The 57,671-nt window shown below is 59.0% G+C and carries 47 protein-coding genes, 1 tRNA gene and 2 pseudogenes (1 of these 50 running past the window's edge); 36 read left to right on the forward strand and 14 right to left on the reverse strand.

Annotated features, from left to right (window positions below):
* Positions 1 to 235: 235 nt before the first annotated feature.
* Together mscK and BSP75_RS12155 are read left to right on the forward strand one after the other, a co-directional pair.
* The gene (mscK, locus tag BSP75_RS12150; RefSeq protein ID WP_075113356.1) at positions 236 to 3,565 is read left to right on the forward strand and encodes a mechanosensitive channel MscK; all 3,330 of its coding nucleotides are present in this window, start codon (positions 236 to 238) and stop codon (positions 3,563 to 3,565) included.
* Positions 3,566 to 3,819: 254 nt separating this feature from the next.
* Positions 3,820 to 4,752: a sensor domain-containing diguanylate cyclase gene (locus BSP75_RS12155; RefSeq protein ID WP_075113357.1), complete on the forward strand. Its 933-nt coding sequence runs from the start codon at positions 3,820 to 3,822 to the stop codon at positions 4,750 to 4,752.
* A 99-nt stretch (positions 4,753 to 4,851) separates the two neighbouring features.
* On the opposite strand, the gene crr is transcribed toward BSP75_RS12155, so the two are convergent.
* From crr to cysK, 4 genes are all read right to left on the reverse strand, one after another.
* Positions 4,852 to 5,361 carry a PTS glucose transporter subunit IIA gene (gene crr, locus BSP75_RS12160; RefSeq protein ID WP_042061931.1) on the reverse strand — a complete coding sequence of 170 codons (510 nt, stop codon included), beginning with the start codon at positions 5,359 to 5,361 and terminating at the stop codon, positions 4,852 to 4,854.
* Between the two features lie 42 nt (positions 5,362 to 5,403).
* Positions 5,404 to 7,131 (reverse strand): phosphoenolpyruvate-protein phosphotransferase PtsI, encoded by a 1,728-nt coding sequence (gene ptsI, locus BSP75_RS12165; protein WP_042061933.1) that lies wholly within the window; start codon positions 7,129 to 7,131, stop codon positions 5,404 to 5,406.
* A gap of 44 nt (positions 7,132 to 7,175) precedes the next feature.
* Positions 7,176 to 7,433: an HPr family phosphocarrier protein gene (locus tag BSP75_RS12170; RefSeq protein WP_005338266.1), complete on the reverse strand. Its 258-nt coding sequence runs from the start codon at positions 7,431 to 7,433 to the stop codon at positions 7,176 to 7,178.
* Positions 7,434 to 7,873: 440 nt separating this feature from the next.
* On the reverse strand, positions 7,874 to 8,842 hold the full coding sequence (gene cysK, locus BSP75_RS12175) for a cysteine synthase A (RefSeq protein ID WP_058054330.1): 969 nt from the start codon (positions 8,840 to 8,842) through the stop codon (positions 7,874 to 7,876).
* A gap of 159 nt (positions 8,843 to 9,001) precedes the next feature.
* Between cysK and BSP75_RS12180 the strand changes: the two genes are divergently transcribed.
* The 20 genes and pseudogenes from BSP75_RS12180 (at position 9,002) to BSP75_RS12270 (ending at position 29,517) form a co-directional block, all read left to right on the forward strand.
* Positions 9,002 to 9,844: a MoxR family ATPase gene (locus BSP75_RS12180; protein ID WP_075113358.1), complete on the forward strand. Its 843-nt coding sequence runs from the start codon at positions 9,002 to 9,004 to the stop codon at positions 9,842 to 9,844.
* A 3-nt stretch (positions 9,845 to 9,847) separates the two neighbouring features.
* A complete protein-coding gene (locus BSP75_RS12185) occupies positions 9,848 to 11,011 on the forward strand; it encodes a VWA domain-containing protein (RefSeq protein ID WP_075113359.1) in 1,164 nt (387 codons plus the stop codon).
* Positions 11,012 to 11,065: 54 nt separating this feature from the next.
* Positions 11,066 to 12,187, forward strand: a complete 1,122-nt coding sequence (locus BSP75_RS12190; RefSeq protein ID WP_075113360.1) for a beta-ketoacyl-ACP synthase III — start codon at positions 11,066 to 11,068, stop codon at positions 12,185 to 12,187.
* A gap of 49 nt (positions 12,188 to 12,236) precedes the next feature.
* A complete protein-coding gene (locus BSP75_RS12195) occupies positions 12,237 to 13,682 on the forward strand; it encodes an HD domain-containing phosphohydrolase (RefSeq protein ID WP_075113361.1) in 1,446 nt (481 codons plus the stop codon).
* A 290-nt stretch (positions 13,683 to 13,972) separates the two neighbouring features.
* Positions 13,973 to 15,541, forward strand: coding sequence for an ExeA family protein (locus tag BSP75_RS12200; protein ID WP_075113362.1), 1,569 nt, complete (start codon positions 13,973 to 13,975; stop codon positions 15,539 to 15,541).
* A complete protein-coding gene (gene exeB, locus BSP75_RS12205) occupies positions 15,541 to 16,233 on the forward strand; it encodes a GspB family T2SS assembly factor variant ExeB (RefSeq protein WP_075113363.1) in 693 nt (230 codons plus the stop codon). Before BSP75_RS12200 ends, exeB begins: the two co-directional genes overlap by 1 nt.
* A 254-nt stretch (positions 16,234 to 16,487) precedes the next feature.
* Entirely contained in the window at positions 16,488 to 17,333 is an 846-nt protein-coding gene (gene exeC, locus BSP75_RS12210) for a GspC family type II secretion system variant ExeC (protein WP_148140705.1), read from the forward strand.
* A 21-nt stretch (positions 17,334 to 17,354) separates the two neighbouring features.
* The gene (exeD, locus tag BSP75_RS12215) at positions 17,355 to 19,394 is read left to right on the forward strand and encodes a GspD family T2SS secretin variant ExeD (RefSeq protein ID WP_058054322.1); all 2,040 of its coding nucleotides are present in this window, start codon (positions 17,355 to 17,357) and stop codon (positions 19,392 to 19,394) included.
* Positions 19,394 to 20,899, forward strand: a complete 1,506-nt coding sequence (gene exeE, locus BSP75_RS12220) for a GspE family T2SS ATPase variant ExeE (RefSeq protein WP_075113365.1) — start codon at positions 19,394 to 19,396, stop codon at positions 20,897 to 20,899. Before exeD ends, exeE begins: the two co-directional genes overlap by 1 nt.
* Before the next feature lies 1 nt (position 20,900).
* A complete protein-coding gene (gene exeF / locus BSP75_RS12225; protein ID WP_075113366.1) occupies positions 20,901 to 22,121 on the forward strand; it encodes a GspF family T2SS innner membrane protein variant ExeF in 1,221 nt (406 codons plus the stop codon).
* 151 nt (positions 22,122 to 22,272) lie between these two features.
* Positions 22,273 to 22,704, forward strand: a complete 432-nt coding sequence (gene exeG, locus BSP75_RS12230; RefSeq protein ID WP_042061950.1) for a GspG family T2SS major pseudopilin variant ExeG — start codon at positions 22,273 to 22,275, stop codon at positions 22,702 to 22,704.
* A gap of 47 nt (positions 22,705 to 22,751) precedes the next feature.
* Positions 22,752 to 22,862 (forward strand): annotated as a pseudogene (locus BSP75_RS21280) (prepilin-type N-terminal cleavage/methylation domain-containing protein); the annotation flags it as partial.
* A gap of 5 nt (positions 22,863 to 22,867) precedes the next feature.
* Positions 22,868 to 23,428, forward strand: a complete 561-nt coding sequence (gene exeH / locus BSP75_RS12235; protein WP_075113367.1) for a GspH family T2SS minor pseudopilin variant ExeH — start codon at positions 22,868 to 22,870, stop codon at positions 23,426 to 23,428.
* 82 nt (positions 23,429 to 23,510) lie between these two features.
* A complete protein-coding gene (exeI, locus tag BSP75_RS12240; RefSeq protein WP_075113368.1) occupies positions 23,511 to 23,870 on the forward strand; it encodes a GspI family T2SS minor pseudopilin variant ExeI in 360 nt (119 codons plus the stop codon).
* Positions 23,871 to 23,956: 86 nt separating this feature from the next.
* Positions 23,957 to 24,589 (forward strand): annotated as a pseudogene (gene gspJ, locus BSP75_RS12245) (type II secretion system minor pseudopilin GspJ); the annotation flags it as partial.
* A gap of 112 nt (positions 24,590 to 24,701) precedes the next feature.
* On the forward strand, positions 24,702 to 25,703 hold the full coding sequence (gene exeK / locus BSP75_RS12250; protein ID WP_083617151.1) for a GspK family T2SS minor pseudopilin variant ExeK: 1,002 nt from the start codon (positions 24,702 to 24,704) through the stop codon (positions 25,701 to 25,703).
* A gap of 122 nt (positions 25,704 to 25,825) precedes the next feature.
* Complete coding sequence (exeL, locus tag BSP75_RS12255) at positions 25,826 to 27,010, forward strand: GspL family type II secretion system protein ExeL (protein WP_075113370.1); 1,185 nt, start codon at positions 25,826 to 25,828, stop codon at positions 27,008 to 27,010.
* Complete coding sequence (exeM, locus tag BSP75_RS12260; RefSeq protein WP_075113371.1) at positions 27,007 to 27,498, forward strand: GspM family type II secretion system protein ExeM; 492 nt, start codon at positions 27,007 to 27,009, stop codon at positions 27,496 to 27,498. The genes exeL and exeM overlap by 4 nt, the downstream gene beginning before the upstream one ends.
* 97 nt (positions 27,499 to 27,595) lie before the next feature.
* A complete protein-coding gene (gene exeN / locus BSP75_RS12265) occupies positions 27,596 to 28,363 on the forward strand; it encodes a GspN family type II secretion system protein ExeN (protein WP_075113372.1) in 768 nt (255 codons plus the stop codon).
* Positions 28,364 to 28,677: 314 nt separating this feature from the next.
* On the forward strand, positions 28,678 to 29,517 hold the full coding sequence (locus tag BSP75_RS12270; RefSeq protein WP_075113373.1) for a helix-turn-helix domain-containing protein: 840 nt from the start codon (positions 28,678 to 28,680) through the stop codon (positions 29,515 to 29,517).
* Positions 29,518 to 29,623: 106 nt separating this feature from the next.
* Here the strand turns inward: BSP75_RS12270 and BSP75_RS21560 are convergent, their stop codons facing one another.
* Genes BSP75_RS21560 through BSP75_RS12295 form a run of 5 tightly spaced genes read right to left on the reverse strand, consistent with a single transcriptional unit; the run spans position 29,624 to position 34,072 of the window.
* Entirely contained in the window at positions 29,624 to 29,971 is a 348-nt protein-coding gene (locus tag BSP75_RS21560) for a PTS lactose/cellobiose transporter subunit IIA (RefSeq protein WP_075113374.1), read from the reverse strand.
* A gap of 9 nt (positions 29,972 to 29,980) precedes the next feature.
* Positions 29,981 to 30,283, reverse strand: a complete 303-nt coding sequence (locus BSP75_RS21565) for a PTS sugar transporter subunit IIB (protein ID WP_075113450.1) — start codon at positions 30,281 to 30,283, stop codon at positions 29,981 to 29,983.
* Positions 30,284 to 30,299: 16 nt separating this feature from the next.
* A complete protein-coding gene (locus tag BSP75_RS12285) occupies positions 30,300 to 31,775 on the reverse strand; it encodes a leucyl aminopeptidase family protein (RefSeq protein ID WP_083617154.1) in 1,476 nt (491 codons plus the stop codon).
* Complete coding sequence (locus tag BSP75_RS12290) at positions 31,768 to 32,745, reverse strand: N(4)-(beta-N-acetylglucosaminyl)-L-asparaginase (protein ID WP_075113375.1); 978 nt, start codon at positions 32,743 to 32,745, stop codon at positions 31,768 to 31,770. Before BSP75_RS12290 ends, BSP75_RS12285 begins: the two co-directional genes overlap by 8 nt.
* Positions 32,738 to 34,072: a PTS sugar transporter subunit IIC gene (locus BSP75_RS12295; RefSeq protein ID WP_075113376.1), complete on the reverse strand. Its 1,335-nt coding sequence runs from the start codon at positions 34,070 to 34,072 to the stop codon at positions 32,738 to 32,740. Before BSP75_RS12295 ends, BSP75_RS12290 begins: the two co-directional genes overlap by 8 nt.
* A gap of 807 nt (positions 34,073 to 34,879) precedes the next feature.
* Here BSP75_RS12295 and BSP75_RS12300 point away from each other — a divergent pair.
* From BSP75_RS12300 to BSP75_RS12335, 8 genes are all read left to right on the forward strand, one after another.
* Complete coding sequence (locus tag BSP75_RS12300; protein ID WP_075113377.1) at positions 34,880 to 35,197, forward strand: PTS sugar transporter subunit IIB; 318 nt, start codon at positions 34,880 to 34,882, stop codon at positions 35,195 to 35,197.
* 15 nt (positions 35,198 to 35,212) lie between these two features.
* Positions 35,213 to 36,574, forward strand: a complete 1,362-nt coding sequence (gene chbC, locus BSP75_RS12305; protein ID WP_075113378.1) for a PTS N,N'-diacetylchitobiose transporter subunit IIC — start codon at positions 35,213 to 35,215, stop codon at positions 36,572 to 36,574.
* A 68-nt stretch (positions 36,575 to 36,642) separates the two neighbouring features.
* A complete protein-coding gene (locus tag BSP75_RS12310; RefSeq protein ID WP_075113379.1) occupies positions 36,643 to 38,025 on the forward strand; it encodes a glycoside hydrolase family 1 protein in 1,383 nt (460 codons plus the stop codon).
* A gap of 49 nt (positions 38,026 to 38,074) precedes the next feature.
* Positions 38,075 to 38,428: a PTS N,N'-diacetylchitobiose transporter subunit IIA gene (gene chbA / locus BSP75_RS12315; RefSeq protein ID WP_042009863.1), complete on the forward strand. Its 354-nt coding sequence runs from the start codon at positions 38,075 to 38,077 to the stop codon at positions 38,426 to 38,428.
* A gap of 54 nt (positions 38,429 to 38,482) precedes the next feature.
* The gene (gene chbR, locus BSP75_RS12320) at positions 38,483 to 39,310 is read left to right on the forward strand and encodes a transcriptional regulator ChbR (protein WP_075113380.1); all 828 of its coding nucleotides are present in this window, start codon (positions 38,483 to 38,485) and stop codon (positions 39,308 to 39,310) included.
* A 149-nt stretch (positions 39,311 to 39,459) separates the two neighbouring features.
* Positions 39,460 to 40,806, forward strand: a complete 1,347-nt coding sequence (locus BSP75_RS12325) for a 6-phospho-beta-glucosidase (RefSeq protein ID WP_075113381.1) — start codon at positions 39,460 to 39,462, stop codon at positions 40,804 to 40,806.
* A gap of 53 nt (positions 40,807 to 40,859) precedes the next feature.
* Positions 40,860 to 41,636: a chitin disaccharide deacetylase gene (chbG, locus tag BSP75_RS12330; protein WP_075113382.1), complete on the forward strand. Its 777-nt coding sequence runs from the start codon at positions 40,860 to 40,862 to the stop codon at positions 41,634 to 41,636.
* A 196-nt stretch (positions 41,637 to 41,832) separates the two neighbouring features.
* On the forward strand, positions 41,833 to 43,638 hold the full coding sequence (locus BSP75_RS12335; protein WP_075113383.1) for an amidohydrolase: 1,806 nt from the start codon (positions 41,833 to 41,835) through the stop codon (positions 43,636 to 43,638).
* 103 nt (positions 43,639 to 43,741) lie between these two features.
* On the opposite strand, the gene BSP75_RS12340 is transcribed toward BSP75_RS12335, so the two are convergent.
* Positions 43,742 to 43,829 (reverse strand) — tRNA-Ser (locus tag BSP75_RS12340).
* Between the two features lie 208 nt (positions 43,830 to 44,037).
* Here BSP75_RS12340 and BSP75_RS12345 point away from each other — a divergent pair.
* The 3 genes from BSP75_RS12345 to BSP75_RS12355 all read left to right on the forward strand — a co-directional run bounded on the left by BSP75_RS12345 (position 44,038) and on the right by BSP75_RS12355 (position 47,483).
* Positions 44,038 to 44,694, forward strand: coding sequence for a Bax inhibitor-1/YccA family protein (locus BSP75_RS12345; protein ID WP_075113384.1), 657 nt, complete (start codon positions 44,038 to 44,040; stop codon positions 44,692 to 44,694).
* 249 nt (positions 44,695 to 44,943) lie between these two features.
* Entirely contained in the window at positions 44,944 to 47,109 is a 2,166-nt protein-coding gene (gene yccS, locus BSP75_RS12350) for a YccS family putative transporter (RefSeq protein WP_075113385.1), read from the forward strand.
* Between the two features lie 23 nt (positions 47,110 to 47,132).
* The gene (locus BSP75_RS12355) at positions 47,133 to 47,483 is read left to right on the forward strand and encodes a TusE/DsrC/DsvC family sulfur relay protein (protein ID WP_042061983.1); all 351 of its coding nucleotides are present in this window, start codon (positions 47,133 to 47,135) and stop codon (positions 47,481 to 47,483) included.
* A gap of 96 nt (positions 47,484 to 47,579) precedes the next feature.
* Here BSP75_RS12355 and BSP75_RS12360 read toward each other — a convergent pair whose 3' ends face one another.
* Positions 47,580 to 48,494 carry a Gfo/Idh/MocA family oxidoreductase gene (locus tag BSP75_RS12360; protein WP_075113386.1) on the reverse strand — a complete coding sequence of 305 codons (915 nt, stop codon included), beginning with the start codon at positions 48,492 to 48,494 and terminating at the stop codon, positions 47,580 to 47,582.
* 609 nt (positions 48,495 to 49,103) lie between these two features.
* Between BSP75_RS12360 and BSP75_RS12365 the strand changes: the two genes are divergently transcribed.
* Positions 49,104 to 49,610 (forward strand): hypothetical protein, encoded by a 507-nt coding sequence (locus BSP75_RS12365; RefSeq protein ID WP_253186632.1) that lies wholly within the window; start codon positions 49,104 to 49,106, stop codon positions 49,608 to 49,610.
* A gap of 110 nt (positions 49,611 to 49,720) precedes the next feature.
* Entirely contained in the window at positions 49,721 to 49,939 is a 219-nt protein-coding gene (locus tag BSP75_RS12370; RefSeq protein WP_075113388.1) for a hypothetical protein, read from the forward strand.
* 256 nt (positions 49,940 to 50,195) lie between these two features.
* Here the strand turns inward: BSP75_RS12370 and BSP75_RS12375 are convergent, their stop codons facing one another.
* Positions 50,196 to 51,146, reverse strand: a complete 951-nt coding sequence (locus BSP75_RS12375; protein ID WP_083617158.1) for a transposase — start codon at positions 51,144 to 51,146, stop codon at positions 50,196 to 50,198.
* A 602-nt stretch (positions 51,147 to 51,748) separates the two neighbouring features.
* Between BSP75_RS12375 and BSP75_RS12385 the strand changes: the two genes are divergently transcribed.
* Positions 51,749 to 52,396, forward strand: a complete 648-nt coding sequence (locus tag BSP75_RS12385) for a pentapeptide repeat-containing protein (protein WP_075113391.1) — start codon at positions 51,749 to 51,751, stop codon at positions 52,394 to 52,396.
* A gap of 318 nt (positions 52,397 to 52,714) precedes the next feature.
* Here BSP75_RS12385 and BSP75_RS12390 read toward each other — a convergent pair whose 3' ends face one another.
* Positions 52,715 to 55,066: a YgiQ family radical SAM protein gene (locus tag BSP75_RS12390; RefSeq protein WP_075113392.1), complete on the reverse strand. Its 2,352-nt coding sequence runs from the start codon at positions 55,064 to 55,066 to the stop codon at positions 52,715 to 52,717.
* 186 nt (positions 55,067 to 55,252) lie between these two features.
* Positions 55,253 to 57,671: the 3' portion of an efflux RND transporter permease subunit gene (locus BSP75_RS12395; protein WP_075113393.1), read on the reverse strand. It continues 698 nt past the right edge of the window; 2,419 of the gene's 3,117 nt are visible here — the last part of the coding sequence; the start codon falls outside the window, past its right edge — the gene reads right to left on this strand; its stop codon occupies positions 55,253 to 55,255.

Below are 57,671 nucleotides of genomic sequence, written 5' to 3' on the forward strand. Positions count from 1 at the left end.
TCTGAAAGGTGACGTGGTTGTGATGGTCTCCGGTGCTCTGGTACCGAGCGGCACCACCAACACCGCTTCTGTTCACGTTCTTTAATCAGAGCTGAACAACATGAAAACGGCGCCTGCGGGCGCCGTTTTTTTTATCCCTCCCCCCTGCTTACCTGACAAGCCCGGTGTTAGAATCCACGCGAATTTAATCTATGCGGGAAATCTCCCGAATATCGCGTAATAACCCGGAAGTTATATGCCCTCAATACGTTTTAAAAGAGTCTCGGCCACCCTGTTGCCGCTGCTCTGTTTAATCGCCAGCCTCTGCGTCCCGCAAGCCATGGCGCAAGATGCCCCCTCTCGCAATTCCGTTCAGCGAGCGCTGGATGGTCTGGGTAAATCAGAGACCCTGACCGTCAGTCAGCAAGCGGATCAGAAGTTGCTGACCGAGACCCTTGCCTTGCTCGACAGCATCGACAAGGAAGAGGCGAAGGCCAAGACCCAGGCACAACGGATCCGCAACCTGCCCACCGAACTCAAAGAGATCAGCGCCAAGCTCGATGCCCTGACCAAGGGCAAGAGTGTCGAGCAGATCAAGAGTGAATACGCCAGCATGAGTCTGGCGGAGCTCGACAGCCGTCAGCCGGAAGTGCTGGCCAACATGCAGGAGGCCCAGGAGGCCCTCGGCACCATCGGCAGCCAGCTCACCAGCCTGCAGACCCTGCCGGAGCGGGCGCAGGCCAGAATGAGCCATGCCTATCAGCGCAGTCAGGAGATCCGCAGCCGTCTCAACGCCGGTGAAAGCGTCTCCAGCGCCGAGAAGATGAAGCTCAATGCCGAGTTGGCGCTGATCGATCTGCAACTGGCCCAGTTGCAAAAGGATCTGGATAACCGCACCAGCATGCAGGATCTGGCGGTCAAGCAGCGCGACTATCAGAGTGCCCGTCTCGCCATCGAAGAGCAGAAACTGCAGTTGCTGCAGGAGCAGAGCAGCGCCAAGCGTCTCGGCGACACCGAGAAGACCGCCGAGCAGACCGGTGAGCTGGTGGCGACCGAAGACAGCCCGCTGGTGCAAAAAGAGCAGGAACTCAACCACCAGCTCAGCCAGCAGCTCATCACCGCCACCACCAGCCTCAACTCGCTGGTACAAAAAAACCTGCAAGCCAAGAGCTGGCTGGAGCGGGGTACCCAGACCGAGCGCAACCTGAACGAACAGGTGCAGATGCTCAAGGGCAACCTGCTGCTGTCACGCATCCTCTATCAGCTCTACCAGCAGCTGGAAGCGGCCCCCTCTATCGCCGTCAAGAATCTGGAAGAGCAGATCGCCGACCTCCACCTGGCCCAGTTCGAACTGAGCCAGCAACGTGACCAGCTGTTCCAGAAGAACCTCTATCTGGACAATCTGATCGCCGGCAGCAAGGAGCCGGTCAGCGAAGAGGACAAGGCCAACCTTGCCAAGCTGCTCGACACCCGCATCAATCTGCTCGATCAGCTCAACCGCCAGCTCGACAGCCAGCTCACCAACGCCATCAGCCTGCAGCTGACCCAGCAGCAACTGGCGCGGATCTACAAGTCCATCGAATTTACCCTGCAACAACATATCTTCTGGGTAAGCAGCAACAAGCCCATCGACAGCAAGTGGTTTATCAGCTGGCCCGCCCAGGCCTACAAACAGGCCTCCGACTGGGTACTGAAACCGGACTGGAAACGCTGGCGCGAAGAGTTGCTGGGGATCTCCCTGCTCGCCTTCCCGCTGTTGCTGATCGGCGGCCTGCTGGTCTGGAAGCGCCCGACACTGGTTGAACGACAGAAGAAGATTGCCAAGGACCTTGGCCGTTTCCGTCAGGACAACCAATGGCACACCCCTGTCGCGCTCTTCTACACCGTGCTGCATCGCCTGCCGGGCAGCCTGTTCATCCTGGCGGGCGGCTTGCTGCTCACCTATTGTGGTCTGCTCAGCCCCAAGCTGATGTTCCAGATCACCCTGAACCTCGCCCTCGGTTACCTGGTATTCAGCGTCTATCTGGCGGTCATGCGTCCGGGTGGCATCGCCGAAACCCACTTCCGCATTCCGAAAGCGGAGCTGCAAGCCAAGCGATCCAGCATGCGCTACCTCTGGTTGCCACTGCTGCCGCTTATCATGCTCGCGACCAAGGCGGTGGTTGAACCCTCCACTCTGGGCAATGATGTGATCGGTCAAGCCATGACCCTGCTCCTGTTGGGACTGGCCGCCTATCTGGTGTTCCCCATCTCCCGTGCCCGCATCAAGGGCGAGGTGAGCATACAGAAGTCGCTGATCGCCATCGCCCTGGCGCTGGCACCGGTGGCGCTGATCGTGCTGGCGATGCTCGGTTACTACTACACCGCGCTGAAGCTGACCGGTCGCCTGATCGAATCCTTCTACCTCATCATCATCTGGAGCCTGGTCTACCGCACCGCCCTGCGTGGTCTGGAGCTGGCCGCCCGCCGTCTGGCCTACCGCCGCGCGGTGGCCAAGCGCGAGCACAAGTCTTCGGAAGATGCGGAAGGGGGCGAGTCCGTCGAAGAGCAACCCATGGATCTGGAGGATGTCAGCCAGCAATCCCTGCGTCTGACCCGTACCGTGCTGCTGCTGATCTTCGGCGTCGCCTTCTACTGGCTCTGGTCCGATCTGGTCGCGGTATTCTCCTACCTCGACAGCATGGTGCTGTGGCACCGCAGTGAAGGCACCGGCGCCAACGCCGTACTGTTCCCCATCAGCCTGAGTGACGTGCTGATCGGCTTCCTGCTACTCGGCGGCGCCTGGTCACTGGCGCGCAACCTGCCCGGTTTACTGGAAGTGCTGATACTCTCCAAGCTCAATCTGGCCCAGGGTACCGCCTACGCCATCACCACCATGCTCAACTACGTGCTGATCGGCTTCGGCTCCCTCACCGCCCTCTCCATGATGGGTGTGCAGTGGGACAAGCTGCAGTGGGTAGCGGGTGGTCTGTCGGTCGGTATCGGTTTCGGTATGAAGGAGATCCTCTCCAACTTCGTCTCCGGCATCATCATCCTGTTCGAGCGTCCGGTGCGGATCGGTGACACCGTCACCATCGGATCCTTCTCCGGTACCGTCTCCAAAATCCGAATCCGCGCCACCACCCTGACCGACTTCGACCGCAAAGAGGTGATCATCCCCAACCAGCAGCTGATGACCGAACGGCTGATCAACTGGTCGCTGAGTGACACCGTCACCCGGGTGATCGTGCGGGTGGGCGTGGCGTACGGCTCGGATCTGGAGCTGACCCGCACCCTGCTCAAACAGGCGGCCGATGAAAACAGCCGGGTACTGAAAGACCCGGCCCCCATCGTCTACTTCCTCACCTTCGGTGCCAGCACCCTGGATCATGAGCTGCGCTTCTTCGTGAGCGAACTCGGTGATCGCAACCCGGCGGTGGACGAGTTGAACCGTAAGATCGACCAGCTGTTCCGCGAGAACGGCATCGAGATCGCCTTCAACCAGATGGATGTCTACATCAAGAACATGCAAGGTGAAGAGCAGAAGGTGGAGTCCAACTCCGCCGCTCTGCCGCCCCCCGCGGAAGATGGCAAACAGCCAGCCTGATAGCGAACGGCAATGATCTGATGGCAACAGCCGCTCACCCAGGTGAGCGGCTTTTTTATACCCTCAGGTCAACGAGGCGGGTAACGGGTCTGCGGAAACAGATGGCCAAAATGGCTCGCATGAAGACCTTTATCTTCGAGTACACAGGATTGTTCATGACATCGCGTCAGCCGACACCATAAAGCGGTTTACCACCACACGGCTCTCACCTATGGTAAAGCATGCAAAAGATGCATCGAGGAGTCGCTTTTCCCATGAATGACCGAGAACTGCAACAGATCCTGTTTCGCTCCTTCGATGTGATCCCGCTGCCTATTCTGGTGTCAGAATCCATTGCCCGTCACGATGGCCGCTCGCCCGACATGATCCCGCAGCGGCGCCACCGCTTCCTGAACAAGGCCTTCCTTGAGCAGCTCGGCTACGACCTTGCCGAGCTGCCGGACATGGCCTCCTGGTTTCGACTCGCCTACCCGGATGAAGGGTATCGCCGCACCATCATCGACTCCTGGCACTCGCAGGTGGAACAGAGCTTGTCGCAAGGGCTGGAGGTCGCCGAGATGCCTGCGCTGATCCGCTGCAAGGGCGGCCAGTCGCGCTGGTTTATCGTCACCGCCCAGCTGGGTGCCGATGCCATCCCGGATGGCCATATCGTCACCTTTCGCGATATCCACGACCTGCAGTGCATGGTGGAAGAGGTGAGCCGCCTCTCCTGCACCGATCCCCTCACCGAGCTGACCAACCGGCGCGGTGCCCAGCAACAGTTGCAGGCCCTCTGGTTGCACGGTGAGCCCCTCTCGGTGGTGCTGGGGGATATCGACCATTTCAAGCAGGTCAACGACCGCTACGGCCATCCTGCGGGTGATGCCGCGCTCTGCGCCGTCGCCCACGCCATGGCAAGTCAGCTGTTGCCGGGGGAGAGTCTGGCCCGCTGGGGCGGGGAGGAGTTTCTGCTGATCCTGCCGGGTTGCGACATTGAACAGGCGGCACGGCGCGCCGAACAGCTGCGCCAGCATGTCAGTACCACCCGTGTGCCGTGGCAGGGGGATCAGCTCTCCCTCACCATCAGCCTGGGGTGTGCCAGCATGAAGGGGCAAGAGAGCATCGACTACCTGCTGATGATGGCCGACCGGGCCCTTTATCAGGCCAAGGATCAGGGCCGTAACCGGGTTGTCATCTCGGCACAATAGCCTGGTGACCAGAAGGGGAAGCCGACACGCGGCCATAAAAAAACCGAAGCACCAGGCTTCGGTTTTTTACTGCAGCAACTGGCGTGAGCCAGCCGGGCATTACTTCTTGATACGGATAACCGGGGTCTCGCCCACAGTCACAGCACCCGTCATTTTGATCAGCTCTTTGATCTCGTCCATGTTGGAGATGACAACCGGAGTCAGGGTAGACTTGGCTTTCGCTTCCAGAACGGCCAGATCGAACTCGATGATGGTGTCGCCGCGCTTGACCTGTTGGCCTTCCTGAGCGATACGGGTGAAACCTTCGCCTTTCAGTTCAACGGTGTCGATACCGAAGTGAACGAACAACTCGATACCGGAGTCGGATTCCAGAGAGAACGCGTGGTTGGTCTCGAAAATCTTGCCGATGGTACCATCGCACGGCGCAACCATCTTGTTGCCAGCCGGCTTGATAGCGATACCGTCACCAACGATTTTCTCGGCGAAGACAACGTCAGGCACATCTTCGATCGGCACGATTTCGCCAGACAGCGGAGCAAAGATTTCGATGCCGCCGGTGTCAGAGCTATCGTCGGAAACCAGTTTCTTCAGTTTGTCGAACAGACCCATATAAAGCTCCTAGAGATGATTTGTCGCTGTTTGCAGCCGATCTTAGCAGACTGCCTTCTGCTTAATAAAGTTATCTACGCATGCTTCGATTTCAGCGGCGGTGGCAAAGCTCAGTGCTTGATCAGCCATGGCCTTCACATCTTCGAAGTTGGTGTTGCGGATAAGCTTCTTGATACGCGGTACAGAGATGGCGCTCATTGAGAACTCATCCAGACCCATACCCAGCAGCAGCAGGGTGGCGCGCTCGTCACCAGCCAGTTCACCACACATACCGGTCCACTTGCCTTCGGCGTGGGACGCATCGATAACCATCTTGATCAGCGTCAGGACGGAGGGTGACAGCGGGTTGTACATGGCGGAGATCATCTCGTTACCACGATCGACAGCCAGGGTGTACTGGGTCAGGTCGTTGGTACCGATACTGAAGAAATCCACTTCCTTGGCCAGATGATGAGCCATCACGGCAGCGGCCGGGGTCTCGATCATGATACCCACTTCGATGGATTCATCAAAGGCTTTGCCTTCAGCGCGCAATTCGGCCTTCAGCGTCTCTACGGTAGCCTTCAGGCTACGGAACTCTTCGACAGAGATGATCATCGGGAACATGATGCGCAGTTTGCCAAAGGCAGAGGCGCGCAGAATGGCCCGCAGCTGAGCGTGCATGATGTCTTCGCGGTCGAAGAAAATACGCACGGCACGCCAGCCCAGGAAAGGGTTCATCTCTTTCGGGAAATTCATGTACGGCAGCTCTTTGTCGCCGCCAATGTCCATGGTGCGCACGATGATCGGCTGATCCGGCATCGCTTCGGCCACTTCTTTGTAGGCTTTGAACTGCTCGTCTTCGGTCGGCAGCGCGTCACGGTCCATGAACAGGAACTCGGTACGGTACAGACCCACGCCTTCGGCGCCATTGCGGATGGCACCTTCGGTATCCTTGACGGTACCGATGTTGGCGCACACTTCGACCTGATGACCATCCAGAGTGATGGCAGGCAGGTCTTTCAGCTTGGCCAGCTCATCTTTCTCGGCCTGGAACTGAGCCTGGAACTTCTTGGCTTCGGTCAGCTGTTCAGCGGTCGGATTGATGATGATCTGGTTGTTGATCGCATCCAGCACCAGCATGTCACCGTTCTTGACGCGCTCGGTGATGTCGTTGGTGCCCACGATGGCCGGCAGCTCCAGAGAGCGGGCCATGATGGAGGTGTGAGAGGTACGGCCACCGATGTCGGTAACGAAACCCAGCACATATTTCAGGTTGATCTGAGCGGTTTCAGACGGGGTCAGGTCTTTGGCGACCAGAATGACCTCTTCGTCGATGGTGCTCAGGTTGACAACGGCGATGCCCAGTACGTTCTTGACCAGACGGGTACCGATGTCACGGAAGTCGGTTGCGCGTTCGCGCAGATAAGGGTCATCCAGTTCGGCCATCATCTTGGCGTACTGTTCGATCACCTCATAGATGGCTTTGTCAGCGGAAGCCTTGTTCTCTTTGATGAAGGATCTGATATCCCCTTCCAGCTCCTCATCTTCGAGCAGCATGATGTGGCCTTCGAAGATGGCCTCTTTTTCCTCACCGAAGGTACGACCGGCCATCTCTTTGATGGCTTCCAGCTGAGCAGCTGACTTGGTACGAGCTTCGAGGAAACGGTTGATCTCGGCATCAATCTGCTCGGCGGGAATCTTGCCCTGATTGATAACGATTTCATCTTCTTTAAGAAGAAGCGCCTTGCCGAATGCGATACCGGGGGACGCAAGAATGCCAGATATCATAATCCTTCCTATTAAAACGACTGTGGGGGAGGAATAAAGCTGGATTACTCCAGCTCGTCCATCAGGGCAACCAGCTTCTCAACAGCTTGTTGAGCATCCGGGCCGTCAGCCTGGATAGTCACGTTGGTACCCTTGGTCAGGCCCAGGGTCTGCAGCTTGAACAGGCTCTTGGCGCTGGCGGACTTGCCACCGGAGACCACAGTGATCTCGCTTTGGAATTCTTTGGCTTCTTTCACGAACTGAGCTGCCGGACGGGTGTGCAGGCCGTTTTCAGCAGTAATAACAACAGACTTCTCGTACATGGTTTCACCCCATATTATTGATATTTTTTGGTGGATTGGTCGTTTTTGAAGCAACCTGACCCACCGTGTCAGTATGGATATGTTGTAAAGTAACGAAAGCAGACCCGCAATGGTTTAATCCAGGTCAAGTTTCTGTGCAGTAATCGGCGCGCTGGTTGGCAATTTTCAGTTATTGGGCTACAAGCCGCATCAGGACTGGCCTGAAATTATTTTATAACGAAAAATAACACTTTGTTACTTTGTGATACCCAGCCAGCAAACACCGCGTGACGCCGCACAGGATATGAGATTTACAGCGGAATGTCTGCTTTTTTTCTCACTCCGGAACTTGTTATTTTACCCCAAAAAATAAGGATCAAGTGACACTAACAGGGGTTGAGTCTAGCCCATAAAGAAGCGGCGCTCCTGGGAGCGCCGCTGTTTTGAAAGATTCCGATCAGTTACTGCTGCAGTTCCTGCTCGCTGAACACCCCGGCAAACAGGGCGCTGGAGAGGTAACGCTCCGCCGCGCTCGGCAGGATGACCACAATGGTTTTGCCCGCAAATTCCGGCAGCTCGGCCAGACGGCTGGCAGCCACCACCGCAGCCCCGGAGCTGATACCGGCCAGGATCCCCTCCTCCTCCATCAGGCGTCGGGCCATCTCGATGGCTTCGTCGCTGGTCACCTTCTCCACCCGATCGATGAGGGAGAGGTCCAGGTTGCCCGGGATAAAGCCGGCGCCGATCCCCTGGATCTTGTGAGGGCCCGGTTTGATCTCTTCGCCGGCCAGCTTCTGGCTGATGACCGGTGACTCGGCAGGCTCAACGGCGACAGAAACCACCGCCTTGCCTTGAGTCTGCTTCAGATAGCGGGAGACACCGGTAATGGTGCCGCCGGTACCGACCCCGGCCACAAACACATCCACCTCACCGTCAGTGGCATCCCAAATCTCGGGACCGGTGGTCTTTTCGTGGATCTCCGGGTTGGCCGGGTTTTCAAACTGTTGCAGCAGCACATACTTGCCCGGCTCGGACTCGAGGATCTCGTTGGCCTTGGCAATGGCCCCCTTCATGCCGAGCGGCCCTTCGGTCAGCACCAGATTGGCGCCAAGCGCCTTGAGCAGCTTGCGGCGCTCCAAGCTCATGGTGGCGGGCATGGTCAGGGTAATGGGATAGCCGCGAGCTGCCGCGACAAAAGCCAGAGCAATACCCGTGTTGCCGCTGGTAGGCTCGATGATCTCCTTACCCTTGGTCAGGATGCCGCGCTTCTCGGCATCCCAGATCAGGTTGGCACCAATCCGGCACTTGACGCTGAAGCTGGGGTTACGGCTCTCGATCTTGGCCAGCACGCGGCCTTTGGTAACACGGTTGAGACGAACCAGCGGGGTGTGACCGATAGTCTGGCTGTTGTCCTCAAAAATTTTGCTCATGGTGCTATCCCTGTGTTTGTTACGACGATGAAACAAGATTACCCTGTGGTTTCTGAATGAGAAGTGACTATTCGTTATAACCATATGGTATTACAACATATAGAGCTTATTCTCTCTGGCCCCTGACTCCGGGCGCCAATCGTCAAAGGAACCGACGTTATGGGATTTTCAGGAAGCAGCGATTATCTCGCCTCCGATGCATTGAGGATGGCGGTCAATGCCGCCATCACCCTCGAAAAACCGCTGCTGATCAAGGGGGAACCGGGCACCGGCAAGACGGTGCTGGCCGAAGCGGTCGCCGACCATCTCGGCACCGATCTCATTGCCTGGCATATCAAGTCCACCACCAAAGCCCAGCAGGGGCTCTACGAATATGATGCGGTGGCCCGACTGCGGGACTCCCAGCTCGGCGATCCCAGAGTGGCCGATATCAGCCACTACATTCGTAAAGGCAAGTTGTGGCAGGCCTTCAGCGCCGAGCAGCGGCCAGTGCTGCTGATCGACGAGATCGACAAGGCCGACATCGAGTTCCCCAACGATCTGCTGCTGGAGCTGGATCGGATGGAGTTCGATGTCTACGAGACCGGCGAGCGAGTCAAGGCACGCCAGCGGCCGGTGGTCATCATCACCTCCAACAACGAGAAAGAGCTGCCGGACGCCTTCCTGCGCCGCTGCTTCTTCCATTACATCCGCTTCCCCGACAAGGCCGAGATGCAGGCCATCGTCAAACTCCACTACCCCGACCTCAAGGAGAGTCTGCTCGGCGAAGCGATGGATCTCTTCTTCGAGCTGCGCGAGGTAGAGGGGCTGCGCAAGAAGCCCTCCACCTCGGAGCTGCTGGACTGGCTCCGGCTGCTACTGGCCGATGATATCGCCCCCGAGGCGATGCGCGCCCGCGAGCCCGGCAAGCTGGTGCCCGCGCTATATGGCGCCCTGCTCAAGACCGAGCAGGACCTGCATCTCTTCGAGAAACTCGCCTTTCTGGCCCGGCGCGGCAGCTGACCCATGCTGATCGACTTTTTTACCCACCTGCGTCGCCACAAACTCCCGTGCAGCCTGCGCGAGTTGCTGGACTTGCACGCCGCACTGGCTGCCCGGCTGGTCGTTGTCGATATGGACGAGTTCTACCAGCTCTCGCGCTGCCTGCTGGTGAAAGACGAGGCCCACTACGATCGCTTCGATCGCGCCTTCGCCGAATACTACGAAGGGCTGGACGCCATTCCCCTGCTGCCGGAAAGCCTGCCCGAGGAGTGGCTGCGCAAGGAGTTCGAACGGCTGTTGAGCCCAGAGGAGAAGGCGTTGCTCAAATCTCTCGGCGGACTCGACAAGCTGCTGGAGACTCTCAACCAGCGGTTAAGCGAGCAGAAAGAGCGCCATGCCGGCGGCAACAAGTGGGTAGGGACCGGTGGCAGCAGCCCGTTTGGCCACGGCGGTTTTCACCCCGAGGGCGTGCGCATGGGTGGAGAGGGGCTGCACGGCAAGGCGGCCAAGGTGTGGGAGGCCCGTCACTATCGCAACTTCAGCGACGACTCACCGCTTGGCCAGCGCGCCATCCAGCTGGCGCTGCGCAAACTCAGACGCTGGGTGCGCAAAGGCAATCCCGACGAGCTGGATCTCGACGACACCATAAAAAGCTCTGCCCGCCAGGGCTGGCTCGATGTGAAGCTGCGACCCGAGCGCCACAACGGGGTGAAGCTATTGGTCTTTTTCGATGTGGGAGGCTCCATGGATACTCACGTAGCCGAGGTGCAGCGCCTCTTCTCGGCCCTGCGCCACGAGTTCAAGCATCTGGAGTACTTCTATTTTCACAACTGCCTCTACGACTTCGTCTGGAAGGATAACGCCCGCCGCGTTGAGGAGCGGTTCGATACCCTGCGGCTGCTGCGCACCTACGGCAGCGACTACCGGGTGATCTTGGTGGGGGATGCCACCATGGGCCCCTACGAGATCACCTGGCCGGGCGGCAGTGTCGAACAGTGGAACGAGGAGTCGGGTCAGGTGTGGCTTACCCGCTTGCAGCAACACTTTCCCAAACTGGTGTGGATCAACCCCACCCCGCGCCGGGAGTGGCTCTGGCATCCCTCCATCAAACTGATGAATGACGTGGTTGGCGGACGGATGCATCCGCTGACCCTGGCGGGTCTCGCTGCGGCGATCGACCAGCTATAACCCTCTCACACCTATAAACCGACAAGCCGGGAACGCACCCGGCGAGGAGCAAAGATGACCTCTATCGTGATCAGTGGCTCAGGCCTCTATACCCCCCCCTTTGCCGTCAGCAATGAAGAGCTGGTGGCCGCCTTCAACCAGTATGTGGACCTCTACAACGAGGAGAACGCCTCCGCCATCGACGCCGGCCAACTGCCTGCCAAGCAGCACTCCAGCTGTGAGTTCATCGAGAAGGCCTCCGGCATCAAGAGCCGTTATCTGGTGAGCCGCGAAGGGGTGCTCAACCCCGACATCATGCAACCGCTGCTGGCGGAGCGGCCCGATGAGATGCCCTCCATCATGGTGGAGATGGCGGTAGCCGCCGCCGAACAGGCGCTGATCGCCGCCGGTCGCGAGCCGGGGGAGATCGATCTGGTCATCGTCGCGGCGTCCAACATGCCGCGTCCCTATCCGGCGCTGGCCATCGAGCTGCAGCACTATCTGGGGGCGAGCGGCATGGCCTTTGACATGAACGTGGCCTGCTCGTCCGCCACCTTCGGCATCAAGACAGCCGCAGACATGCTGGCGGCAGGCACAGCCCGACTGGCGCTGGTGGTCAATCCGGAGATCTGCTCGGGGCACCTCAATTTTCGCGATCGGGATAGCCACTTTATCTTTGGCGATGCCTGCACCGCAGTGCTGCTGGAGCGGGAGGCCGATTGCAAGGTGGCCAGTCCGTGGCAACTGGTGGCCAGCAAGCTGGTGACCCAGTACTCCAACAACATCCGCAACAACTTCGGCTTTCTGAACCGTCTCAGCCCGCGTACCCGCTACAGCGACGACAAGCTGTTTCGCCAGCAGGGGCGCAAGGTGTTCAAGGAGGTGTTGCCGCTGGTGTGCGACCAGATCGCCAACCAGCTCGACGAGCAGGGCTGGCCTGCCGAGAGCCTGAACCGGCTCTGGCTCCATCAGGCCAACCTCACCATGAACCAGTTCATCGGTCGCAAGCTGCTGGGCCACGATGCCAGCCAGCAGGAGGCGCCGGTCATTCTTGATAGCTATGGTAATACCAGCTCGGCGGGTTCCATCATCGCGTTTCATCTGTACAATCGCGACCTTCCTGCGGGGGCCCGCGGCGTACTTTGCTCATTTGGTGCTGGCTACTCCATCGGTAGCTTGCTGCTGCGGCGCCTGTAATGGCGGGCCTCCCGCCGACATAACAATAACCAGCAACATGGGTGGGAATATGCAGAGGATCACGGGGCGCTGCGCCCTGCACTACGGGGTAACCCTGTCACTATTTTGTCTCTATGGCTGGCAGGTTTGCCCGTTTCTCGAGAGTCTCACCCTGCCCCAGTTGCTGGGGCCAACCCTGGTGACGTTCGCCATCATGTTCGCCGTGCGCAACCGGCTGCTCTCAAGGCGGCCCCTGCCGCGCAACGAGCTGAGCGGGTTCGGACTGGAGGTCGGTTTCTACCTGCTGGGAGCGCTGCTGCTCTCGTGCTACAACGCCCTGGCCCACGACTTTCCGCTGGAGAGCCACCTCAAGGTGCTGCTGGGGATGACTACCCTCGGCTTTCTGGTGGCCGCCGATCTGACCCTGGAGCGGGGCTGGCATCGGGCCAGAGCGCGACAAGCCGAGCAGAGCCTGGCGCTGAGCCACCCGCTGGCCATGCCGCTGCCACGCAAGTTCACTCTCTTTACCCTGGCGACCCTCACCCTGCTGGGAAGCGTCTTCTTCTTGCTGTTCAACAAGGATCTGGAGTGGCTGGTGACGGTGGAACGCAGCCTGCCGAGGGCCGATGCCCAGCATTACATCCTGTGGGAGATCGCCTTCGTGATGACGGTGACCTTCTGCTATCTCGCCCTCATCATCCACGGTTATGGTCGCAATCTCGGCCTCTCCCTGCGCCAGCAGACCCGCACCATGGCCAGAGTGCAGTGCGGTGACTTCGACGCCCGGGTGCCGGTCACCCGGGATGACGAGTTCGGCCTGATTGCCGCCAGCACCAATCAGATGATCGGCGAGCTGAAATCCCGCAGCGACGAGCTCAACCTGACCCGTGACGTGGCCATCCTCGGCCTCGCCTCGCTGGCGGAGACCCGGGACAACGAGACCGGCGCCCATATCATCCGCACCCAGCACTACGTGAAGGCGCTGGCGCAATATCTCAGTCGCAACGACCGGGATCGCTACCCGCTCGATGACGCCACCATCGACCTGCTGTTCAAGTCGGCGCCCCTGCACGATGTGGGCAAGGTGGGCATTCCCGACGCCATCCTGCTCAAACCGGGCAAGCTGACCGACGAGGAGTTCGCCATCATGAAGCGCCACCCGCAGATCGGCGCCGATGCGCTGGCCAGTGCCGAGGCGCAGCTGGGCTCCAACTCCTTCCTGCGGCTGGCCAGGGAGATCTCCCTCACCCATCACGAAAAGTGGGATGGCAGCGGCTATCCGGCAGGGCTCGCGGGGGAGGATATTCCCCTCTCCGGGCGCTTGATGGCGGTGGCGGATGTCTACGATGCGCTCATCTCGAAGCGGGTCTATAAACCTGCCTTCAGTCATGAGGAAGCAAAGGAGATCATCGTGAAGGGGAACGGCAGCCATTTTGATCCCGGCATCGTTGCGGCTTTTCTCGCCTGCGAGGCGCAGTTCAGGGAGATTGCAGCACAGTTTCAGGATCACCACTGAGCAGGCGCATCCCGACCCTTTGCCGTGATGGCTGACAGGGCACACGTGTCATAAAATGCGCGCAAGCGGCATGCGCCACGCAGTGCCGATATTGATATTTTCCTTTATTTACAGATGTTTTTTGTCATTTTGTGATCCGGGTTCGTACCGATGACGCAACCGGGATCACAAGATGGCAGGAAAAGGCCGCAATTTGCCCTCCTGCGCCAATGATGGCTTCCAATGAAAGCGAGGTTTGCTATCATCCGGAGACATTTTTCATCTGTCGCCGGCTACAAAAGAATACCCTCATGTACACACAGTTCTTCGGCCTCTCGGAACACCCGTTTTCCATCTCGCCCAATCCCAAATACCTCTATATGAGCGAGCGCCACGGCGAAGCCCTTGCTCATCTCAACTATGGATTGCAGGATGGCGGCGGCTTTGTGCTGCTGACCGGCGAAGTGGGCACCGGCAAGACCACCGTCTCCCGCTGCCTGCTGCAACAGCTGCCCGCCGAGACCGAGATCGCCTACATCCTCAACCCCTCCCTGACTGAACGGGATCTGCTGGCCGCCATCTGCGACGAGTTTCAACTCCCCTATCCCGAAGATGCCGGGATCAAGCGGCTGTTCGACCTTATTCGCGATCACCTGCTGGCCAACCTGGCGGCAGGCAAGCGCAGCGTGGTACTGGTGGATGAGGCGCAGCACCTGCTGCCCGGCGTACTGGAGCAGTTGCGTCTGCTCACCAACCTCGAAACCGATGAACGAAAACTGCTGCAAGTGGTGCTGATCGGTCAGCCCGAGCTGCAACAGATGCTGCGCCAACCCCTGCTGCGTCAGCTGGCCCAGCGCATTACCGCCCGCTATCACCTGCTGCCGCTCTCCCACAGCGACGTGGATGCCTACGTCCGCTTCCGGCTGCAGGTCGCAGGCTGCGTGCAACCCATCTTTACCCCGCGAGCCATCAAGACGCTCCATCGCCTGAGCGGCGGCATCCCCCGTTTCATCAACCTCATCTGCGATCGCGCCCTGATCGCCGCCTTCGCCCGTGGCAGCTACAAGGTGGTCCACGGCGATATCAGCCAGGCCGCCTTCGAGGTCAATGGCGTTCGGGACGAAGGGAGCTGGGTCTCCGGTCTGGTGGTGACGCTGGCAGGCGCCCTGCTGGTGGCCGCAGGCTGGTGGGGCTGGCAATTTTTCGGCGTGTTCCCCACCCGCCCGGTGGTCAAGGTTGAGGTGCCGGTCACCATCGACGAAACCGACGAACAGAAAGAGCAACTGACCGAGGCGATCAATCAGGCCCTCGACCCCGACAGCGCTATGCAGAATCTCTACAAGGTATGGGGCTACGAGACCGAACCGTTCGAGGCAACCTGTGACAACGCGCCCCGCGCCGGCCTGCGCTGTCAGGAGGGAGAGGCGAGCCTCGACGAGCTGCGCGCCCTGCAGCATCCTGCCATGATCACCCTGACCGACGACACCGGCGGCCTCTACTACGCGACCCTGGTCAATCTGGGGCCGGGCAAGGCCAGCCTGATGATCGGCGACCAGAGCTGGCAAGTGGATCGTCAGTGGCTCAGCGACAACTGGGGCGGCAGCTACACCCTGCTCTGGCGCATGCCAAAAGGGGGCGTCAGCCTGATCGCCAGCAATGCCGGTCAGACCCAGATCCAGTGGCTCGACAACGCCCTGAGCCGCGCGCTGCAACAACCCGAGCGCAAGGTGCGCCGTTTCGATGACCAGCTCAAACACAAGCTGCGCCAGTTCCAGCAAGATCAGGGGCTGACCCCTGATGGCATCGCGGGCAGCAACACGCTGCTGCGCCTCAACGCCCTCTCCGGTGAACCCATGCCCAGACTGGAGGAGGCCTCCTGATGTCTACCCTGCTAAAAGCGCTGCACCGAGCGCAGCAACCGCAACAGAGCGCCCATATCCCGGCCATGGGCTTGCCCATGCCACGGGAAGAGGCGCGTACCTCCCGCCGCATCGGTTGGCTGCTGGCCCCCCTTGCCTTGCTGCTGGGTGCAGGCGCCAACTATGGCTGGCACCTGATCCACCTGCGCCCCATCGAGGAGAAGGTGGAGATAAAAGAGGTGATCACTCCGCCCTTCGTGCGGGTCGAACCCAGGGCGATGGTGACCCGTCCGCTGCCCCCGCCCCTGCCGGAGCCGGTGGTACAACCCAGAGCCGTGGCCAGAAACGAGTCGGCCAGCCAGGGGAATCCCCCCGCGCTGAGTCTGGCCGAGCAGCTGATGCGGGCACTCAATGAAACGCCATTGCAGGAGACGCCGAACACCGCCAGCCAGAATGTGCAACCGGCCCAGTTGATGGCGCTGGGTGCCGCTCCGCAGTCGGTGCGCCAACAGGTGCCGCAGCTGAGCTACGGCTCTCATGTTTTCTCCTCCAACCCCGCCAAGCGGGTCGTGGTGCTCAATGGCCGCGAATACCGGGAGGGTAGTGAAATCGCCCCGGGGGTCGTGCTCACCAGCATCGAGCAGCAATCTATCGTGCTGCAGGTCGCCGGACAGAGTGTGGCCCTCAAGGCGTTGCAGGATTGGACCCCGTGAGCCATCACCGGCAAGGCTGCCCTGTCGGATGCCGCATAAACAATCACCACACAGTGCGGTTATGACCAGTACCGCGACTGAGGGTTGCTACTTTTGTCAGCACTCATTCAGTCCAGATGTGATGAAATATGCATTTTTGCGTATTGGAGTGCCCGGATCCGTTGTGTCGCGGCAAACCGCCGTACACAATACGCAGCCGCACCAGAACCTGGAATTTGTTGATTAATATGACATTACGATTCAGGGATGAGATTTTGACCACGCTGCTGGCCCAGTGCCGGCGGCTACCCATGACCAGAGTGACTCAGGTGCTCTTTCTGGCGCTGCTGATCATGCTGGCGCAGCAGAGCGCCGCGCTCACCTGGCGTCTGCTCACCTTGGCAAGCCCGCCAACCGGCGAGCCGTGGCAACCGTCCGCCGTGGCGGCCAACAGTCAAAGCAACCCGCGCCTCGAACTGGGTGAGGTGAGCCGACTGGGGCTGTTTGGCAAGGCGATCCCCAAGGCGCAGGCCAAAGCCGCCGCCGTGGCCGCCAATGCCCCGCGTACCCAGCTCAATGCCCAGCTCAACGGAGTGTTGGCCAGCTCAGATCCCGCCAAATCCATCGCCATCATCGCCATGTCCGGCATTCAGAACTCCTACGGGGTCGGTGACATGATTGACGGCACCCAGGCGCGGATCCGTCAGGTCTATCCGGATCGGGTGATCATCGAACGGGATGGCCGCGACGAGACCCTGATGCTGGACGGCGAGGAGTATGGCAAGCCGCTGCCGCAGACTGGCAACGCCGCCCCCCTTGGCTCCCTGCGCAGCGAGCTGATGGCCGATCCGGGCAAGATCACCGATTACCTCAATATTTCACCGGTTCAGATGGATGGCCGCATGACCGGCTATCGCCTCAACCCGGGCAGCAATCCTGAGTTTTTCAACCAGAGCGGGCTGCAGGCCAATGACCTGGCCATCAGCATCAACGGGCTGGATTTACGGGACAACATGCAAGCCATGCAGGCGATGCAGCAGATGGCTGGCGCAACGGAAATGACTGTGACCGTCGAGCGACAGGGCGAACAGTTCGACATCTATGTGCGCTTGTCAGAATAATGATTTGGAGTCGTACCAATAATGACAACTAAAGGGAAAGGCTGGCGTCTGGCCACTGTCGCAGCGGCACTGATGATGGCGGGCTCAGCCTGGGCCACCGAATATTCAGCCAGTTTCAAGAACGCCGACATTGAAGAGTTCATCAATACGGTGGGCAAGAACCTAAATAAAACCATCATCATAGAGCCATCGGTGCGCGGCAAGATCAACGTGCGCAGCTACGACCTGCTCAATGAGGAGCAGTACTACCAGTTCTTCCTGAGCGTGCTCGACGTCTACGGCTTTGCCGTGGTGCCGATGGACAACGGGGTGCTCAAGGTGTTGCGCTCGCGGGATGCCAAGACCTCCGCCATTCCGGTGGTAGATGGCAGCAACCCGGGCATCGGCGACGAGATGGTGACTAGAGTAGTGCCGGTGCGCAACGTCTCGGTCCGTGAACTGGCACCGTTGCTGCGCCAGCTCAACGACAACGCCGGTGGTGGCAACGTGGTGCACTACGAGCCCTCCAACGTGCTGCTCATCACCGGCCGCGCCGCCGTGGTCAACCGTCTGGTGGAAGTGGTTAACCGGGTCGACCGCGCCGGCGATCAGGATGTGGACATCATCAAGCTGAAGTTCGCCTCGGCAGGCGAAATGGTACGGCTGGTCACCAACCTCAACAAGGATGGCAACCCGCAGGGCGGCACTGCCTCCCTGCTGCTCTCCCCCAAGGTGGTGGCAGACGAGCGCACCAACTCTGTGGTGGTGAGTGGTGAGCCGAAAGCGCGCGCCCGCATCATCCAGATGGTGCGCCAGCTCGACCGCGATCTGCAGAGCCAGGGCAATACCCGGGTCTTCTACCTCAAATATGGCAAGGCCAAAGACATGGTCGAGGTGCTCAAGGGGGTCAGCTCCAGCATCGAGGCCGACAAGAAGGGCGGCGGCGCAACCACGGGCGGCGCCAGCATCGGCGGTGGCAAGCTGGCCATCTCCGCTGATGAGACCACCAATGCGCTGGTCATCACCGCCCAGCCGGACGTGATGTCCGAACTGGAGCAGGTGGTGGCCAAGCTCGATATCCGCCGCGCCCAGGTGCTGGTAGAAGCGATCATCGTCGAAATGATGGACGGCGACGGCCTCACCCTTGGCGTCCAGTGGGGCAATGCCAACGGCGGCGGCACCCAGTTCACCAACTCCGGTCTGCCCATCGGTGGCGCCATCGCCGCCGGCAAGGATTATCAGAACGGCAAGACCGACACCGCGGCCAATCTGCTGAAAGAGTTCAACGGCATGGCCGCCGGTTTCTATCACGGCGACTGGGCCATGCTGGCCACGGCGCTGGCCTCCAACACCAAGAACGATATTCTCTCGACCCCGAGTATCGTCACCATGGACAACAAGGAGGCCTCCTTCAACGTCGGTCAGGAGGTCCCGGTCCAGAGCGGCTCACAGACCTCCACCACCAGCGATCAGGTGTTCAACACCATAGAGCGCAAGACGGTGGGCACCAAGCTGGTGGTCACCCCGCAGATCAACGAAGGGGATTCGGTGCTGCTCAATATCGAGCAGGAGGTCTCCAGCGTCGCCCAGACCCAGGCGACCGGTACTGCCAACCTTGGCCCCACCTTCGACACCCGTACTGTCAAGAACGCGGTACTGGTCAAAAGTGGCGAAACCGTGGTGCTGGGCGGTTTGATGGATGAACAGACCAAGGAGCAGGTCTCCAAGGTGCCGCTGCTTGGCGATATTCCGGTGCTGGGCTATCTGTTCCGCTCCACCTCCAACACCACCTCCAAGCGCAACCTGATGGTCTTTATCCGGCCGACCATCTTGCGTGATGCGGATGTTTATAGCGGCGTATCCAGCAACAAGTACTCCCTGTTCCGCGCCGAGCAGCTCAATGCAGCCTCGCAGGAGGGGTATCTCACCTCCCCCGCCCGTCAGGTATTGCCCGCCTACGGTCAGGATGTGATGGTGTCGCCCGAGCTGCAAAAAGAGATCCAGAAGCAGATCAACGAGATGCAGAGCAGACAGCAGAGCACTGTCGAGACCACCACTCCGTTTGTGCAGAGTAAACCCTGATGAGTGCCTACCATCTGGATGGAAGCGTCGGGCCTGCGCCACTGCCCGAGCTCCCCTTTGTCTTTGCCCGCAACTTCGGGGTGATCCTGATTGAGCGGGACGGCGCCCCCGTGCTGCAGTGTCGCCCCGGCGTCACCCCGCAAGCCCTGCTGGAGGTGCGGCGGGTAGCGGGTTGCAGCTTCGCGGTGGAGCAGCTCGACAACGAGGCCTTCGAAGAGCTGCTGATGGCTCACTACCAGCGCGACTCCTCCGAGGCGCGCCAGCTGATGGAAGATCTCGGCAACGAGATGGACTTCTTCGCCCTGGCCGAAGAGCTGCCGCAAAGCGAAGACCTGCTGGACGCCGATGACGATGCCCCCATCATTCGCCTCATCAACGCCATGTTGAGCGAGGCGATCAAGGAGGAGGCCTCCGATATCCATATCGAGACCTTCGAGCGGGCGCTGGTGATCCGCTTTCGTATCGATGGGGTGCTGCGGGAGATCCTGCGCCCCCATCGCAAACTGGCCTCGCTCCTGGTGTCGCGGATCAAGGTCATGTCGCGGATGGATATCGCCGAGAAGCGGGTGCCGCAGGATGGCCGTATCTCCTTGCGTATCGGTGGCCGCGCCGTCGACGTGCGGGTCTCCACCATGCCGTCCAGCTACGGCGAGCGAGTGGTACTGCGTCTGCTCGACAAGAACAACGTGCGCCTCGAGCTCAAGCAGCTCGGCATGACCAAAGCCAACCGCACCATCATCAGCGAGCTCATTCGCAAGCCCCACGGCATCATACTGGTGACCGGCCCGACCGGTTCCGGTAAATCCACCACCCTCTACGCGGCGCTCTCCGAGATCAACTCGCGGGATCGCAACATCCTGACAGTGGAAGACCCCATCGAATATGACCTCGAAGGGGTGGGCCAGACCCAGGTCAACAGCAAGGTGGACATGACCTTCGCCCGCGGCCTGCGCGCCATCTTGCGTCAGGATCCGGATGTGGTGATGGTGGGGGAAATTCGTGACCTCGAGACCGCCCAGATCGCGGTGCAGGCCTCCCTCACCGGTCACCTGGTGATGTCGACCCTGCACACCAACACCGCCATCGGTGCCATCACCCGGATGCGGGACATGGGGATCGAGCCCTTCCTGCTCTCCTCCTCTCTGTTGGCGGTACTGGCCCAGCGGCTGGTCCGCACCCTCTGCCCCGATTGCCGCGCCCCGCGCCCCATCACCGAGCAGGAGCGCCTCGCCATGGGCATCGAGCTGGCCCCCGATCAGCAGGTGTGGCGCCCGGTCGGCTGCGAGCAGTGCAACCACACCGGCTACCGTGGCCGGACCGGCATCCACGAGCTGGTGGTGATCGACGAAGCGGTGCGTGAAGCCATTCACAGTGCCAGCGGCGAGCTGGCCATCGAGCGGCTGATCCGCGGCCACACCCCCAGCATCCGCCGTGACGGTATCGACAAGGTCCTCAAGGGGCAGACCAGCCTCGAAGAGGTACTGCGCGTGACCCGGGAAGATTGAGATGGCGGCATTCGAATACAAGGCCCTCGACAACAAGGGGCGCAGCAAGAGCGGCGTGATGGAGGGCGACTCGGCCCGTCAGGTACGCCAGCTGCTGCGCGAGCAGGGGCTCACCCCCCTCGAGGTGAACGAGACCACCGAGAAGGCGAAACGGGAGGCGACCCGCTTCGCCCTGTTCCGGCGCGGTGCCAGCACTGCCGAGCTGGCCCTGATCACTCGCCAGCTGGCCACTCTGGTGGGCGCCGGTCTCACCATCGAAGAGGCGCTCAAAGCGGTAGCCGAGCAGTGCGAAAAGGCCCACTTGCGCTCTCTGGTGGCCACTGTGCGCAGCAAGGTGGTGGAAGGCTATTCGCTGGCCGACTCGCTGGGGGCTTTTCCCCATGTGTTCGACCAGCTGTTTCGCTCCATGGTGGCGGCCGGTGAAAAATCGGGCCATCTGGAGAAGGTGCTCAACCGCCTCGCCGACTACACTGAGCAGCGCCAGCATATGCGCACCAAGCTGCTGCAGGCGATGATCTACCCAATCGTGCTCACCTGCGTGGCTATCGGGGTTATCTCGATCCTGCTTACCGCCGTGGTACCCAAGGTGGTGGCCCAGTTTGAACACATGGGTCAACAGTTGCCGGGCACCACCCGTTTTCTCATCGGCACCAGCGAGTTGATGCAGGCCTATGGCCTCTGGTTTCTGCTGCTGATCTTCCTTGGCAGCTTTGTCTGGCGCTGGTGGCTCAACGATGAAAAACGTCGCCGACGCTGGCATCAGGTGCTGCTCGGCCTACCGGTGATTGGCCGGGTCAGCCGCGGCCTCAACACCGCCCGTTTCGCCCGCACTCTAAGCATTCTCAACGCCAGTGCGGTACCGCTGCTGGAGGGGATGAAGATCTCCGGCGAAGTGCTCTCCAACGACTTTGCCAGAATGCGTATTCTCGAGGCCGCCGAACGGGTGCGTGAAGGGACCAGTCTGCGCAAGTCGCTGACCGAGACCAAGATTTTCCCGCCCATGATGCTGCACATGATCGCCTCCGGCGAGCAGAGCGGCGAGCTCGACAGCATGCTGGAGCGGGCGGCAGACAACCAGGATCGGGAGTTTGAATCCCAGGTGAACATCGCCCTCGGGGTGTTCGAACCCATGCTGGTGGTCTCCATGGCAGGGGTGGTGCTGTTTATCGTGATGTCGATCCTGCAGCCGATCCTCGAGCTCAACAATATGGTGAATATGTAAGGTTCAGACGTCCGAATACGCGACCCTATTCGAACCTGCCAATCCAATCGATCCCGCGGGTTCGCTTAGTCGACAGGCGTCATCGAACGATCGCGGTTTAACAATTTATCGTTGATGGTTCATGCCATCTCATTTCGTTAGGGAGTAACTCATGCAAAAGCGTCGTCAATCCGGTTTTACCCTGCTGGAAGTCATGGTGGTCATCGTGATCCTCGGCATTCTGGCCAGTCTGGTGGTGCCCAACCTGATGGGCAACAAGGAGAAGGCTGACCAGCAGAAAGCGGTCTCCGATATCGTGGCGCTGGAAAACGCCCTCGACATGTACAAGCTGGACAACAACCGCTACCCGACCACCGAACAGGGTCTGGACGCGCTGGTGACCAAGCCCTCCATCGATCCGGCGCCGCGCAGCTACCGCGATGGCGGCTACATCAAGCGCCTGCCGCAAGATCCCTGGGGCAACCCGTACCAGCTGCTGAGCCCGGGTCAGTTCGGCAAGATCGACATCTTCTCCATGGGTCTGGATGGTGAAGCCGGTACCGATGACGACATCGGCAACTGGAACCTGAAGGATTTCCAATAAGTGATATGTCGCCACCACCTTCACTCCGCCTTGCTGGAGCAGCCTGAATGAGGGCTGCGCCATCTGCTCGTCGTCAATCCGGCTTTACCCTGCTGGAGGTTCTGCTCGTTGCCATGCTGATGGGTCGGCTTGAGGCTACCGCTATGCAGTTGAGGCTGGCGCCATGAAACAGAGTCGCCAATCCGGTTTTACCCTGCTGGAGGTGCTGCTGGTCGCCATGCTGATGGGGCTGGTGGCCACCGCCGTCACCCTCAGCATGGGTGGCGCCAGAGGGGATCGGGAGCTGGACAAGCAGGCGCGCCGCCTGATGGCGACCCTGCAGCTGGCGCAGGAGTATGCGGTGATGGATGGTCGGCTGGTGGGCATTCGCATCGAGGATAACGGCTGGCAGTTTATGCAGCGTCAGGCCAAGGATCGCAAGTGGCTGGCCCTGACTGGCGACAAGCAGCTGGGGCCGGTGCAACTGGCCGAGAACATGACGCTGGCACTGGAGCTGGAAGGCTTTGGCTGGCAGCCGGACCCCGACGAGAAGACCGAACAGAAGCGCGACGAGAAGGAGCGCACACCACAGCTGCTTATCTTTCCGGGTGGCGAGCTGAGCCCGTTCGTGCTCACCTTCACCCAGCAGGATGACGATGCCCGCTACATCCGCATCGTCAAGGGGGACGAGTTCGGCCGCCTCACCCTGCTTACCGGCGATGAAGATGAAGAGGTGAGCGAATGAACGCCCGTGGGATGACGTTGTTTGAGAAAGGAGTCATGGTGGCGCTACTTCTGTGCCAACCACACCCTCAACAGGTGGCACGATGAACACACGTGGCATGACCTTGCTCGAAGTCATGGTGGCGCTGGCGGTCTTTGCCATCGCTGGACTTGCGGTAATGAAAACCGCCAGCGAACACCTCTCGGCCCTCAACTATCTGGAGCAGAAGACCCTGGCCACCTGGGTGGTGGAGAACCAGCTGGTGCAACAGAAGCTCGAGAACAAGTGGCCCGGCGACAGCTGGGTGGAAGGGGATGAGCAGATGGCGGGCAGCACCTGGTACTGGCGCTATCGCGGCGTCGCCACCGCCGACAACAACTTCCGGGCGCTCGATATGGAAGTGCGCACCGAGGCCAAGGCCGAGAACCCGGTCGCCATGATGCGGACCTATATCAGCCGATGACCCAGCTATCCGCCCGCACGCCTCACCCCGGCCGTCACGCCGGTTTTACTCTGCTCGAGACGCCGAGAGTGCGATCGCCAATTCGTTTGCCGCACGCCCAGCCAGCTCGTCAGAGTGGTTTTACCCTGCTCGAAATGCTGGTGGCCATCGCCATCTTCGCCAGCCTCAGCATGGGCGCCTATCAGGTGCTGCAAGGGGTGCTCACCAGCGACGAGGTGGCCAAGCGCAAGGAGGCCCGCCTCAACGAACTGCAACTCGCCTTCACCCTGCTGGAGCGAGACGTCACCCAGATGGTGCCGCGCAGTGGTCGCATCGAGGGTGAGAACAACAAGGTGCTGCTGGCCGCCTCCCGCTTCGGCCAGCAGAGCGATGACTGGGGCATGGCCTTTATGCGCAGCGGCTGGCTCAACCCGGACGGCATGCTGCCCCGCTCCCATCTGCAGCGGGTCGGCTGGCGCCTCAAGGATCAGAAGCTGGAGCGCCTGAGCTACCTCTATCCGGATCCGGTGATCGGCACCGAGCCGCGCATCCAGCCGGTGCTGGCAGGGGTCACGGCGTTTCGCCTCTACTTCTTCGACAAGGGCAACTGGAAGGAGGAGTGGACCCAGCGCAGTGTGCTGCCCCACGGGCTGGCAGTGGAGCTGGATCTGGACGATTACGGCACCATTCGCCGTCAGTTCCTGATTGGTGCCGGTGGCCAGCGCGCCGAAGAGAACAGCCAGAGCAGCAACCCCGATCAAGGGGGCGGCAGCGACAGCAATAACGGGAACAACGGCGGCAACGGCAATACCAATCGCGGTAATGGTGACAGCCAGAACGGCGGGGGCGCCAATGCGGGCTAATCTCGCCGCTCCCGGTCGCCAGCGCGGTATGGCGCTGCTGGTGGTGCTGCTGATCCTCTCGGTGATGGTGATCATCGCCAGCAACATGAGCGGCCGCCTGCAGCTTGAGCTGCGCCGCACCGCCAACATCACCACCGGCAAACAGGCGTGGTGGTATGCCCTCTCGGCGGAAGCGCTGGTGAGCAAGGTGCTGACACAGGATTTCAAGGACAACCCCGAGGTAGTCAACCTCAGCCAGAATTGGGCACGCAAAAATACGGTGTTTCCGGTAGACGATGGCCAGCTGAAGGGCGAGGTGACCGACCTGCAATCCTGCTTCAACCTCAACAGTCTGAGCGTGGCCTCCAAGGCGGGGAGCGGCGAGGAGCTGGAACAGCAACCCTATCCGGTGCAGGTGTTTCGCGAACTGCTCAAGCAGCTGGCGACGGATGATTACGAAGCGGCCCAGCTCACCGATGCCATCCGTGACTGGACCGACAAGGATACGGTGCTGGTCTCCAGCCTTGGCGCAGAGGACGCCTATTACGAGGGGCTCAAGCCACCCTACCTCACCGCCAATCAGTGGATGCTGGGCAAGGATGAGCTGCGGGCGGTGCGCGGGGTGACGGCCAGGGTCTATGCCAGACTGGCCCCCTACGTCTGCGCCCTGCCGAACGACAAGTTGAAGATCAATATCAATACCCTGGCGCCCGAGCGCCCCGAGCTGCTGGTCGCCCTCTATCTGGGCAAAATAGGGCTGGATGATGCCAAACGGGTATTGAACGAGCGACCGCAGAAAGGGTGGAAAGAGAGCAAGCTGATGACGGACTTGCTCGCCCCGCCCGATACGGTCAAAGGACTGAAAGAGGCGCTGGTGGTGAAAAGCGACTTCTTCGAAGCCCGCATGGTGGCGGAAGTGGGCGATAACCGGGCCTGGCTCGAGACCCTGTTCCAGCGGGGCAAGGACAATAAACTGGTCATGCTGCGCCGCCTCAGTAGCGGCGCCGAATAAACAGCGCATCTGCGGGCCCTCGCCCGCGGGTACGAGAGATGTTGGATGCAGCCTGCGGGCTGCGCACCGGTTGCCAAGGCGTACAACGCCCTGCGCAAACCGGTATCGCAGGAGAGAGATGCGTGAGCGAAAGTCTGGTCATCCGACTGGGGACCAATAAACAACAACCCGTGGCCTGGCTGGTCTGGTCGAGTCAGGAGCAGGAGATCATCGCCTCCGGCACCCTGCCCTCGGCCGATGCCTTGGGCGAGCTGCAGGAGCGGGCCGGTGGCCGCCCCGTGGTCACCCTGGTGCCGGGCAGCGATCTGATCTTCCGGCGCGTCACTCTGCCGGGTCGCTACAACCGCCAGTCGGCGGCGGCCCTCCCCTACCTGCTGGAGGAGCAGATTGCCTCCGATGTGGACGAGCTGCATCTGGTGGTGCTGGCCCACGAGGGTCAGCAGGTGGATCTGATGGCGGTGGATCGGCAGAAGATGGCCGAGTGGCTCGGCTGGCTCGATGCCGCTGGCCTCAAGAGCCTGCAACTGCTGCCCGATGTGCTGGCGCTACCACAGGCCGCGGATGGCTGGTCTGCCCTGCAACTCGGCAACGAGTGGCTGGTACGCCAGGGCCCCTGTCAGGGGATCGTCGCCGACGAACCGCTGCTGGCCATGTTGCTGGCAACCGAAGCCGAGCCGGTCACCATCCACAGCCACACTCCGGTGCCCGCCATTGCAGCCGCCAACTGGCAGGCGGCGGAGCCCGAGCTGCCCATGCTGCTGCTGGCCAAAGGGGCACTCACCTGCCGCGCCAACCTGCTGACCGGCCCCTACCGGCCGCAGACCGAATATGCCCGCTACTGGTTGCAGTGGCGCAAGGTGGCCATCACCGCCGGCCTGTTGCTGCTGGTGGCCCTCGGCCAGCGAGGGGTGCAGCTATATCAGCTCACCGAGCAGGACAAGGCGCTGAAAGCGGAGATCCGTGCCGTCTATACCCGCATCTTCCCGGGGGAGAGCCGCATCGTGAACGTACGCAGCCAGATGACCCAGCATCTGCAACAGATGGGACAAGCCCCGCAAAACGGGGTGCTGCTGATGCTGACCGAACTGGCCCCCACCTTTGCCGAAGTACCCGGCCTCAAGCCACAGGTGATGCGCTTTGATGCCAGTCGCCGCGAGCTGCGGCTGCAGGTGACCGCTCCCGGCTTTGCCGAGATCGAACGGTTCCGCGAGCTGGCAGGCAAGCGCTTTGAAGTGCAGCAGGGGGAGGTGCGCAGCACCGGGGGCAAGGTAGAAGGAGCACTGGTGCTCAAGGGTAAATCATCATGATGGAAAAATTGCAGAGCTGGTGGCACGGCATCACCGCACGGGAACAGCGGCTGGTGGTCGCGGGTGGCGCTCTGTTGCTGGTCGGCCTCTTCTACTGGAGCGTCTGGCAACCGATCAATAATCGCATTGCCGAGCGGGAGCGGCAGGTGCAGAACCAGCAGCAGACCCTCGCCTGGCTCAAGGAGAAGGGGGAAGAGGTGCTGGCCATGCAGGGGGGCTCGGATCGCCAGATCGACACCAGCGGCACCCTGGAAGGGGTGGTCAACCGCACCGCCTTCAACCACAAGATCAAGATTGCCCGGCTGCAACCCCAGGCGCAGGAGCTGCAAGTGTGGATCGACACGGTCCAGTTCGATGACTTGCTGCTCTGGCTCTCCACTCTGGTGGAGCAGCACGGCATTCAGGTGCAAATCATCGAGATCGCCCGCGAGGATCTGGCCCCGGGTCTGGTCAAGGTCAGACGTTTGCAGTTGAGTCGCCCTCAATGAAACATCCCATGGTCACACCCCGCCGGTTGCTGCTCTCTCACCGCCATGTAGCCAGTGCGCCGGGCCGGGTTTCTCTCTTGCAGTTGAGTCGTTTCCTATGAAAAAACGCATCCTGATTGCCAGCCTGTTTCTGGCCGCCTATCTGCTCTTCCTGCTGGCCACCCTGCCTGCGGCGCTGGTAGCGCGCTATCTGCCGCTGCCTGCCAACGTCGCCAATCTGCTGAAACTGGAAGGGGTGAGCGGCACCCTCTGGAACGGCCAGATCGCCCGGCTGCAATATGCCAGCGAATCGGTGAACCAGCTGCGCTGGGATCTCAACGGCTGGTCGCTGCTGCGCTTCGCCCCCGAAGTGGCCATTCGCTTTGGCGATCGCAACGGCCTCAACGGTCAGGGCGTTGTCGGCTGGAATGGCGCCGCCTTCGGCCGGGATCTGACCCTCAACGCCCCCGCCCCCTGGTTGCTAAGCCGGGTGCCGATGCGCCTGCCGATCCCGCTCACCGTCACCGGCCAGCTGCAGCTCAAAGTGGAGCAATTTGCCCAGGGCAACCCCTGGTGTGACAACCTCTACGGCAACCTCGACTGGTACAACGCCAGCGCCGATACTCCGGCGGGCAAGCTGGATCTGGCCGACCCCGAGCTGAAGCTCACCTGCCTCGACTCCAGACTGGTGGCCGAACTCAAGCAGGGCTCAGATGCGGTGCAGACCATCGGTCGCCTCGAGCTGCAAGCCAATGGCCAGTACCTGTTCCAGGGCACCCTGAAACCGGGCCCCGAACTGCCGCCACAGATGCAACAGGGTCTCCCCTTCCTCGGCCAGCCCGACAGTCAGGGCCGCTTCCCCCTGCGCTATCAGGGGCGGATCTGACGCCATCCCCCGCCGACCCCGGAGCCACTCCGGGGTCGGTTTTCCCCCTTTGTGCGCGCTCCGCTCACTGCACTGACTCCCTCGCCGCAATTTCCCTTGGAGCAGAGCCGCTCACCTTTGCCACAAGCCCGGTCAGTCCGGCAGTGGGTTGCATTGGAGATGCAATGTGAGCTGATACTCGTTATTGATTGTTTATATCCAAGCTACGCTGACTTCACCATCCAGCCTATGGCCGATATGTCAGATACCGTTTATTACGATATAATCTCACCTCTTTTCGCCCGGCCCGCACGGTTAGTCCAAGAGTACGCAAGATGGAAATAAAGCTGCACCAGAACGCAACCACAACGCCCAGGACCCGCAAGTATATCCAGACGTCTACCAAGTCGGATGCAGCGCTAGCCGAAGAGCTGAACATCTCGATTGATACAGTAAGACGTTGGCGCAATCGTGAGGATTGTTATGACAAATCCCATCGACCACGAACTATCCATCGCAAGCTGCAGCCGGAGCAGGAGTGGCTGATATTGTTTCTCCGCCATCGGCTGCACCTGTCTCTTGATGAACTTCTGGAAGTCACACGTTTACTGATCCGCGCCGATGTCTCCCGGGCAGGCCTGAGTCGCTGTCTACAAAAGTATCAACAAGATCGATTAAAAAAGCCTGATCCGGCATCGGGATTAGGGCGAATGTGGCTGGATGCTGTCTACCTCCCAGCTGGGCTGGCAGCCAATCAGTCTTTGCTGCTGATGCTCACAGAACAATTAACCGGCCATCTCTCATTTGCCCTCTGTGCGCCAGACGAGAAGGAGCAGACCCTGAATGGTTTCGTCAACTATTTGCAAGCAGAACTGCCCTACACGATCAAAAGCATTGAGGTCACCAGTCCACTCCCCGACGTTCAGGCTATTGCCAACACGCTATGCACATCGGTGACGTCAGCCTCTTTGCCAATATCAAATGAGTTATTCGACTCGACTACATGCTCTAAATCACTGGCAGACATTCTAGCTGGTGAGCGTTTTGACAGACGCCTTAGTCTAGGAGCCGTGTTACTTGAGTACGAAGATATTCTCAACCACAGGGTATTGCGAAATCGCTTGAAGAACCTTACGCCGAGCACCTACATCCGCCAACTGCAGCCACAAGACTAGGCATGGCTGATAGACCAAACTCCTCAGCGTTGTATGTCACGGTAATAAGAAGAGGGAGGCCTGATGCCTCCCTCTTTTGACCTTCAGTGTGGCAGCAGAAATACCGTTAGCAGGCCATTGCCACGGATGGACTGCTGCTTGTCGCCACAGGGGGTAAACGACGATGGATCGCAATCATCTCCTCAGTCAAATCCATCAGCAGGACCGCATTCATCACATGGTCCTGAGCATGTACCATCACGATCTGGACGGGCAGTTTTCCCTCCCCTGCATCGGCTTCAATCAGTTGTGTTTGCACTGCGTGAGCGGCGTGCAGCGCGCCCCGCGCATGCTCGACCAACTGCTCCGCTTGTTCAAACTCACCGTTACGTGAATGCCTCATGGCCTCCATCAACATGCTACGGCAACTACCTGCACTGACAATCAGGGTCATGACCTGTTCTTCTAGCTCCATGATGGCTCCTTAGATCAGCGTCAACGCATGGTCGAGGATCTTTTCCCCATCCAGCATCCCGTAGTGCATCATATTGATAGACTCGACTTTTTTACCATATTGAGCGGCTTGTTCCTTGCAAGCTGCCAATTTATAGCTAATTTGCGGGCCCAGCAGTGCACAGTCAAACGACTGTATGGCTTCTTTGAACTCCTGCATGCCTTTGGCCTGAATGTCGATCTCAAGTTGACGACGAGCCGCTACATCCTGCATTTTTTTCACTACCAGACTGGTAGACATGCCCATATCACATACCAATAGGATCTTTTTCATTTTTAACTCCTTCTGCTCACCCATTCATGGCGGGCGCGATTTGCTGGATTAGAAATTCCGTCAACAAGGGGATAGGGCGACCACTAGCCTGGGTATAGTCACCACGGCGCATGGCCGTACCACTCACATCCAGATGAGCCCATGGACGGTTGCCACAGAATTTACTCAGAAAATAGCCCGCAGAGACAGCAATAGCCGCATTATTAGGGGGAGTATTGGTGAAATCTGCTATATAGCTCTTGATTTGCGGTTCAAAACTGTCGTCAAACGGCAATGCCCATAGACGATCCCGACTCGACTCAGCCGCCCGGGTCAGGGCAGAGCCCAACGCAGGATCATTACTCATCAAGCCGCTGATGTCATAACCCAGCGCCTTGACGACGGCGCCGGTCAGCGTGGCCACATCGATAATGCAGCGAGGAGATAGCTGACGATCCGCAAAGGCAATCCCGTCCGCCAATACCAGCCGCCCCTCGGCATCGGTGTTGATGATTTCGACCGTGTGACCAGCATAGGTGGTGACGACATCGCCAGGTCGCATGGCGCGATCCGTTGGCATGTTTTCAGCCAATACCAGTACGGCATCCAGATTGAGCGGCAGCGCCAAACGTCGCACGGTATCAATCAGTCCGAATACCACGGCTGCACCGCACATATCGTACTTCATGGTACGCATGCCTTCGCCCTCTTTGAGCCAGAGGCCGCCGCTGTCAAAGGTAACCCCCTTGCCCACTACCGCGTAAGGTTGGGCATCACCGCTCCCCCGATAACGCAGCAAGATCAGGCGGGGAGGATTCAAGCTCCCCTTGCCAACCGCATGCAATGCCCCCAATCCCAAGGTACGGATCGCCTCCTCATCGAGAATTTCACAGCTGACCTCGTCATGCTGAGCGGCATAGCTCGCTAACTCATCGGCCACACTCACAGGTGTACAATCCTGGCTTGGCCGATCAGCCATACGCCGGGCAAGTCGCATCCCGCAGCTGATGGCACAACACTCCTTCAGCAGCGCCTCGGCCAATGGATACTGCTCTGGCGCGGCCAGTAGCCGCAGTGCCGGCTCTGCATGGCTTGGGGCGGATCGATAACCGAGCAGAGGCAGTTGGTAGAACTGGTTTTGCAACGTGACGATGCAGTGGCGCAGCGCAGCCCGTTGCGCCGGGTTTTCCAGCGAAAAGGGGGTGATGTCGAGGGCAACGCACCCGGTTCCGTCAGCGGGTACTGCACGGATCAATGCATCGGTCATCTCGCGCAATCCAGCCGGCTCCAGTAGCGTCTGATGGTCGGCCGCCAGCCAGGTCAAACGCTGGCACAGCCCCGCCAACCCGACATCGAGCGTGGTGCTCTGACGACCGTTCAACTCAGCCAATAGTGTCGCGATGGGCTGCAAGACAGCTTGCTCCCGATAGCCATGAGCCCCCCCCTGCCACAGCAGCAAATGCGCCGTCGCAGGCAAAGGGGTAGACCAGAGCGTGACTGATGCATCAAGCATGATGGGGTTCCTCCACGGGGGCGCTGATACGGGCGAGATAGGCATTCAGCCAAGTCTCATCCGCCTCGCTGTAGAGGGTATGATCGCCTTCACGCCGAGCCAGAAAAACCGTTGGTGCAAGGGTGTGGTTGGCCACGACAAAAGAGAAGCTATCGATATTGGTTGCCGCACCAAACTCGCCTTCACGATTCATGCAGACAACCGACAGGTCACCGGCACGCCCATAACGGGCCAACAGACGGGCTTCCAGCTCATAGACGGCAGACTCGGCCGCCATCTGCGGCGTCATCCCCCGTCCCATGCGTTGAACAATTTCGTAACTGATGCACCCCTTCATTAAGTCTTCACCCAGGCCAGTGGCCGTCGCGGCCCCCATGGTACTGTCGGCATAATAACCACTACCGGAGACTGGAGAATCCCCCACTCTGCCAGGTCTTTTCATGAAGAGACCGCTGGTTGAAGTTGCTACACAAATCTTGCTGTTTTGGTCCAGGGTAATCATCCCGACTGTGTCATGCCCTGTATAAGGGTTGAGGCCACGAGCAAGTGTTTCTCGGCAACGCTTGCGATAGTGCTGCAAAGCCCGTTCGGTCAACATCTGTTTTTGCTCGAATCCCTTGTGGATAGCCCACTGTTCCGCACCGCCACCCACCATGAAACTGTTGAATCGCTCTTCGCTCAACGCCGCAGCGATCAAGACCGGATTGGCCAGATTGCGTACGCCAGCTACAGCGCCCATGGCCAATGAATCGCCATCCATGAAGGCGGCATCCAGCTCCACTTCACCATCCTGATTTGGCAAGCCACCATACCCGACTGACTTGTAGAGTGGGTAATCCTCTACCTGTTTGACTGCTTGCAATACGGCAGAGCGGGCATCCCCTTTGTCAGCCAGCAGTTTTGCACTGGCACTCAGGCCTTCGTAAGCCATCCGCCAGGTGGCGATAATGCCCCATTGATGATTAACCATTGCTTACCTTCTTATGCGATTGAAGTGAATGTGACGACTCCCCATGATGTTCGGCCGGGTGCTCTGCCGCCTGATACTGGCGATCCAGAACCTTGAGAAAAGGCAGATAAATCATGGCGCCAATCACCAGATTGAATAACTGGATGAGGGCTCCACTCAGATGGCCCGTGACAATAAAACCACTGATGACAGGGGGCAGCGTCCAGGGGATATAAACCCCGGTTGTCGTTGAGACCACACCCGATGCCATCGCGATGTACTGAATAGTCACCAGTACCACAGGAACCAGATTGAACGGGATCAGCATGATGGGGTTCATGATGACCGGAAGGCCAAACAGGATGGGTTCGTTGATATTGAAGATGGAGGAACCAGCGGCCAGTCGGGTCATTTTCTTGATGTGCTGGCTACGGGCAAAAATGAGCATTGCCAGCACCAACGACAAGGTCGCCCCTGATCCCCCCATCCAGATCATGTCGTAAAACTGCTCTGTGACAACATGGGGGGGCATCAAGCCGGCATGGGTAGCTGCCAGGTTTTCTGCCTGATTGTCCATCCAGAAGGGACGCAAGATCCCGTTAATCATGGAACCGGAATTAATCCCGACCGACCAGAGCGAGCTAATGCTGAGCACCGTCAAAATCGCACCAAAATAGGACGTCCCAAAATGGCGAACCGGCATGGCAATAACGGAGTAGATAAACTCATGAATGGTGTTGTAAGAGGTGGCTGCAAAGAAGACCCGGATGGCCAGAGCCATGGAAAGAATGATCAACGCAGGGATCAGCGCAGCAAATGACTTCTGTACCGCTGGTGGCACCCCCTCCGGCATTTTGATCACAATGTTGCGACGCAAGAATAAGGTGAAGGTCTCAGTCCAAACAATGGCCCCCAACATGGCAACAAACAGTCCTTTGGAACCGATCCACTCCATCGGAATCACTGCTGCCCCATGCGCATCCACGCTAAATGGTGTCAGGATGAGGAAACAGGAGAGAGACAGGATCCCGGCAGAACTCTTGTCGATATCATTACGCTCAGCCAGACGATAGGCCACCAGATAAGAGATAAACAGAGCCATCGTCGAGAAGATGGCATTGAACGGGATCTCAATCGTGCTCCCCCACTGTTCACCAAATATGGATGCCATGAAGGCTTTATAACTGTCGCTGGGGAACGATGAGATAACCAACAATATCGAACCCACGATGATGAATGGCATAAACGAGATATAGCCATCCCGAATTGCCCCCAAATGACGCTGTTGAGCAAGGCGCCCTGCCAGCGGCATCAATTTGCTTTCTATCAATCCGACCACGCTTTTCATCTGCGTTCCCCAAGCCACTAAAAAAATAAAGCAATCATCCGATACAATGCGTAATACGTGATTATGCTAATCCATAAAAACGGTTTTTTTCGTGATTTAAATCACGACACTGACACCAAAGTATCACTTGATTACTGAAAATTCATTGAGCTCCTTATACAGGAGTAAACGGGCTAAATAGTGGGATCTCGTCGCTCGAAAGTGGTCTGTTGACCGGGTATCTGTGTTGTTACTTCTTGCGGGGTATGCAGGAGGACGCCCCGCCCCGCCCCGACCTCATCACCACCCAGTTTGAAGTGGCATGAAGTGAAACTCTGCGCCATCGACACATCACAATGAAGCGGCTGGTTTTGGTCACCACAACTTCAGCTGCGAATAAAATGGTCAATTAGCACACACTTCATTACTGGTAGCGAACCTCTGAGCCAAAAAAGCAAAATATCAACCACGTTGCACATTGCTAAAAATGTGATCTCTCGCCAGTTATGAGTGTTTTATATAAAAAGTAGAATGCCATATCTCATTAAAAACATTAATCACATGAAAAATAACAACTTATCTGTTTACTGCATCATCTGGGTCTGCTGTTTTTTGTGTACTCACTTTGATCCCCACCCTCAAAAATGTGAGCAATGGCAAAACAGATGGTCAACCAAAGACTATTGATATAAATATCGAAATACCAGATGAAAACCAGGGATCGATACAATGAGGTCAACTGAAGATGATTGATTTGTCTTGCTAGTGCGACAAACAAGCATCTCGACCGATCTGTTCATTTGGTTTTCAAGCGTTGAGGGAAGAGTTATGGAAAAGAAGCGTATCTACCTGTTTTGCTCTGCCGGGATGTCCACGTCACTGCTGGTCTCAAAGATGAAAGCGCAGGCGGAAAAATATGATGTGCCAGTGCTGATCGATGCCTACCCGGAGACCCTGGCCGGTGAAAAGGGGCAGGATGCCGACCTAGTACTGCTGGGCCCGCAAATCGCCTACATGCTGCCTGACATCCAGCAACAGCTGCCGGGCAAGCCGGTTGAGGTGATCGACACCCTGCTCTACGGCAAGGTTGACGGGCTGGGTGTGCTGAAGGCTGCCGTCGCCTCCATCAAGAAGAGCCTCGCATAGGTTAAGGAGATCCCTGTGAGCAACATCATCGCATCGTTGGAAAAGGTCGTTCTGCCCATCGCCGTCAAGATGGGCAAACAGCCTCATGTCAACGCCATCAAGAACGGCTTTATCAAAATGATGCCCCTCTCTCTGGTCGGGGCAATGTTTATCCTCATCAATAGTGTCTTTCTGAGCTTTGGCGAAGGTTCCTTCTTCTACTCCATCGGGATACGGCTCGATCCCGCCACCATTGCCATTCTGGACGGGCTCAAAGGAATTGGTGGTAACGTCTATAACGGCACCATGGGGATTATGTCTCTGATGACCCCCTTCTTTATCGGTATGGCGATGGCGGAAGAGCGCAAGGCCGATCCCCTGGCCGCCGGCCTGCTGGCGGTGGCAGCCTTTATGACGGTCACACCGTTCAGCGTGGGCGACGCCTATGCGGTTGGCGCCAACTGGCTGGGTGGTACCAATGTCATCTCCGGCATGTTGCTCGGTATTGGTGTTGCCGAAGTGTTTGCTTTTATCGTCCGTCGCAACTGGGTCATCACCCTGCCAGACAGCGTACCGGCCTCGGTCTCCCGCTCCTTCTCTGCGCTGATCCCGGGCTTTATCATCCTCTCCATCATGGGGGTAATTGCCTATCTGCTGAACGGCGTCGGTACCAACTTCCACCAGCTGATCATGGACAATATTTCCAAACCTTTGTCCAACATGAGTGACTTGGTAGGCTGGATCTACGTGGTCTTCTCCTCCTTCCTCTGGTTCTTCGGTGTGCACGGTATGTTGGCACTCACCGCGCTGGAGTCCGGCGTCCTCGGCCCCTTCACACTCGAAAACATCGATCTATTCAACCGTTACGGTTCAGTTGACGCAGCAATCGCAGCTGGTCATCAGTTCCATTTCTGGGCCAAGCCGATCACCGACTCCTTCGTCTTCCTTGGCGGTACCGGTGCCACATTGGGCCTCATCATCGCCATCTTTATGGTCTCCCGCCGCGATGACTACCGTCAGGTCGCCAAACTGGGTCTGCCAGCAGGCATGTTCCAGATCAACGAGCCCATCCTGTTCGGCTTGCCAGTCATCATGAACCCCGTCTTGATGGTGCCATTCCTGCTGGTGCACCCGGTACTGATGGGGATCACCATGGCGGCCTACTCCGCCGGGATCATCCCGCCCATCACCAACACAGCGCCATGGACCATGCCAACCGGCCTGATGGCTTTTTTCACCACCAACGGCAGCGTGGCCGCCTTCTGTCTGGCGATATTCAACCTGGGGGTCGCCACCCTGATGTATATGCCTTTCGTGCTGATTGCCAACAAGGCGCAGAACGTCATCGATGAAGAAGAGGAGAGCGAAGAGGATATCGCTCTGGCCCTGAAGTTCTGATAACAGCCATTCAAATGACAGCAAGGGAGGAGCAAGACTCCTCCCCCATCAGCCTGGAGAAATCACCCATGCAGTATCGTTTTCCGGATAACTTCTGGTGGGGCAGCGCCAGCTCGGCCCCGCAGATGGAAGGCGCCGCCAACCGCGGCGGCAAATCCGCCAATATCTTTGACTACTGGTTCTCTATCGAGCCCGAGCGTTTTCACAACGGGGTCGGCCCGACCGACACATCCACCTTCTATGACAACTTCGAGAGTGACATCAAGCTACTCAAACAGGTTGGACACAACAGTTTCCGCACCTCCATCTCCTGGTCACGGCTGATCCCGGACGGCGTGGGCGAAGTTAATCAGGAGGCGGTCAGCTTCTACAACGCCGTCTTCGATCGGCTGCTGGCCGAGGGGATTACCCCGCTTATCAACCTCTACCACTTCGACATGCCGATGTGCATGCAGGAGCGTGGCGGCTGGGAGAGTCGGGAAGTGGTCGCCGCCTATGTGCGCTACGCCACCCGCTGCTTCGACCTGTTTGGCGGCCGAGTCAAACACTGGTTCACCTTCAACGAACCGATCGTGCCGGTCGAGTGCGGCTACCTTGGCCACTATCACTACCCCTGCGTGGTCGATTTCGGCCGGGCGGCCACCGTCGCCTACCACACCGCGCTGGCCCATGCCGGTGCCGTGCAGGCCTATCGCGCCTGTCAGCATGATGGCGAGATCGGCATCATCCTCAACCTGAGCCCGACCTATCCCCGCTCACAGGATCCGGCAGATCTCGCCGCCTCCCGCATCGCGGATCTGTTGCTTAACAAGAGCTTCCTCGATCCGGCCATGAAGGGGAGCTATGACCCCGAGCTGGTTGCCCTGCTGGCGCAGTATGACTTGTTGCCGCAGATCGAAGAGGGTGACAAGGCACTGCTCGCCGCCGGCAAGGTGGATATCCTCGGCATCAACTACTACCAGCCACGCCGGATCAAGGCCAAAGAGGAACCCTGGCAGGGGGTGCCCCGCACCCCTGACGACCTGTTCGACTACTACAAGATGCCGGGCCGCAAGATGAACCCCCACCGCGGCTGGGAGATTTACGAAAAAGGGATCTACGACATCCTCACCGAGTTGCGGGTCAACTACGGCAACCTGCCCTGCTACATCTCGGAGAACGGCATGGGGGTAGAGGGGGAAGATCGCTTTATCGGCCCCGAGGGTCGGGTGGAGGATGACTACCGCATCCAGTTCATTCGCGAACACCTTGAGTGGCTACATCTCGCCCTGGAAGAGGGCAGCGCCTGCCGCGGCTACCACCTGTGGACCTTTATCGACAACTGGTCGTGGCTCAACGCCTACAAGAACCGTTACGGCCTAATCCGCCTCGATCTGGAGAGCCAGCAGCGCACCATCAAGAAGAGTGGCTACTGGTTTGCCGAGGTCGCGCGCAACCATGGTTTCAATTAACGGCTTCAACTAATGGTTTCAATCAACGCATTCACGTAAGGAACGACACATGTTCGATCTGGACAACATCACTGAAGAGGCCGCCACCTGCAACGATCTGGAAGAGGTGGTGATGGGGCTCATCATCAACTCCGGGCAGGCGCGCAGTCTCGCCTACACCGCGCTGAAAAAAGCCAAGGAGGGGGATCTGGCCGCCGCTCATCAGCTGATGGCCCAATCCCGCGAGGCACTCAATGCCGCCCATCTGGTGCAGACCCAGCTGATCGAGGATGATCAGGGCGAAGGCAAGATCCCGGTCACCCTGGTGCTGGTCCATGCCCAGGATCACCTGATGACCTCCATGCTGGCCCGTGAGCTAATCAGCGAGCTGATCGAGCTGCACGAAAAGCTGCAGAATAAATGACCTCCGGACGGGGCGCTAAGCCCCGTCATCGGCCCGCAGATCAGGAAATAACTCATGAGCGTCAAAACAATCCGGGAAACCGAACTGTTTAACAACAAACCGTTCCAGATGTTCATCTACAACAAGCAGGTGAGCGGAACCGGTTTGCACCAGCACGACTATTACGAGTTCACCCTGGTACTGACCGGTCGTTACTATCAGGAGGTCAACGGCAAGCGGGTGCTGCTGGAGCGGGGGGACGTGGTGTTTATTCCGCTCGGCTCCCGCCATCAAAGCTTCTACGAGTTCGGCACCACCCGCATCTTCAACGTCGGGATCACCCGCACCTATTTCGACGAGCACTTCAAATACCTGCTGCCGGAGCACTTCGTCGCCTCTCAGGCCTATGCGCTCAAGAGCGAGTTCCTCAGCTACATCGAGTCGGTGCTGGTCTCACCGGGGTTTCGGGAAGAGGCGCTGACCGAATTTCTCGAAGTGGTGACCTACGCGGTAATGAACCGGCTGCGTCACTACAAGGACACCTCCGCCAGCGACGATCTGCCGCTCTGGCTCCACGAAACCGTGGAGCGGATGCACGATCGCCCCCTCTTTGCCGAGGATGCGCTGGCCAATATGGTCTCCCTCTGTGGCAAGAGCCAGGAGTATCTGACCCGGGCCACCCGGCGTTACTACAACAAGACGCCGATGCAGATCATCAACGAGATCCGGATCAACTACGCCAAGATGCAGCTGGAGGTGACCAACAACTCGGTGGCCGATATCGCCTTCGAGACCGGCTACAACGACGTCAGCCTCTTTATCAAAAACTTCAAGAAGCTCACCTCGTTTACCCCGGGCAGTTACCGCAAATATCTCTACCCGAAATTTGAAAGCCCGGCCTGATGCCGGCAGTGAATGCCATGTAAATAGAACCGATTGCAATACAGAGCACAGAACATGATCAGCCCCTGCCACAGGTGGCTGCGGCCTCTCTCATCCTGACAACAGAGCGGCCACCATCAAACTGATAGAGATCGATGAAAGAGGGATTTATGAGCGAGAAGATCAAGGTAGTCACCATAGGCGGCGGCAGCAGCTACACCCCCGAGCTGGTCGATGGATTCATCAAGCGCTATGCCGAGCTGCCCATCAGCGAGCTGTGGCTGGTGGATATTCCCGCTGGCGAAGAGAAGCTGAACATCATCTTCGACCTCTGCCAGCGGATGATCCGCCAGGCGGGTATCCCCATGACCCTGCACAAGACGCTGGATCGCCGCGAGGCACTGGTGGGCGCCCACTTCGTCACCACCCAGCTGCGGGTCGGCCAGCTGCAGGCGCGGGAGAAGGATGAGCGTATCCCCTTGAGCCACGGCATGCTGGGGCAGGAGACCAACGGCGCAGGCGGCCTGTTCAAGGGGCTGCGCACTATTCCGGTCATCTTCGACATCATCCGCGACGTGGAGGAGCTCTGCCCGGATGCCTGGCTGATTAACTTCACCAATCCGGCCGGCATGGTGACCGAAGCTGTGCGCCGTCATACCAACTTCCGCCGCTTTATCGGGGTGTGCAACATTCCGGTCGGCATGCAGATGTTTGTGCGCGATGCCCTCCAGCTCACCGAGCGGGATCACCTCTCGATGGACCTGTTCGGCCTCAACCATCTGGTCTTTATCGGCGATGTTTTGGTCAACGGCGAATCCCGCTTTGACGAGCTGCTGGAAGGGGTCGCCGATGGCAGCCTGACCCGCGCCAGCTCGGTCAAGAACATCTTCGATCTGCCGTTCGACCCCGGTTTTATCCGCGGTCTGCGCCTGCTCCCCTGCTCCTACCTGCGTTACTACTTCAAGGAGAAAGAGATGCTGGGGATCGAGATGGGCGAGTTCTACAAGGGTGGCGCCCGGGCTCAAGTCGTGCAGCAGGTCGAGAAGAAGCTGTTCGAGCTCTACCAGAACCCCGCGCTGTGCGAAAAGCCCAAGGAGCTGGAGCTGCGTGGCGGCGCCTACTACTCCGATGCGGCCTGCGAGGTGATCAGCGCTATCTACAACGACAAGCAGAGCGAGCACTACGTCATCGTGCCCCATCAGGGCCATGTCACCAATATCCCGGCCAACTGGACGGTGGAGATGAGCTGCCTGATCGGGCGTGATGGCGCCATTCCCCACCCGCGCCTCACCCGCTTTGACGACAAGGTGAACGGGCTGGTACACCTCATCAAGAGCTTCGAGATCGCCGCCGCCAAGGCCGCCATCAGTGGCAACTTCGACGACCTGCTGTTGGCGATGAACCTCAACCCGCTGATCCACTCCGACAACGATGCCCGCATCGTCGCCCGCGAGCTGCTGCTGGCTCACCGCGAACACCTGCCCAACTTTGCCGCCGCCATCGACGCCCTCGCCTGAGGCCAGCACGCCCCGCCCGAACCGGCGGGGCGCTTAACCGCAAGGGAACCCTCATGAGCAAGAGATTGATCATCAACGCCGACGACTTCGGCCTCTGCCGCGCCCAGAACTACGGCATCGTAGAGGCGTTCGAGCACGGGGTCGTCAGCTCCACCACTGCGATTGTCACCTCCCCCGCCATCGAGCACGCCGCCTGGCTGGTCAAACGCTTCCCCGAATTGCCAGTCGGGCTGCACTTTATGCTCAGCTGGGGAAAGCCGCTCACGCCGCTCACCTCGCTGGTGAACGAACAGGGCGAGCTCAACAAAGGGATCTGGCACAAGAGCGAGGCGGGAGAGCTGGATCTGGCCGAGATATCCGGCGAGCTGGCGAGTCAGTATCAGCGCTTTGTCGCGATCTTCGGCAAGCAGCCGACCCATATCGACAGCCACCACCATGTTCATATGTTGCCGACTATCTACCCGCTGGTGGAGGCCTTCGCCAAGAAGCATGACCTGCCCCTGCGCATCGACCGGGGCGAAATCGCCCGCCACGGCCTGACCGTCACCCACCCGCAGAGCTGCGATCGGTTCGACGACCGCTTCTATAGCGCATATGGCGCGCAGCTGACCCAAAACAGCCTGCTGCAACTGCTCGATGAGGCCAGTGCACAGGGCGCCACCTCACTCGAGATCATGTGCCACCCCTCCTTTATCGATCTGGAGATGCAAGGCAGCTCCTACTGCCAGCCCCGCCTCAACGAACTGGCCATCCTGACCGACCCGTCACTGCCCGCCCTGATCGCCGAGCGCGGCTACCGCCTGACCAGCTATCGGGAGTGGCAACCGTAATAGTGATGACAAGGGGAGCCGGTACGGGGCCAGGGAGTGGCCCGTGCTTTTGTGACGGGGCCGGTAAATTTACTGCTGCGTCACATTTGAGTGGGGTATATCCTTGTATATTCTGCACATTTCCTTCACAACCCGCCTGATTGGGCAAATGCCGTGATCCTTCCCCCCAGTGACCTTTCAGCATGGAGCATGTCACATGAAAATCACCCCTATCGCCCTCGCCTTGCTGGCGGCCAGTTCGGCCAATGCCGCAAGCCCGGCAAAACCCACCGCCCAGACCATTTATCTCGGTGGCGATATCGTTACCGTCAATGATGCGGCTCCGACGGCGCAGGCGCTGGCCATCAAGGATGGCCGGATCCTGGCGCTGGGCAGCGAGCGCGATATCCTCACGCTGCGTGACGAAGGAACCCGGGTGGTCGACCTGCAGGGCAAGACCCTGATCCCGGGCTTTATCGATGCCCATGGTCATGTGTTCAATACCGGGATCCAGGCGCTCTCCGCCAATCTGCTGGCACCGCCAGATGGGGCGGTAAACAGCATTGCGTCCCTGCAACAATCGCTGCGAAACTGGGTCGCCAAGCCGCAAAACAAGGCGCACGGGATCATACTGGGTTTCGGTTATGACGACTCCCAGCTCAAGGAGGGGCGCCATCCCACCCGTCAGGAGCTCGATGCCGTATCGCAGGATCTCCCGGTGCTCATCATTCATCAGTCGGGTCACCTCGCAACCCTCAATAGCAAGGCGCTGGCGCTGGCCGGATTCGGGCCTGACAGCAAGGATCCGGAAGGGGGCAAGATCCGCCGTGAAGCGGACGGCAAAACGCCCAATGGGGTACTGGAAGAAACGGCCTTCTTTGGCACCTTGATGTCGATGTTCGCCAACTTGAATGACAGAGAGAACGAGGCGATTTTCAAGGCAGGCATGACACTCTATGCCAGCTTCGGTTACACCACGGCTCAGGAGGGACGCGCCTCTACGTCCGCGGTCAAGACCATGTACCAGCTGGCCCAGAAAGCCAAGCTGCCCCTCGATGTCGCGGCCTATCCCGATATCCAGATTGCGCGGGATGTCATCGCCCCTCCCTACTACTCCAGCAACTACATGAACGGGTTCCGCGTCGCGGGAGCCAAACTCAACCTCGATGGCTCCCCCCAGGGAAAAACCGCCTGGCTGACCCAGCCCTATTTTGTTCCCCCTGCCGGGCAAAAAGCCGATTACAAGGGCTACCCCAGCATGAGCGACGAACAGGCCGCCCACTACATCGAACTGGCGCAGCGCAATGGTTGGCAACTGCTCACCCACGTCAACGGTGATGCGGCCATCGATCAGCTGATCAAGGGGATTGAGGCCAGCGAGAAGCAACATGGCAAGCCGGATCGCGGCTTTGTCGCCATCCATGCCCAGACCGCCCGCAAGGATCAGGTCGCCTCATTCCAGCGACTCGGCATCTTCCCCTCCTTCTTTCCGATGCATACCTTCTACTGGGGTGATTGGCACAGTGACTCTGTGCTTGGCAAAGAGCGGGCGCAACATATCTCTCCCACCGGATGGGCCCGTGAACTGGGGATGATTTTCACCTCGCACCATGACTCCCCCGTGGCATTACCTGACGCCATGCGGGTCTATTATGCGACCGTCAACCGGGTCAGTCGTACCGGGCGCCTTATCGGGCCGGATCAACGGGTCTCCGCTCTGGATGGATTGAAGGCACAGACATTGTGGGCGGCAACCCAATACAAGGAGGAACACGACAAGGGGTCTCTGGAGGTCGGCAAGCTGGCTGACCTGGTGGTGCTCTCGGCAAACCCGCTCAAGGTCAAACCCGAGACTTTGGCGGATATCCGGATCGAAGAGACGATAAAGGAGGGGGTCTCCATCTACCAACGTAACGGGCAGACAGCTCAGGAGTCCACAGGCTGTACGGACTCTGCACGCTGCAGCGCAGTCGCGACCACCGCGATGGTGGCAGCAGGCTTATTGCATCATCAGCCACACTAGACCCCATGGCCTGACGCCTTCCAGCGTTGGGCCATGCCTTTACCGCCAAAATGCAGATACGAAAAAGCCCAAGCGATTGAATCGCTTGGGCTTTTTCTTGATATGGCGGAGGAGGTGGGATTTGAACCCACGGATGGTCGCCCATCGCCGGTTTTCAAGACCGGTGCATTCAGCCGCTCTGCCACCCCTCCGAACGGCGTGCATACTACGCTAAGCCCTTGTTCATATGCAATACATATTTCCTGTGGGATAGTGTGCGGGAGCAAAATGGCAGGTGGCTTGAAATTGTTCCTCGTCATCCCTATTTGTTCTACATACAATGCGTAAACATGCAGTAACAAACAGCGATCACGAGGCGGCCGCTCGCCGTCTCACCCGGACATCAAGAGGACACCCAAGATGGATACCCGTTCTATCTACACTGGCACCCAAAGTGCCGTACGCGATACCAACAAGGTACTGCGTAACACCTATATGCTGCTCTCCCTCACTCTGGGCTTCTCTGCCGTGGTGGCGGGCATCGCTACCGTGATGAACATGCCGCCGCTGCACTGGGCCGTGTTCCTGATCGGCGTCTACGGTCTGATGTTCCTGACCGAGAAGAATCGCAACAACGGCATGGGGCTGGTATTCACCTTCGCCCTGACCGGTCTGCTGGGCTATAGCCTGGGCCCCATCATCAACATGTACATGAACAATGATGGTGGCGAGATCGTGATGACCGCCCTTGGCGGCACCGCGCTCACCTTCTTCGGTCTGTCGGCCTATGCCCTGACCACCAAGCGTGACCTCTCCTTCATCGGCGGCATGCTGTTCGTCGGTTTCTGGGTATTGCTGGTGGCCATGGTGGCCAACATCTTCCTGCAGATGAGCGCCCTTAGCCTGGCCCTGTCCGCCATGTTCATGCTGTTCTCTTCCGGCGCCATCCTGCTGACGACCCAGCAGATCGTGCGCGGCGGCGAGACCAACTACATCTCTGCGACTGTCACCCTGTATGTTTCCATCTACAACATCTTCCTGAGTTTGCTGAGCTTGCTTGGCGGCAACCGCAACTAATCAGAAACCCCGCTTCGGCGGGGTTTTTATTGGCGCCGATTTTTGTCAGGATAAGTTGTAAATCAAGGATATGAAGCGAAGTGGCCCTGATTTGGATCAGGGCCACTTCGCGCTTGGCGGGTTACTATCTCGCTCTCGTTTCGATCAAGGGTTTCACCTGTCTCATGCCGATGGATCTCTCTGGCCTGCTGCGCCGACTGCTGACTGATAGTCACATCGATTTTGCTTCGCTCAAGGGTGGTGCCTAGCATGCCCATGGACTTCTCCGGTTTGTTACGCCGACTGCTGACCGATAGTCACATCTACTTCGCCCTCAAGGTGCTGCTGGCCATTCTCGGTCTGCTCGCCTTCACCCTGGCCACCGGCAATATCCAGCTCACCGTGCTGCTCTCCCTCGGAGTGGTGGCGGGTGCCATCGCCGAAACCGACGACAGCCTGTGGGGACGCCTGAAAAACCTCGCCATGACGCTGATTTGCTTCATGTTCGCGTCCCTGTGCGTGCAGTATCTCTACCCCACCCCCTGGCTGTTTGCCATCGGACTGGCCAGCTCCACCTTTATCTTCGTGATGGTGGGGGCGCTCGGTGCCCGCTACGCCACCATCAGTTTTGGCTCGTTGCTGATCGCCATCTACACCATGCTGGGAGCCGCCAAGGCGCCGGATCTCTTCTATCAGCCGCTGGCGCTCGGCGCTGGCGCCCTCTGGTACGGACTGGTCTCGTTTATCTGGCTCTGGCTGCTGCCCTACAAAACCCTGCACGAGCAACTGGCCCAGAGCTACTTCGCCCTTGGCCGCTACCTGCTGGAAAAGTCCCGCTTCTTCCCGGCGGACGAGCACGGCGCCCAGGCCATTCGCCACAATTTGGCCCAGCTCAACATCAATCTGGTGAGTGCGCTGACCCTCACCAAGTCGGCCCTCAATGCCCGTCTGAGCCGCCGCCATCCGGCCAGCCCCGAACTTGCCAGCCTGCTGCGCCTCTACCTGCTGGCGCTGGAAATTCACGAGCGCGCCACCTCCAGCCACTACCCCTACAGCCGACTGGAAGCGGAGCTCAAGCAGGGCATAGTGCTGGAAGGATTTCAGGAGCTGTTCCTGCAACTCTCCGAGGCGTGCCAGAGCTTGGGCTACGCCATTTTGGTGCACAAGCCCTACAGCCATAACAAGCGCATTCACTGGACACTTCAGGCCCTTGGCGATCAGCTGGAGTTCACCAATCTCAAGCAGCACTACCCGAAAACCCTGCTGACGCCGATGAAGTTCCTGCGCCGCAATCTGGCCAGCATCAACCAGCTGCTGGGCAGCGCCGAAGTGCTGCAAAACCCCGAGCAGCCGCAGCAAGAGCTGCCCGCGCTGGCCAAGCCGCCCCGCCTGCCACTGCTGACCCAGCTCAAGCAGCACCTCACCTTGCACTCCATGGTGTTTCGCCATGCGCTGCGCCTCTCCCTTGGGCTGGTGATTGGCTACGGCATATTGCAAGCCTTTGATATGGATAAGGGCTACTGGATTTTGCTCACCGTGCTGTTTGTCTGCCAGCCCAGCTACAGCGCCACTCGTCGCCGACTGGTGCAGCGGATGCTCGGCACCTTCGCCGGTATTCTGGTGGGCATTCCGGTGCTCTGGCTATTCCCCGAACTGCACATCCAGCTGGTGGTGATGGGGCTCGCCGCCTTCCTGTTCTTCACCCAGGTGCGCAACAACTACAGCGCCGCGGTCTGCTTTATCACCCTCTACGTGCTGATGGCGTTCAACCTGCTCGATGGCATCGGCTTTGCCATTCTGGGGCCGCGTCTGCTCGATACCCTGCTCGGCTGCCTCATCTCCTACGGGCTGGTGGCTTGGCTGTGGCCGGACTGGCAATACAAACGGCTGCCAACGCTTATCGCCAATTCGCTGTCGGCCAACGCCCGCTACCTCTCGGCGGTGCTGGCGAGCCTCACCCAACAGCGGGACGAGTCCATCGACTATCGGGTGGCGCGCAAGAGCGCCCATCTGGCAGACAGCGAGCTGGCGACCGCTTGGCAGAGCATGCTGGTGGAGCCGCAAAAGCGCCGCCGCTTCCTCGATCTCTGCTTTACCCTCACCTGGCGCAACCACGCCCTGCTCTCCTACATCTCGGCGCTGGGGGCCCATCGCGACAAGCTGGAGGCCGTCAACGGGCTGGATGAGATGCGCCACCATATCTGCCACACCCTGGAGCAGGCCGCCGGTCATCTGGCGGGCACCCCCTCCAGCTCCATCGGCAGCAAGAACCTGCTGCTCACCACGGATGGCGACAAAGAGTGCAGCGAGGAGCAGCTGATGCTGACCCAGCAGCTCAACTTGATCAGCGAGCTGGCGGATCAGTTGCTGCATCTGGCCAACGAGAGCCGGTTGCTCACCGGGGATCAAGGCGCTACCATGCCCGCCCAATCCTGATAGCCCCATTAGCGAGGAGCCCCATGTCTGCGTCCGAACAACATCAGCTGGAATTCAACGGCCAACTCATAAAGACCGATGCCAAGGGTTACCTGCTCAACAGCAGCGACTGGAGCGAGGAGCTGGCGCTGGTGCTGGCTGCGCAGGAGGGGATCGAGCTGGAGGAGCCGCACTGGGAAGTGGTGCGCTTTGTGCGCGCCTTCTATCTGGAGTTCAACACCTCCCCCGCCATCCGCGCGCTGGTCAAGGCGATGGAGAAGCAGTACGGCCCCGAGAAGGGCAACAGCCGCTACCTCTACAAGCTGTTCCCGGAAGGACCCGCCAAGCAGGCGACCAAGATTGGCGGCCTGCCCAAGCCGGTGAAGTGCATCTGATCCCATAAAACGGGGGCCGCAACTGCGGCCCCGTTGTTTTTGGGTGCGCATTGCTCACGCACCTCGTATTCATATCCCTCGCACTGCCAGCCAACGTTATCCCTGCTCTTCAGCCTGCGCGACCAATTGCTCCGCCAACCGGTGACCATGCAGGTAGGAGGCGATCAGCTCGCTATCTGCCTTGCCGATTTCAATCTGCTGATACCAGTGCTCCAGCATGGCGGCAAAGCCGCGCTGGGCCAGTACCGGCTGCCAGTCGTTGGGGGCCAGCATCTCGGCCTGCTTGTCGCGGGCGATGATGCCGCGGGTGCAGTTCTCAAGGTGCAGCGAGAGGTTGTCGCCGTAGGCATCGATACGCTCCTCGGTGATCCCGGCGCTGCGGTTCATGCTGCCGCTGATGGCACGATCCCCGCGTTGCCAGCTGACGCTTACTCCGGCCAACAGACGCTTGTCCTGCGCACAGGGCCGCAATACCGCATGGAAGTCCCCCTGTGGCACGCCGCCATAGAAGCAGAGGCTGTCGAGCACATGGATAAAGTCGTCGAACAAGAAATCTCGCGCCTTGCCGGGGAGGGCGAAGCGGTGTTTTTGCCAGTTGAGCTCGGTGAGCGGCTGGGCACGGGCCTCGGCCATCGCGGGCAAATAACGGCGGTTAAAGCCGGTAAAGAGGGCGCAATCTTGCGCCACGGCGAGATTGGCCAGCGCTTCGGCCTCGGCCAGATTGTCGCACAACGGCTTGTCAACAAAGGTGGGGATACCGGCGCGCAGGCACTGCTCGGCAATCTGGCTATGCACCGCAGTGGCGGCGTGGATCATCACGGCGTCGGGGCGACTGGCCAGCATGGCCGCCACATCGATAAAGCACTCGGCGACCCGATACTGGCGGGCCAGCTTCTCCAGCACCGCTGGATTGCGGGTGCAGAGCAGCGGGGTGACCCGCTCGTCGCTGGCAAGCAGCGGCAGATAGGCTTTCTGGGCGATATCCCCCAGACCAATCATGGCAATGCGCATCTCAACTCCTTTTCACTCGATAACGGTACAAGCGGATAACTGCCCGCACCATCGCAGGATTTCCCCCGCAGATCCAGCCTGCCATTAGCGCGCTGGCTGTTGACAGCTTGTCTCTGCAATCCAAAAGGTAGGTATCCCGTAAAAGGGGTTTCCCCGAAAGCGCTCTGCTCTCGGGGATTTTGGTATGGCGGGAGCCAGAGCAGCGACAGATTGTGATTTCATTTCGAAGGCGGCCCACAGATTTATGCCATCCGGACCACTGTCACAGCGGCTTCGTTTGGCTTACTATTGCTCTCTTATCCCTGTTGCAAAGCATGGGATAGTCTATTTCAGACTATTCGCCGAGCTTTATTGCTGCTGTCTAAAGCCATAGCCACAACCATATTTGGCAGCTGTCATTTATTGGCGGCGACCATGATTGCCTGTGCGCTATCGGCGCTTATAAAACGCGTTATTTATGGATGTATAATGATGAAATCATCAATTGCACTCAAAGCCTTATCGCCCTATATATTCGCAATATTGTCAGTTGGGTTGATATCCAGCGGATACAATGCGCTGCCGATTTATTGCGGCCTCGCCGTTGTTCTCTATCCGGTGCTGGTTGCCATGCTGGCAAACGATTGGGAAAGACAGGGGCTGGTCTATCGCGAATCGACCCAGGTCGAGGTTGATGTCAATGTGCGCGGGATCCTTATCAAGGAGCAGAGGCGGCATCTGGAGAACCTCTATTTTGTCTCGCCGGAAGTGATGCAGACCAAACTCACCCGCCTCGCCCGCCTCAAACTGCTGCTCTGCGGCGCCATGTTTGCCGTGTCACTCTATGAACTCGCGCAGCAAGCCGAGGCACAATTTGCCCTGCCCGCCGTCAATCTGATGGATATCAATCTGCTGGATATATGCAGCCTGATGATCGGCCTTGGCGGCGTGCTGTTTCTCGGCCATTGTGCGAGAAAAAGCCTGTCCCTCTATGGAGCCTGTCGCCATAAAAACTATCTGGTACAGTGTCATGATGAGCCCGGCGCCCAGCTCTATAGCGCCGCCATTGCACTCAAGGCGGACAATCTGCAGGTGACCCATACCCGCATGTTCGATGCCATATTGGCGTGGTATTGAGCGAGGCGTCAGAGCGGGATCAGGCACCGGATGGCATAGGACGACAAGGCCGACGGGCACAACAGATCATTAAATCGGATCCGGCAAACAGAGTGAGAAGGAGGTTTGGCATGATGATATTCAGCGTCTTTGGCCGACTGGTCGGGGTGAAACGGGAGGGGGAGCAGTGGCTGCTATTTAACGTCAGCCTGCCCGAGCGCAAATACTCGCGCATCCGCGATGTGCTTATTCCCGACTTTCTGACCGAAGATGAGATCCCGCGCTGGCTTGACGATATCTATCACGAAGCCGCCAGCGCCCCCCATCCCGATGTGGTGCGTATCGAGTAAACCGCCTGCTTGCGGCCTTGTCAGTCATGTCGTAGCGCCGGATCGGAGGGCAGCCTTCAATTAGGACACCCACCTTTTGGAACAAGCCACTATCGCGCAGTTGCAGGCACCATAAGGGTGAATGCATTCGAGCTGATGCCCGCAAAAGTCGGCTGGTGGGAGAGATTTTCAGGTTTAGAAAGCAGCAACCCCTGCACAGCCATTCACTGAACTGTGTGCAATATCCAGAACTATCGGCAGGGTGGACGCGAAGCAATCAAAGCCGTGGTTGATGGCATCGCCGCTGGCCACAGTGGTGGGCAAACTGCTGGCATTGATCTCTGTCTCCCACAACTCGAATCCCTTGTCGCCTGAACAGCGTCACCTGCTTCAACCAGCGAACACCATCAAGGCCCAACCGCCCCAGAATGGGCCCAAGTTGGGCCGGAATATGACCCCGCTTGTCGGGCCGAATAGCACGACCAGTCCAATCAACCAGCATCAAGTAGTCGGTGAAGGCATAGGGCAACTCTTCAGGCTTCCCCTGGCTGGCAAAAGGCAGCAAAAGTGGTGGCAACACCTCAGTAGTAGCAGGCTCGTCAAGGCGCTGTTTGATACTGGTGTAGTCACTCTGCTCTGGCCGATCGGTCAACGCCGCTCGTATCGGATTGAGGTCAACATACGCCATACAGGCCAACAAGGCTGATTCGGTGAGCAACGCCTGACTCTTGAAGCGGCCCTCCCAGAAATGGCCCTTGCAACCATCTTCCTGATTGGCCTGACGGGCCAGATTTTCATTGAGTAGCCGAATAAACCAGCTGATGGAGTGAAGCCGCTCCCGCCATTGGGCCAACAATTGCAGCACAACAGCCAGTTCAGGCTCGATCAACATCTCCCCTTGATACCAACGCCTGACCAACAGCGGCAACTGGAAAAGCGCCGCCCAGCGCTCAACCACTTCCCGCTCACTCCAGTTGGCCGCGGTATCGGGCTCCACCTTGAGCACCAGATGATAGTGATTGCTCATCACCGCATAAGCACAAATGCCGATTGCAAACAGCCGCGACAGTTGCCCCAACTTGTCGACCACCCACTGACGCCGATGCTCGTAACTCTGGCCAGAATGGGCATCATCACCACACAGAAAGGCTCGCCGCACACAGCGACTGACCACGTGGTAGTAAGGCGTATCCTGCAAACTGATTTGACGTGAACGGGCAATGGTCATGGCGCATCCCTCAACGGTGACCTCTCAAGTCAAGACCAGCACTACGCCTCTGTCAAAAAGGTGGGTGTCCCAGAATCTATTCTGACCTCTCAAGTCAAGACCAGCACTACGTCACTGTCAAAAAGGTGGGTGTCCGAGATTCCTCGCAAGCGTTCAGATCGGAGGGGCTGCTTTTCCCTCCCCATCCCCTGCGCCCCCCTTGCACCGCGATGGGATTGTTGCGCTTGCGCAACACAGAACAAGTCATCCGTTACACCAGTAAAACAATCCAAGGGGGTCCAGCGGTAAAGTGCCGCCTCCGGATGGCCAGCAGCCAGTGCCCGATCTCTGCCCGGCAGGCGGAAAAGGTACAGAAAATAAAGAGTTTGATAGAGGTCATAAAACGAGACGTTTCTGATAGTTACATCACGTTAAGGCTCGCCTCGGCAGTTTCGTTTGGCTTACCATGGCCAGCCAGAACCTGTTGAGCTGCGATGGGTTGCAGCCAGCGCGGGTCAATGGAGCATATTGGAAGCTGTAATCCACTGGCGGTAGCGTGAGATTTTGTGACGTTACGCCTCACACAAAAAAGTGGGTGTCCCAGAATTCCCGAGGTGTAAAGCGTGGCAAGAAATAAAAAGAATCAAAATGCTTTTAGTTATATTAATCATGATACGACAGGCAGGAATTTCATAAATAAAAACTTCAATAAAACTCACAGCTATCACTCAAATTTCTTTCAGTCAAAGTTTACCAACACTTCGTTTATTGGAGCATCATTTAAATGGTGTAATCTAACCGGTAGTGTTTTTCAATCCTCATTATTAAGAGGGATTCTTTTCCGAGGGGGTAGCCTACGTCATGTAGAGTTCAATGAATGCATAATAAATGCTTGTAATCTAGACCGTTGTAAGATTGATGGTTTAAGGTTAAATAATTGCTATATAGTTAGCAGTGATTCATTTCTTCGTGGTTTAGTACCATCACAATTAAATAATTCTAGATTATTTAATACATTCCCTGATAATGATGAATTCAGTCCTCACCTAATAGATGTTGTGGAAAAGTTAAGAGGAAATGACTTTATTCGACGTTCATCTGTTTTACATAGAAAACTGAAAAGAATTGATACTGTAACTCTTTCTTATCTTCTAGATCGATTCGATGAAGATTTTTTGATAGAACAGCTTCCTCAGGTTTGTATGAAAATTGAACGTGATTTTCATACGATCAGCTATCTTGACAAGCTTCTAAGAAATCAGTTAGTTTGATGTTACCCGGTCTCACCACCCATAGAGATCCATAAGCTGACGAATAAATGCCTGTCTACGGACTGATGCGGGTATAAAGCATTTATTTTGAATAAGTTGGTGGAGGTAATGCCTATGGTATTAGATCTTATGACTGTTTTGGCCTTTTTTATATTGGTGTTGTACAAGATAGCTTCAAAAGTCATTTCTATGTCTGGTGGTGCGATAATACTAATCAGTCCAAATGGTAGTAACCCTAGCTCACTATTAGATCAATTCGAATAAAAAAGGCGACCATCCGGTCGCCTTTTTATTTCTATCGCTTTCCAATCAGAAAACTCACCGTGCCGGTCGCTTGGCACCATTCCCTTTGGCCGCAGGCTTGCCGCCTTGAGTGGCGGGTTTGGCGCCCGGCTTGGCCGAGCCTGCGCGGGTCGGGGTTTTACCCTTATGAGCGGGTTTTCCGGCAGGTTTACTCTTACCCGCATTCTTGCCTTCGCCCTGTACGGCCGGTTTGCCATTAGCCGCCCCTTTCTGCAGCTGGGAACCCACCGGCTTGCCGCCCGTCGGCTTGTTGCCTGTGCCATTACCACGCTGATGGGCAATGTTACTGTGGCGAGTCAGGGCCGGTTTCATCCCCTTGCCGCTGGCGGCGCGCTCGTTGCGCCCTTCCGCCGGCACCAGACAGCCGGGGCCACTGCCAATCAGGTGGCCCTTGCCCATTGCGAGCAGCGCTTCGCGGATCATCGGCCAACCGGCAGGATCGTGGTAGCGCAGTAGCGCCTTGTGCAGGCGGCGACGGCGCTCGCCCTTGGCGACAAACACATCGCCCCCTTCGCGGCTCACCTTGTGTAACGGGTTTTTCTCCGTGTAATACATGGTGGTGGCGTTGGCGAGCGGCGACGGGTAGAAGTTCTGCACCTGATCGAGCTTGAAGCGGTTCTCTTTGACCCAGAGCGCCAGATTGATCATGTCTTCATCGGTAGTGCCCGGGTGGGCGGAGATGAAGTAGGGGATCAGGTACTGCTGCTTGCCCGCCTCTTTGGAGTATTTGTCGAACAGCTCCTTGAACTGGTAGTAGCTGCCCATGCCCGGCTTCATCATCTTGGAGAGCGGCCCCTCCTCGGTGTGTTCCGGCGCGATCTTGAGGTAGCCGCCGACGTGGTACTTGGCCAGCTCCTTGATATAGCGGGGATCTTCGACCGCGATGTCGTAACGCACGCCGGAGGCGATGAGGATCTTCTTGATCCCCTTGAGGTCACGCGCCTTGCGATAGAGGTTGATGGTCGGGCTGTGGTCGGTGTCCATGTGCGGGCAGATGGTGGGCCAGACACAGGAGGCGCGACGGCAGGTCTGCTCGGCCTTGGGGCTCTTGCAACGCAGCTTGTACATGTTGGCGGTGGGGCCGCCGAGATCCGAGATGACGCCGGTAAAGCCCGGCACCTTGTCGCGGATATCTTCGATCTCTTTCAGGATCGACTCTTCCGAGCGGCTCTGGATGATGCGCCCTTCGTGCTCGGTGATGGAGCAGAAGGAGCAGCCGCCAAAGCAGCCGCGCATGATGTTGACCGAGGTCTTGATCATCTCGAAGGCCGGGATCTTCTCGTTGCCATAAGCGGGATGCGGCACCCGCTGGTAGGGCAGGCCGAAGACGCCGTCCATCTCCTCGGTTTCGAGCGGGAAAGCGGGCGGGTTGACCCAGACGATGCGATCGCCGTGCGCCTGCGACAGGGCGCGGGCACAGCCGGGGTTGGTCTCGTGGTGCAAAATGCGCGAGGCGTGGGCGTAGAGCACCTTGTCCTCTTTGACCCGCTCGAACGCCGGCAGCTTCACATAGGTTTTTTCCCACGGCTTGGGCTTGGCCGGCTGCACCAGCACAGGTTGGGCTTCCTGCGCGGCAGGTGCCGCTTCGGTGGCGTCGTCCGAGCATGGCGCCCCTTCCATATAGGGGTTCATGATGGGATCGATGCGGCCAATCTGGTCGAGCTTGCTCGAATCCACCCCTTTCCAGCCCGGCAGCGGCTCCTTGCGGATCACGGCGGTGCCGCGAATATCCTGCATGGTGTCGATGGTCTCCCCCGCCGCGATGCGATGGGCCACCTCGATGAGCGGCCGCTCGGCGTTACCGTAAATCAGGATATCGGCCTTGGCATCGAGCAGGATGGAGCGGCGAATGGTCTCGGACCAGTAGTCGTAGTGAGCGATGCGGCGCAATGAGGCCTCGATGCCACCGATCAGCACCGGCACCTCCTTGAACGCCTCTTTGCAGCGCTGGGTATAGACCAGAGTCGCGCGATCCGGCCGCTTGCCGCCCACATCCCCCGGGGTGTAGGCGTCGTCGTGGCGCAGCTTTTTATCAGAGGTGTAGCGGTTGATCATGGAGTCCATGTTGCCCGCGGTCACCCCGAAGAAGAGGTTCGGTTTGCCCAGACGCATAAAGTCATCCTTCGATGACCAGTCCGGCTGGGCGATGATGCCGACCCGAAAGCCCTGGGATTCGAGCATGCGGCCAATCACTGCCATGCCGAAGCTCGGGTGATCCACATAGGCATCTCCCGTCACCAGAATAACGTCGCAGCTGTCCCAACCGAGCTTGTCCATCTCTTTGCGGGACATGGGCAGGAAGGGCGCCGTGCCGTAGCACTCGGCCCAATAGCGGGGATAGGAGAAAAGGTTGGGTACCGGCTGCATTTTGAACACCTGGAAAAATTCGGGTCGCGCATTATACCGGTTGCGGCCAAGGGGAGCGATGGCTTTTTGTCCCTATAGATCCCGAGGAATAGGCCGCCGCCAGCAATAGCAAGGGCGCCCGCAGGCGCCCTTGTGATGAGGGAGGCTGATAACTGGCCCCCGCTTGGGTTCTGGTCAGGATGCTGGTCAGAGCACCGGAGGGGGCGACTCCCCTGCCCCCTTGGCGGCCAGCGCTTCGTCTACCTGTTGATCCCGCGCCCCTGTCATGCCAGCGTGGCGCGCCAGCAGATGGTAGATGGCGGGCACAACCAGCAGGGTGACCAGGGTCGCCAGCGACAACCCGAAGAAGACCACTGTGCCGACTGCCATCCGGCTCTCGTAGCCCGCCCCCATGGAGAGCATCAGCGGCACCGCGCCGATAATGGCGGTGAGCGAGGTCATCAGGATGGGGCGCAAGCGGCGCACCGAACCTGCGATGATTGCCTCCTCGAACCCTTCACCGCGCTGACGCAACTGGTTGATGAACTCGACGATGAGGATGCCGTTCTTGGTCACCATGCCGATCAGCATGATCATCCCGATCTGGCTGTAGATGCTCATCTCCTGCCCCGTCAACCAGAGGCCAAGCAGGCCGCCGAAGATGCCGAGTGGCACCGTCACCATCACCACCGCCGGGGTCAGGGTGCTCTCGAACTGGGCCACCAGCACCAGATAGACCACCAGCAGGGCGAGGCCAAACACCAGCACCATCTCCCCCTGATTGTCGCGGTAATCCTTGGAATCACCGGCGTAATCCACCGTCATGCCGGTGGGCAGGTTGGCGTTGGCCCAGCCATCGAGGAAATCGAGCGCCTCACCCAGGGTGTGGTCGGGGTGCACGTCGGCGGTCAGGGTGATCGCCTTTTGCCGCTGGTAGTGGTTGAGGCGGTTGGCGGTCGCCACCTGCTTGACGGTGGCCAGGGTCGAGAGACTGACCATCTCGCCATTAGCGGCTTTTAGATAGATGCGACCAAGATCCGAGATACCGTTGAACTCGGTCTGGTTGCCACGCAGGTAGACGTCATACTCCTCGCCCCTGTCCACATAGGTGGTCTTGCTCGCCCCGCCCAGCAGGGTCTGCAAGCTGTTGGCGACGGTGGAGACCGGAATGCCGAGCTGGCTGGCGCTGTCACGATTGATGGTCACCTGCAGCTCGGGGGTCTTCTCGGCGTAGTCGAGATCCGGGCTCAGCATCAGGCCGCTGCCCTGCGCCGCCTGTTGCAGTGCCAACCCTTGCTGGTAGAGCTCGGCATAGTCGTTGCCCTGCAACACGAACTGCACCGCAGCGGTGGAACCGCCCCGGAAACCGGGCTGGAAGGTGCGGATCATCACATCGGGAATGCCGGAGAGCTTGGCGCCGAGCGAGCGAGAGAACTCGGTGGCGGTGACGTCGCGATCGGCCCAGTCGGTGAGCTGGATGATCACCATACCGGTCTGATCGCCGCCACGGCCAAAGGCGGGGGTACTGAAACTGAGCGCCTGCACCACCCCTTTGCCCAGCATCGGCATGATGGCGGACTCCACCTGCTGCATGTTGCGCTTCATCCGCTCGATGCTGGTCCCCTCTGCCCCCTTGACGAAGACATAGATGACGCCGCGATCCTCGGTCGGGGTAAGGCTGGTCGGCAGTTGGGTAAAGAGGGCGCCGATACCGCCCAGACAGAGCAGCAACACCAGCGGCGTCCAGCGGGAGCGACGCAGCACCCACACCAGCAGGTGGCGATAGTGGCCCTCCAGCCAGCCGAGCCCGCGATCGAGCCCGGCAGTCAGCCGGTTCGGTTTATCCAGCGGGCGCATCAGCCAGGAGCCCATGGCCGGGGTCAGGGTCAGCGCCACCAGCGAGGAGCAGAGCACCGCCAAGGAGAGCAATATCGCAAACTCGGTAAAGAGCCGCCCCACCATGCCATCCATAAAGGCGATGGGGACAAACACCATCACCAGCACGGCGGTAGTGGCGATGACCGCAAAGCCCACCTCGCGGGTGCCGTGCCAGGCGGCCAGCAGCGGCGGTTCACCCCGCTGCAGATGGTGATGGATGTTTTCCACCACCACGATGGCGTCATCCACCACCAAGCCGATGGCGAGGATCAGCGCCAGCAGGGTAATGAGGTTGATGGAAAAGCCGAAATACCAAGCGCCGATAAAGGCGGAGATCAGCGACACCGGCACCGTGATGGCCGGAATAAGCGTGGTGCGCCCCTGCCCGAGGAACAGATAGAGCACCGCCACCACCAGCACGGCGCAGATGGCCAGGGTTTCATACACCTCGTCGATGGCCTGCTTGATAAAGATGGTGGAGTCGTAATCCACCTCGAGCTTGGCCCCCTCCGGCAGGAAGCGCTGCATCTCGCCGAGTTTCTTCTCGATCCCCTGTGCCACCGCCAGCGGGTTGGCGGTGGACTGGGCGACGATGCCGATACCCAGACTCTCCTTACCGTTGCGCTGATAGGCACTGTCTTCGTTCTTGGCTCCCACCTCCACGTCGGCGATATCGGCCAGATAGACGCTCTGGCCATTGGCGGCGGTGGTGACTTGCAGTTGCTGGAAATCTTCCGCTGTGTGGTAA

Origin of the sequence: Aeromonas sp. YN13HZO-058 (assembly GCF_001921245.1) — a bacterium.
In the GTDB taxonomy this organism is placed as follows: Bacteria; Pseudomonadota; Gammaproteobacteria; order Enterobacterales; family Aeromonadaceae; genus Aeromonas; species Aeromonas allosaccharophila.

Excerpts from the sequence above, each read along its gene's own strand:
- mscK (WP_075113356.1), top strand. The coding sequence starts at position 236 with ATGCCCTCAATACGTTTTAAAAGAGTCTCGGCCACCCTGTTGCCGCTG.
- BSP75_RS12155 (WP_075113357.1), top strand. The coding sequence starts at position 3,820 with ATGAATGACCGAGAACTGCAACAGATCCTGTTTCGCTCCTTCGATGTG.
- crr (WP_042061931.1), bottom strand. The coding sequence starts at position 5,361 with ATGGGTCTGTTCGACAAACTGAAGAAACTGGTTTCCGACGATAGCTCT.
- ptsI (WP_042061933.1), bottom strand. The coding sequence starts at position 7,131 with ATGATATCTGGCATTCTTGCGTCCCCCGGTATCGCATTCGGCAAGGCG.
- BSP75_RS12170 (WP_005338266.1), bottom strand. The coding sequence starts at position 7,433 with ATGTACGAGAAGTCTGTTGTTATTACTGCTGAAAACGGCCTGCACACC.
- cysK (WP_058054330.1), bottom strand. The coding sequence starts at position 8,842 with ATGAGCAAAATTTTTGAGGACAACAGCCAGACTATCGGTCACACCCCG.
- BSP75_RS12180 (WP_075113358.1), top strand. The coding sequence starts at position 9,002 with ATGGGATTTTCAGGAAGCAGCGATTATCTCGCCTCCGATGCATTGAGG.
- BSP75_RS12185 (WP_075113359.1), top strand. The coding sequence starts at position 9,848 with ATGCTGATCGACTTTTTTACCCACCTGCGTCGCCACAAACTCCCGTGC.
- BSP75_RS12190 (WP_075113360.1), top strand. The coding sequence starts at position 11,066 with ATGACCTCTATCGTGATCAGTGGCTCAGGCCTCTATACCCCCCCCTTT.
- BSP75_RS12195 (WP_075113361.1), top strand. The coding sequence starts at position 12,237 with ATGCAGAGGATCACGGGGCGCTGCGCCCTGCACTACGGGGTAACCCTG.
- BSP75_RS12200 (WP_075113362.1), top strand. The coding sequence starts at position 13,973 with ATGTACACACAGTTCTTCGGCCTCTCGGAACACCCGTTTTCCATCTCG.
- exeB (WP_075113363.1), top strand. The coding sequence starts at position 15,541 with ATGTCTACCCTGCTAAAAGCGCTGCACCGAGCGCAGCAACCGCAACAG.
- exeD (WP_058054322.1), top strand. The coding sequence starts at position 17,355 with ATGACAACTAAAGGGAAAGGCTGGCGTCTGGCCACTGTCGCAGCGGCA.
- exeE (WP_075113365.1), top strand. The coding sequence starts at position 19,394 with ATGAGTGCCTACCATCTGGATGGAAGCGTCGGGCCTGCGCCACTGCCC.
- exeF (WP_075113366.1), top strand. The coding sequence starts at position 20,901 with ATGGCGGCATTCGAATACAAGGCCCTCGACAACAAGGGGCGCAGCAAG.
- exeG (WP_042061950.1), top strand. The coding sequence starts at position 22,273 with ATGCAAAAGCGTCGTCAATCCGGTTTTACCCTGCTGGAAGTCATGGTG.
- exeH (WP_075113367.1), top strand. The coding sequence starts at position 22,868 with ATGAAACAGAGTCGCCAATCCGGTTTTACCCTGCTGGAGGTGCTGCTG.
- exeI (WP_075113368.1), top strand. The coding sequence starts at position 23,511 with ATGAACACACGTGGCATGACCTTGCTCGAAGTCATGGTGGCGCTGGCG.
- exeK (WP_083617151.1), top strand. The coding sequence starts at position 24,702 with ATGCGGGCTAATCTCGCCGCTCCCGGTCGCCAGCGCGGTATGGCGCTG.
- exeM (WP_075113371.1), top strand. The coding sequence starts at position 27,007 with ATGATGGAAAAATTGCAGAGCTGGTGGCACGGCATCACCGCACGGGAA.
- exeN (WP_075113372.1), top strand. The coding sequence starts at position 27,596 with ATGAAAAAACGCATCCTGATTGCCAGCCTGTTTCTGGCCGCCTATCTG.
- BSP75_RS12270 (WP_075113373.1), top strand. The coding sequence starts at position 28,678 with ATGGAAATAAAGCTGCACCAGAACGCAACCACAACGCCCAGGACCCGC.
- BSP75_RS21560 (WP_075113374.1), bottom strand. The coding sequence starts at position 29,971 with ATGGAGCTAGAAGAACAGGTCATGACCCTGATTGTCAGTGCAGGTAGT.
- BSP75_RS21565 (WP_075113450.1), bottom strand. The coding sequence starts at position 30,283 with ATGAAAAAGATCCTATTGGTATGTGATATGGGCATGTCTACCAGTCTG.
- BSP75_RS12285 (WP_083617154.1), bottom strand. The coding sequence starts at position 31,775 with ATGCTTGATGCATCAGTCACGCTCTGGTCTACCCCTTTGCCTGCGACG.
- BSP75_RS12290 (WP_075113375.1), bottom strand. The coding sequence starts at position 32,745 with ATGGTTAATCATCAATGGGGCATTATCGCCACCTGGCGGATGGCTTAC.
- BSP75_RS12295 (WP_075113376.1), bottom strand. The coding sequence starts at position 34,072 with ATGAAAAGCGTGGTCGGATTGATAGAAAGCAAATTGATGCCGCTGGCA.
- BSP75_RS12300 (WP_075113377.1), top strand. The coding sequence starts at position 34,880 with ATGGAAAAGAAGCGTATCTACCTGTTTTGCTCTGCCGGGATGTCCACG.
- BSP75_RS12310 (WP_075113379.1), top strand. The coding sequence starts at position 36,643 with ATGCAGTATCGTTTTCCGGATAACTTCTGGTGGGGCAGCGCCAGCTCG.
- chbA (WP_042009863.1), top strand. The coding sequence starts at position 38,075 with ATGTTCGATCTGGACAACATCACTGAAGAGGCCGCCACCTGCAACGAT.
- chbR (WP_075113380.1), top strand. The coding sequence starts at position 38,483 with ATGAGCGTCAAAACAATCCGGGAAACCGAACTGTTTAACAACAAACCG.
- BSP75_RS12325 (WP_075113381.1), top strand. The coding sequence starts at position 39,460 with ATGAGCGAGAAGATCAAGGTAGTCACCATAGGCGGCGGCAGCAGCTAC.
- chbG (WP_075113382.1), top strand. The coding sequence starts at position 40,860 with ATGAGCAAGAGATTGATCATCAACGCCGACGACTTCGGCCTCTGCCGC.
- BSP75_RS12335 (WP_075113383.1), top strand. The coding sequence starts at position 41,833 with ATGAAAATCACCCCTATCGCCCTCGCCTTGCTGGCGGCCAGTTCGGCC.
- BSP75_RS12345 (WP_075113384.1), top strand. The coding sequence starts at position 44,038 with ATGGATACCCGTTCTATCTACACTGGCACCCAAAGTGCCGTACGCGAT.
- yccS (WP_075113385.1), top strand. The coding sequence starts at position 44,944 with ATGCCCATGGACTTCTCCGGTTTGTTACGCCGACTGCTGACCGATAGT.
- BSP75_RS12355 (WP_042061983.1), top strand. The coding sequence starts at position 47,133 with ATGTCTGCGTCCGAACAACATCAGCTGGAATTCAACGGCCAACTCATA.
- BSP75_RS12360 (WP_075113386.1), bottom strand. The coding sequence starts at position 48,494 with ATGCGCATTGCCATGATTGGTCTGGGGGATATCGCCCAGAAAGCCTAT.
- BSP75_RS12365 (WP_253186632.1), top strand. The coding sequence starts at position 49,104 with ATGCTGGCAAACGATTGGGAAAGACAGGGGCTGGTCTATCGCGAATCG.
- BSP75_RS12370 (WP_075113388.1), top strand. The coding sequence starts at position 49,721 with ATGATGATATTCAGCGTCTTTGGCCGACTGGTCGGGGTGAAACGGGAG.
- BSP75_RS12375 (WP_083617158.1), bottom strand. The coding sequence starts at position 51,146 with ATGACCATTGCCCGTTCACGTCAAATCAGTTTGCAGGATACGCCTTAC.
- BSP75_RS12390 (WP_075113392.1), bottom strand. The coding sequence starts at position 55,066 with ATGCAGCCGGTACCCAACCTTTTCTCCTATCCCCGCTATTGGGCCGAG.